The organism is Ruminococcus sp. RTP21484sp1_RTP21281st1_A8_RTP21281_210402, from assembly GCF_040914025.1.
Classification (GTDB): Bacteria; Bacillota; Clostridia; order Lachnospirales; family Lachnospiraceae; genus Blautia_A; species Blautia_A faecis.
The window spans coordinates 1-55,241 of sequence record NZ_JBCPGE010000026.1 but is presented as its reverse complement, the minus strand read 5'-3'; the positions used below and the strand labels follow the sequence as shown (position 1 = coordinate 55,241).

The 55,241-nt window shown below is 43.4% G+C and carries 67 protein-coding genes and 2 tRNA genes (1 of these 69 running past the window's edge); 52 read left to right on the top strand and 17 right to left on the bottom strand.

Translation table 11 applies throughout. The annotated features are described in order from the left end of the window. Together AB5170_RS13300 and AB5170_RS13295 are read left to right on the top strand one after the other, a co-directional pair. Positions 1-1,079, top strand: the 3' portion of a protein-coding gene (locus AB5170_RS13300; RefSeq protein WP_173771800.1) for an alpha-glucosidase. 595 nt of this gene lie to the left of the window's left edge; the window shows 1,079 of its 1,674 coding nt (coding positions 596-1,674); its start codon lies beyond the left edge, outside the window; the stop codon is at positions 1,077-1,079. Positions 1,080-1,171: 92 nt separating this feature from the next. Beyond that, on the top strand, positions 1,172-3,163 hold the full coding sequence (locus AB5170_RS13295) for a TIM-barrel domain-containing protein (protein ID WP_173771798.1): 1,992 nt from the start codon (positions 1,172-1,174) through the stop codon (positions 3,161-3,163). A gap of 99 nt (positions 3,164-3,262) precedes the next feature. Here AB5170_RS13295 and phnE read toward each other — a convergent pair whose 3' ends face one another. The 8 genes from phnE to AB5170_RS13255 form a co-directional block, all read right to left on the bottom strand. Further along, positions 3,263-4,813: a phosphonate ABC transporter, permease protein PhnE gene (gene phnE / locus AB5170_RS13290; RefSeq protein ID WP_173771796.1), complete on the bottom strand. Its 1,551-nt coding sequence runs from the start codon at positions 4,811-4,813 to the stop codon at positions 3,263-3,265. Further along, positions 4,806-5,585: a phosphonate ABC transporter ATP-binding protein gene (phnC, locus tag AB5170_RS13285; RefSeq protein WP_173771794.1), complete on the bottom strand. Its 780-nt coding sequence runs from the start codon at positions 5,583-5,585 to the stop codon at positions 4,806-4,808. The genes phnE and phnC overlap by 8 nt, the downstream gene beginning before the upstream one ends. 93 nt (positions 5,586-5,678) lie before the next feature. Further along, positions 5,679-6,710 carry a phosphate/phosphite/phosphonate ABC transporter substrate-binding protein gene (locus tag AB5170_RS13280; protein ID WP_118581249.1) on the bottom strand — a complete coding sequence of 344 codons (1,032 nt, stop codon included), beginning with the start codon at positions 6,708-6,710 and terminating at the stop codon, positions 5,679-5,681. Between the two features lie 766 nt (positions 6,711-7,476). Beyond that, entirely contained in the window at positions 7,477-8,763 is a 1,287-nt protein-coding gene (locus tag AB5170_RS13275) for an O-acetylhomoserine aminocarboxypropyltransferase/cysteine synthase family protein (protein WP_173771792.1), read from the bottom strand. 204 nt (positions 8,764-8,967) lie between these two features. Then, positions 8,968-9,579 carry a stage V sporulation protein AA gene (locus AB5170_RS13270; protein WP_148461649.1) on the bottom strand — a complete coding sequence of 204 codons (612 nt, stop codon included), beginning with the start codon at positions 9,577-9,579 and terminating at the stop codon, positions 8,968-8,970. A gap of 55 nt (positions 9,580-9,634) precedes the next feature. Then, complete coding sequence (locus AB5170_RS13265; RefSeq protein WP_118581240.1) at positions 9,635-9,991, bottom strand: SpoVA/SpoVAEb family sporulation membrane protein; 357 nt, start codon at positions 9,989-9,991, stop codon at positions 9,635-9,637. A 113-nt stretch (positions 9,992-10,104) separates the two neighbouring features. Beyond that, positions 10,105-11,199 carry a stage V sporulation protein AD gene (locus AB5170_RS13260; RefSeq protein ID WP_148461648.1) on the bottom strand — a complete coding sequence of 365 codons (1,095 nt, stop codon included), beginning with the start codon at positions 11,197-11,199 and terminating at the stop codon, positions 10,105-10,107. Then, positions 11,196-11,666, bottom strand: a complete 471-nt coding sequence (locus AB5170_RS13255; protein WP_173771790.1) for a SpoVA/SpoVAEb family sporulation membrane protein — start codon at positions 11,664-11,666, stop codon at positions 11,196-11,198. The genes AB5170_RS13260 and AB5170_RS13255 overlap by 4 nt, the downstream gene beginning before the upstream one ends. Positions 11,667-11,887: 221 nt before the next feature. Here AB5170_RS13255 and AB5170_RS13250 point away from each other — a divergent pair, with 221 nt between their 5' ends. Then, entirely contained in the window at positions 11,888-12,892 is a 1,005-nt protein-coding gene (locus AB5170_RS13250) for an AraC family transcriptional regulator (protein ID WP_173771788.1), read from the top strand. A gap of 31 nt (positions 12,893-12,923) precedes the next feature. Here AB5170_RS13250 and AB5170_RS13245 read toward each other — a convergent pair whose 3' ends face one another. Further along, the gene (locus tag AB5170_RS13245) at positions 12,924-13,343 is read right to left on the bottom strand and encodes a stage V sporulation protein AB (RefSeq protein WP_148461645.1); all 420 of its coding nucleotides are present in this window, start codon (positions 13,341-13,343) and stop codon (positions 12,924-12,926) included. Positions 13,344-13,572: 229 nt separating this feature from the next. Between AB5170_RS13245 and murB the strand changes: the two genes are divergently transcribed. The 41 genes from murB (at position 13,573) to AB5170_RS13040 (ending at position 40,233) form a co-directional block, all read left to right on the top strand. Continuing rightward, complete coding sequence (gene murB, locus AB5170_RS13240; RefSeq protein WP_148461644.1) at positions 13,573-14,484, top strand: UDP-N-acetylmuramate dehydrogenase; 912 nt, start codon at positions 13,573-13,575, stop codon at positions 14,482-14,484. A 114-nt stretch (positions 14,485-14,598) separates the two neighbouring features. Continuing rightward, the gene (gene rapZ / locus AB5170_RS13235) at positions 14,599-15,477 is read left to right on the top strand and encodes an RNase adapter RapZ (protein ID WP_118581226.1); all 879 of its coding nucleotides are present in this window, start codon (positions 14,599-14,601) and stop codon (positions 15,475-15,477) included. A gap of 17 nt (positions 15,478-15,494) precedes the next feature. Continuing rightward, entirely contained in the window at positions 15,495-16,454 is a 960-nt protein-coding gene (gene whiA / locus AB5170_RS13230; protein WP_148461643.1) for a DNA-binding protein WhiA, read from the top strand. Next, positions 16,451-16,705: an HPr family phosphocarrier protein gene (locus AB5170_RS13225; protein WP_118581220.1), complete on the top strand. Its 255-nt coding sequence runs from the start codon at positions 16,451-16,453 to the stop codon at positions 16,703-16,705. Before whiA ends, AB5170_RS13225 begins: the two co-directional genes overlap by 4 nt. A 31-nt stretch (positions 16,706-16,736) precedes the next feature. Next, positions 16,737-17,804, top strand: a complete 1,068-nt coding sequence (locus AB5170_RS13220) for a hypothetical protein (RefSeq protein WP_173771787.1) — start codon at positions 16,737-16,739, stop codon at positions 17,802-17,804. A 569-nt stretch (positions 17,805-18,373) separates the two neighbouring features. Further along, positions 18,374-18,691 carry a 30S ribosomal protein S10 gene (gene rpsJ / locus AB5170_RS13215; RefSeq protein WP_117852518.1) on the top strand — a complete coding sequence of 106 codons (318 nt, stop codon included), beginning with the start codon at positions 18,374-18,376 and terminating at the stop codon, positions 18,689-18,691. Between the two features lie 80 nt (positions 18,692-18,771). Beyond that, positions 18,772-19,404: a 50S ribosomal protein L3 gene (gene rplC, locus AB5170_RS13210; RefSeq protein WP_117852520.1), complete on the top strand. Its 633-nt coding sequence runs from the start codon at positions 18,772-18,774 to the stop codon at positions 19,402-19,404. A gap of 21 nt (positions 19,405-19,425) precedes the next feature. Continuing rightward, a complete protein-coding gene (rplD, locus tag AB5170_RS13205; RefSeq protein ID WP_368361653.1) occupies positions 19,426-20,046 on the top strand; it encodes a 50S ribosomal protein L4 in 621 nt (206 codons plus the stop codon). Beyond that, entirely contained in the window at positions 20,046-20,345 is a 300-nt protein-coding gene (gene rplW, locus AB5170_RS13200) for a 50S ribosomal protein L23 (RefSeq protein ID WP_117852524.1), read from the top strand. Before rplD ends, rplW begins: the two co-directional genes overlap by 1 nt. Before the next feature lie 62 nt (positions 20,346-20,407). Further along, positions 20,408-21,253, top strand: coding sequence for a 50S ribosomal protein L2 (gene rplB / locus AB5170_RS13195; RefSeq protein WP_118581211.1), 846 nt, complete (start codon positions 20,408-20,410; stop codon positions 21,251-21,253). Positions 21,254-21,268: 15 nt separating this feature from the next. Then, entirely contained in the window at positions 21,269-21,550 is a 282-nt protein-coding gene (rpsS, locus tag AB5170_RS13190; RefSeq protein WP_015526921.1) for a 30S ribosomal protein S19, read from the top strand. A 97-nt stretch (positions 21,551-21,647) separates the two neighbouring features. Further along, positions 21,648-22,037, top strand: coding sequence for a 50S ribosomal protein L22 (rplV, locus tag AB5170_RS13185; protein WP_117852663.1), 390 nt, complete (start codon positions 21,648-21,650; stop codon positions 22,035-22,037). Positions 22,038-22,048: 11 nt separating this feature from the next. Then, on the top strand, positions 22,049-22,705 hold the full coding sequence (gene rpsC / locus AB5170_RS13180) for a 30S ribosomal protein S3 (protein ID WP_117852529.1): 657 nt from the start codon (positions 22,049-22,051) through the stop codon (positions 22,703-22,705). After that, a complete protein-coding gene (rplP, locus tag AB5170_RS13175; RefSeq protein WP_173771785.1) occupies positions 22,705-23,142 on the top strand; it encodes a 50S ribosomal protein L16 in 438 nt (145 codons plus the stop codon). Before rpsC ends, rplP begins: the two co-directional genes overlap by 1 nt. Then, positions 23,132-23,341, top strand: coding sequence for a 50S ribosomal protein L29 (rpmC, locus tag AB5170_RS13170; RefSeq protein ID WP_118581208.1), 210 nt, complete (start codon positions 23,132-23,134; stop codon positions 23,339-23,341). The genes rplP and rpmC overlap by 11 nt, the downstream gene beginning before the upstream one ends. An 18-nt stretch (positions 23,342-23,359) precedes the next feature. After that, complete coding sequence (gene rpsQ / locus AB5170_RS13165; protein ID WP_117852536.1) at positions 23,360-23,617, top strand: 30S ribosomal protein S17; 258 nt, start codon at positions 23,360-23,362, stop codon at positions 23,615-23,617. A 14-nt stretch (positions 23,618-23,631) separates the two neighbouring features. Then, a complete protein-coding gene (gene rplN, locus AB5170_RS13160; protein WP_022067326.1) occupies positions 23,632-24,000 on the top strand; it encodes a 50S ribosomal protein L14 in 369 nt (122 codons plus the stop codon). A gap of 11 nt (positions 24,001-24,011) precedes the next feature. Further along, positions 24,012-24,323: a 50S ribosomal protein L24 gene (gene rplX / locus AB5170_RS13155; RefSeq protein WP_118581205.1), complete on the top strand. Its 312-nt coding sequence runs from the start codon at positions 24,012-24,014 to the stop codon at positions 24,321-24,323. Positions 24,324-24,345: 22 nt separating this feature from the next. Next, positions 24,346-24,885, top strand: a complete 540-nt coding sequence (gene rplE, locus AB5170_RS13150; RefSeq protein WP_118581202.1) for a 50S ribosomal protein L5 — start codon at positions 24,346-24,348, stop codon at positions 24,883-24,885. Between the two features lie 73 nt (positions 24,886-24,958). After that, positions 24,959-25,144: a type Z 30S ribosomal protein S14 gene (locus AB5170_RS13145; RefSeq protein ID WP_117852543.1), complete on the top strand. Its 186-nt coding sequence runs from the start codon at positions 24,959-24,961 to the stop codon at positions 25,142-25,144. A gap of 198 nt (positions 25,145-25,342) precedes the next feature. After that, complete coding sequence (rpsH, locus tag AB5170_RS13140; protein ID WP_118581199.1) at positions 25,343-25,744, top strand: 30S ribosomal protein S8; 402 nt, start codon at positions 25,343-25,345, stop codon at positions 25,742-25,744. Between the two features lie 95 nt (positions 25,745-25,839). Beyond that, entirely contained in the window at positions 25,840-26,379 is a 540-nt protein-coding gene (gene rplF / locus AB5170_RS13135; RefSeq protein ID WP_118581196.1) for a 50S ribosomal protein L6, read from the top strand. Positions 26,380-26,396: 17 nt separating this feature from the next. Beyond that, positions 26,397-26,765: a 50S ribosomal protein L18 gene (gene rplR, locus AB5170_RS13130; RefSeq protein ID WP_118581193.1), complete on the top strand. Its 369-nt coding sequence runs from the start codon at positions 26,397-26,399 to the stop codon at positions 26,763-26,765. Between the two features lie 18 nt (positions 26,766-26,783). Further along, complete coding sequence (rpsE, locus tag AB5170_RS13125; protein WP_117852552.1) at positions 26,784-27,293, top strand: 30S ribosomal protein S5; 510 nt, start codon at positions 26,784-26,786, stop codon at positions 27,291-27,293. A 14-nt stretch (positions 27,294-27,307) separates the two neighbouring features. Further along, positions 27,308-27,490, top strand: a complete 183-nt coding sequence (gene rpmD / locus AB5170_RS13120) for a 50S ribosomal protein L30 (RefSeq protein WP_117852555.1) — start codon at positions 27,308-27,310, stop codon at positions 27,488-27,490. Positions 27,491-27,511: 21 nt separating this feature from the next. Continuing rightward, a complete protein-coding gene (gene rplO, locus AB5170_RS13115; RefSeq protein WP_118581190.1) occupies positions 27,512-27,952 on the top strand; it encodes a 50S ribosomal protein L15 in 441 nt (146 codons plus the stop codon). Positions 27,953-27,965: 13 nt separating this feature from the next. After that, on the top strand, positions 27,966-29,282 hold the full coding sequence (secY, locus tag AB5170_RS13110; RefSeq protein WP_148461640.1) for a preprotein translocase subunit SecY: 1,317 nt from the start codon (positions 27,966-27,968) through the stop codon (positions 29,280-29,282). Between the two features lie 71 nt (positions 29,283-29,353). Then, a complete protein-coding gene (locus AB5170_RS13105; RefSeq protein ID WP_118581187.1) occupies positions 29,354-29,998 on the top strand; it encodes an adenylate kinase in 645 nt (214 codons plus the stop codon). 18 nt (positions 29,999-30,016) lie between these two features. After that, complete coding sequence (map, locus tag AB5170_RS13100; RefSeq protein ID WP_118581184.1) at positions 30,017-30,775, top strand: type I methionyl aminopeptidase; 759 nt, start codon at positions 30,017-30,019, stop codon at positions 30,773-30,775. Between the two features lie 33 nt (positions 30,776-30,808). Next, entirely contained in the window at positions 30,809-31,027 is a 219-nt protein-coding gene (gene infA, locus AB5170_RS13095; RefSeq protein ID WP_117852566.1) for a translation initiation factor IF-1, read from the top strand. A 292-nt stretch (positions 31,028-31,319) separates the two neighbouring features. Next, the gene (gene rpmJ / locus AB5170_RS13090; protein WP_003022746.1) at positions 31,320-31,433 is read left to right on the top strand and encodes a 50S ribosomal protein L36; all 114 of its coding nucleotides are present in this window, start codon (positions 31,320-31,322) and stop codon (positions 31,431-31,433) included. A gap of 299 nt (positions 31,434-31,732) precedes the next feature. Next, positions 31,733-32,101 (top strand): 30S ribosomal protein S13, encoded by a 369-nt coding sequence (gene rpsM, locus AB5170_RS13085; protein ID WP_173771783.1) that lies wholly within the window; start codon positions 31,733-31,735, stop codon positions 32,099-32,101. Positions 32,102-32,158: 57 nt separating this feature from the next. Continuing rightward, complete coding sequence (gene rpsK, locus AB5170_RS13080; protein WP_148461639.1) at positions 32,159-32,554, top strand: 30S ribosomal protein S11; 396 nt, start codon at positions 32,159-32,161, stop codon at positions 32,552-32,554. Positions 32,555-32,576: 22 nt separating this feature from the next. Further along, the gene (rpsD, locus tag AB5170_RS13075) at positions 32,577-33,170 is read left to right on the top strand and encodes a 30S ribosomal protein S4 (RefSeq protein WP_118581181.1); all 594 of its coding nucleotides are present in this window, start codon (positions 32,577-32,579) and stop codon (positions 33,168-33,170) included. A 54-nt stretch (positions 33,171-33,224) separates the two neighbouring features. Then, entirely contained in the window at positions 33,225-34,184 is a 960-nt protein-coding gene (locus AB5170_RS13070) for a DNA-directed RNA polymerase subunit alpha (RefSeq protein ID WP_118581178.1), read from the top strand. Between the two features lie 110 nt (positions 34,185-34,294). Further along, positions 34,295-34,831 (top strand): bL17 family ribosomal protein, encoded by a 537-nt coding sequence (locus AB5170_RS13065; protein WP_118581175.1) that lies wholly within the window; start codon positions 34,295-34,297, stop codon positions 34,829-34,831. 83 nt (positions 34,832-34,914) lie between these two features. After that, complete coding sequence (locus AB5170_RS13060; RefSeq protein WP_148461638.1) at positions 34,915-35,769, top strand: phosphatidylinositol-specific phospholipase C/glycerophosphodiester phosphodiesterase family protein; 855 nt, start codon at positions 34,915-34,917, stop codon at positions 35,767-35,769. A gap of 125 nt (positions 35,770-35,894) precedes the next feature. Beyond that, complete coding sequence (locus tag AB5170_RS13055; protein WP_118581169.1) at positions 35,895-37,232, top strand: Mur ligase family protein; 1,338 nt, start codon at positions 35,895-35,897, stop codon at positions 37,230-37,232. After that, positions 37,229-37,954, top strand: coding sequence for a type 1 glutamine amidotransferase (locus AB5170_RS13050; protein ID WP_173769315.1), 726 nt, complete (start codon positions 37,229-37,231; stop codon positions 37,952-37,954). Before AB5170_RS13055 ends, AB5170_RS13050 begins: the two co-directional genes overlap by 4 nt. 104 nt (positions 37,955-38,058) lie before the next feature. After that, positions 38,059-38,703, top strand: a complete 645-nt coding sequence (locus tag AB5170_RS13045; protein ID WP_118581163.1) for a WYL domain-containing protein — start codon at positions 38,059-38,061, stop codon at positions 38,701-38,703. A 63-nt stretch (positions 38,704-38,766) separates the two neighbouring features. Beyond that, entirely contained in the window at positions 38,767-40,233 is a 1,467-nt protein-coding gene (locus AB5170_RS13040) for a substrate-binding domain-containing protein (protein WP_173769314.1), read from the top strand. A gap of 83 nt (positions 40,234-40,316) precedes the next feature. Here AB5170_RS13040 and AB5170_RS13035 read toward each other — a convergent pair whose 3' ends face one another. Then, the gene (locus tag AB5170_RS13035; RefSeq protein WP_118581157.1) at positions 40,317-40,889 is read right to left on the bottom strand and encodes a xanthine phosphoribosyltransferase; all 573 of its coding nucleotides are present in this window, start codon (positions 40,887-40,889) and stop codon (positions 40,317-40,319) included. 240 nt (positions 40,890-41,129) lie between these two features. Here AB5170_RS13035 and AB5170_RS13030 point away from each other — a divergent pair, with 240 nt between their 5' ends. Then, entirely contained in the window at positions 41,130-41,357 is a 228-nt protein-coding gene (locus tag AB5170_RS13030; RefSeq protein ID WP_118581326.1) for a hypothetical protein, read from the top strand. Positions 41,358-41,365: 8 nt separating this feature from the next. On the opposite strand, the gene AB5170_RS13025 is transcribed toward AB5170_RS13030, so the two are convergent. After that, positions 41,366-41,509, bottom strand: a complete 144-nt coding sequence (locus AB5170_RS13025; protein WP_325064533.1) for a DUF6783 domain-containing protein — start codon at positions 41,507-41,509, stop codon at positions 41,366-41,368. Between AB5170_RS13025 and AB5170_RS13020 the strand changes: the two genes are divergently transcribed. From AB5170_RS13020 to AB5170_RS13010, 3 genes are all read left to right on the top strand, one after another. Continuing rightward, a complete protein-coding gene (locus AB5170_RS13020) occupies positions 41,450-41,614 on the top strand; it encodes a DUF6783 domain-containing protein (protein WP_308768419.1) in 165 nt (54 codons plus the stop codon). The two genes, AB5170_RS13025 and AB5170_RS13020, sit on opposite strands and share 60 nt — an antisense overlap. 162 nt (positions 41,615-41,776) lie before the next feature. Beyond that, positions 41,777-42,106: a metal-sensing transcriptional repressor gene (locus AB5170_RS13015; protein ID WP_118581323.1), complete on the top strand. Its 330-nt coding sequence runs from the start codon at positions 41,777-41,779 to the stop codon at positions 42,104-42,106. Positions 42,107-42,131: 25 nt separating this feature from the next. Further along, entirely contained in the window at positions 42,132-42,962 is an 831-nt protein-coding gene (locus tag AB5170_RS13010) for an Mrp/NBP35 family ATP-binding protein (protein ID WP_118581151.1), read from the top strand. A 116-nt stretch (positions 42,963-43,078) separates the two neighbouring features. On the opposite strand, the gene AB5170_RS13005 is transcribed toward AB5170_RS13010, so the two are convergent. Together AB5170_RS13005 and AB5170_RS13000 are read right to left on the bottom strand one after the other, a co-directional pair. After that, the gene (locus tag AB5170_RS13005) at positions 43,079-44,167 is read right to left on the bottom strand and encodes a class II aldolase/adducin family protein (RefSeq protein WP_173771781.1); all 1,089 of its coding nucleotides are present in this window, start codon (positions 44,165-44,167) and stop codon (positions 43,079-43,081) included. A 78-nt stretch (positions 44,168-44,245) separates the two neighbouring features. Next, positions 44,246-45,157: a LysR family transcriptional regulator gene (locus tag AB5170_RS13000; RefSeq protein WP_173716311.1), complete on the bottom strand. Its 912-nt coding sequence runs from the start codon at positions 45,155-45,157 to the stop codon at positions 44,246-44,248. A 319-nt stretch (positions 45,158-45,476) separates the two neighbouring features. Between AB5170_RS13000 and AB5170_RS12995 the strand changes: the two genes are divergently transcribed. From AB5170_RS12995 to AB5170_RS12985, 3 genes are all read left to right on the top strand, one after another. Continuing rightward, on the top strand, positions 45,477-49,274 hold the full coding sequence (locus tag AB5170_RS12995; RefSeq protein ID WP_173771779.1) for a phosphoribosylformylglycinamidine synthase: 3,798 nt from the start codon (positions 45,477-45,479) through the stop codon (positions 49,272-49,274). A 268-nt stretch (positions 49,275-49,542) separates the two neighbouring features. Continuing rightward, entirely contained in the window at positions 49,543-50,052 is a 510-nt protein-coding gene (locus AB5170_RS12990) for an RNA polymerase sigma factor (RefSeq protein ID WP_173771777.1), read from the top strand. Then, complete coding sequence (locus tag AB5170_RS12985) at positions 50,045-51,193, top strand: hypothetical protein (protein ID WP_173771774.1); 1,149 nt, start codon at positions 50,045-50,047, stop codon at positions 51,191-51,193. The genes AB5170_RS12990 and AB5170_RS12985 overlap by 8 nt, the downstream gene beginning before the upstream one ends. Before the next feature lie 82 nt (positions 51,194-51,275). Here AB5170_RS12985 and AB5170_RS12980 read toward each other — a convergent pair whose 3' ends face one another. The 4 genes from AB5170_RS12980 to AB5170_RS12965 all read right to left on the bottom strand — a co-directional run bounded on the left by AB5170_RS12980 (position 51,276) and on the right by AB5170_RS12965 (position 53,800). Further along, on the bottom strand, positions 51,276-52,823 hold the full coding sequence (locus AB5170_RS12980; RefSeq protein ID WP_173773707.1) for a hypothetical protein: 1,548 nt from the start codon (positions 52,821-52,823) through the stop codon (positions 51,276-51,278). A gap of 52 nt (positions 52,824-52,875) precedes the next feature. After that, entirely contained in the window at positions 52,876-53,568 is a 693-nt protein-coding gene (locus AB5170_RS12975; protein WP_173772893.1) for a hypothetical protein, read from the bottom strand. A 67-nt stretch (positions 53,569-53,635) separates the two neighbouring features. Then, positions 53,636-53,709: transfer RNA gene (locus tag AB5170_RS12970), tRNA-Met, on the bottom strand. 18 nt (positions 53,710-53,727) lie between these two features. Next, positions 53,728-53,800, bottom strand: a tRNA-Val gene (locus tag AB5170_RS12965). 468 nt (positions 53,801-54,268) lie between these two features. On the opposite strand from AB5170_RS12965, the gene rhaD reads away from it, so the two are divergent. Next, the gene (gene rhaD, locus AB5170_RS12960) at positions 54,269-55,102 is read left to right on the top strand and encodes a rhamnulose-1-phosphate aldolase (RefSeq protein WP_118578371.1); all 834 of its coding nucleotides are present in this window, start codon (positions 54,269-54,271) and stop codon (positions 55,100-55,102) included. The last annotated feature ends 139 nt before the right edge of the window (positions 55,103-55,241 follow it).

Below are 55,241 nucleotides of genomic sequence, written 5' to 3'. Positions count from 1 at the left end.
ATGTGATCAGTATGATTTCCAAGGATCAGGCTTTCCCGGATGGAGAAGTGAAAAGCGGCCTGTATGGAGATTTCGGTCCATACTGCGTTCACGGTCCGCGGGTCCATGAATTTTTACAGGAAATGAATCGTGAGGTATTGTCTAAATATGATATCATGACAGTTGGGGAAACTTCTGGTGTTACCATTGAAGAGGCACAGAAATATGCCGGGGAAGAAAGTGGCGAGCTGAATATGGTGTTCCAGTTTGAACATGTTGAAGATGCTTCCCCGCATGCGGAGTTTGGTAAATGGACCACTGACAGATATGACTTTAAGGCTTTCAAAAAGACGATGATCAAATGGCAGGAAGAACTTCAGGGAAAAGCATGGAACAGTCTTTTCCTGGGAAATCATGATCAGCCAAGAAGCGTTTCCAGATTTGGAAATGACAATCCGGCATACAGAGAAACTTCTGCAAAAATGCTGGCAACCTGTCTTCATATGATGCAGGGAACTCCTTATGTATACCAGGGGGAAGAGCTTGGCATGACAAACGCATATTTCCATAAGCTGGAAGATTATAAGGACATTGAGAGCATTCAGTATTATACAGAGCTGACAGATGCAGGGCTGATGGAGCCGGATTACATGATGAAATGTCTGATGCTCAGAAGCCGTGACAATGCAAGAACACCTATGCAGTGGGACGGTTCAGAAAAAGCAGGTTTTACAGATGGAGAGCCGTGGATTAAAATAAATCCGAACTGTAAAGAAATCAATGCAGCCAGTCAGTTGGATGATCCGGATTCCATTTTCCATTATTATCAGAAACTGATCGCTCTTCGCAAGGAGAAAGATATTATTGTGTACGGTGAGTTTGAACCGCTTTGCCGTGAGGATGATCAGATTTTCGCATATATGAGAAAGCTGGATGAGGAAAGACTTCTTACAGTCTGCAATTTCAGCCAGCAGTCGGCAGAATTTGAAGTTCCTGCAGAATTTGAAGGTTCCCAGTGCCTGATTACAAACCTTGACCGAAAAGTATTTAAGGGTAAAATCGTGCTGAAACCTTATGAGGCATTTGTGTTATATAAATAAACAGGTTACTGGACGAGAAACGGACAGCAGCATAACCAGACTTAAAGGGGCAAAATTTTTTGCCTCTTTTTTGAAAGACGAGGAAGATTGTTATGATCAGAAAATACAGATACGGAGCTCCTTTTGATACGGAGGCAGTAACAGAGAAGATTGAAACAGCGAATGGCGCTTTTCCTTATGGAAAAATCAGCCTGGAAAAGGGCTTTGATTTTACATATGTGATGGATGAGGATGATATTGTTTATGGACTTGGGGAAGCCAACCGCGGCATCAATAAAAGAGGATACTGCTATATCAGCAATTGTACCGATGATCCAAACCATACGGAAGACAAGCGTTCTTTGTATGGTGCCCACAACTTTATCATTGTAAGCGGAAAGACAACATTTGGACTGTTTTTCGACTACCCTTCTGAACTGACCTTTGATATTGGATATACCAGAATGGACACCCTGAAAGTGACATGCGCAGATGCAGATCTGAATGTGTATGTGATTGAAGGTGAATCTGCCTATGATATTGTAAAGCAGTTTCGCCATGTGATCGGACGCAGCTATATTCCCCCGAAATTTGCATTTGGTTTCGGACAGAGCAGATGGGGATATACCACCAAGGAGGATTTTCGCAAGGTGGCAGCCGGCTATCGTGAGAATCACATCCCTTTGGATATGATCTACATGGACATCGATTATATGGATTCCTATAAGGATTTTACTTTGAATCCGGAGAATTTCCCTGATTTCCCGGATTTTGTAAAAGAGATGAAAGACCAGGATCTACGCCTGATCCCTATTATTGATGCTGGTGTAAAAGTGGAAAGCGGCTATGAGGTTTACGAGGAAGGTGTGGAAAAAAGATACTTCTGCCAGCGGGAGGATGGAAGTGATTTCGTGGCAGCCGTATGGCCGGGGGATACTCATTTCCCGGATTTTCTGAACAAGGATGCCAGAAAGTGGTTTGGAGACAAATACAGCTTCCTTATTAGCCAGGGGATTGAAGGCTTCTGGAACGATATGAATGAGCCTGCTATTTTCTATTCCTCAGAGGGAATGGAAGAGGCGAAGAAACTTGCCGGAGAGTTTTCCCAGGATAAAGAAGGTAAGATCCACATTTGGAAAATGCAGGGCGAGCTAAACGGACTCGCAAACAACCCAGAAGATTACCGCAGATTTTATCATAATGTGGATGGCAAAAAGATCCGTCACGACAAGGTACATAACCTGTTTGGCTACAATATGACAAGAGCAGCAGGCGAAGCATTCGACCGCATTGATCCGGAGAAGCGTTTCCTGATGTTTTCCCGTTCCTCCTATATTGGAATGCACCGTTACGGCGGAATCTGGATGGGAGACAATAAATCCTGGTGGTCACACATTCTTCTGAACCTGAAAATGCTGCCGTCTTTGAATATGTGCGGATTCCTTTACACAGGAGCAGATCTTGGCGGATTTGGTGCGGATGCAACAAGAGACCTGGTGCTTCGCCATATGGCACTTGGGGTATTTACTCCGCTTATGCGTAACCATTCCGCAATCGGAACAAGAGAGCAAGAGTGCTATCAGTTTGAGAATGTTGAGGATTTCCGAAATGTGGTAAATACGAGATACCGCCTTGTTCCGTATCTGTACAGCGAATACATGAAGGCCGTTTTAAACGATGATATGTATTTCAAACCACTTGGCTTTGTTTATCCGGATGATAAGATGGCAATCCGGGTGGAAGACCAGCTGATCCTTGGAAATGAGATTATGATCGCACCGGTTTACGAGCAGAACGCAAGAGGGCGTTATGTTTACCTTCCGGAAGAAATGAAGTTTGTGAAATTTCTGACAGACGGAAGTATTTCTGAGGAGATTCTGGAAAAGGGCGTTCATTATGTGGAGGTTGCCTTAAATGAAGTGCCTCTGTTTATCCGTAGTGGTAAGTGTATTCCGGTTGCAGAGGCTGCGGAGTGTGTGAAGGATATTGATACTTCCAAACTCACTATGCTGGGATATGAAGGCAGCAGTTATACTTTGTACGAGGATGATGGCGTGCATAAGGAGTACGATAAGGCTGAGAATTATAGAAAATTAGAAAAATAACAGAATGAAAAGATCCCTTGAAAGTCTTTGGAAATTTCACGACGAGGTTTAAAAGATTTTTTAAACAGGATCCAGAAGACAGAAAATCGGAGCTGGCCATCAATTTCCAGCTCCGATTTTTTCAGATACCATATCGATAAACCACACCAACAGAATCAATCCCAGCATGATTGCACCAGCTTTTTCCCAGGCATATTGATTCATGGAAAAAATAAGGGGCGCTCCGATTCCGCCTGCGCCTACCAGACCGAGAACGGAAGCTTCACGGATGTTTACATCAAACCGGTAGAGGATGATAGAGGTGAAAACAGGCTTCAGCTGCGGCAGGACACTGTGGCAGATGGCGGGAAGAGGACGGACCCCCATGGCCAGCAGCGCATGATAGGGACGAGGGTCCAGGGCATCTAGTGCTTCTGTAAATCTTTTGGTGAGAAGTCCGATACTGCATACGGCCAATGTCAGCACTCCTGTGAAAGCTCCTGGCCCGGATACCCGGATGAAAATCAGTCCATACACCAGAAAAGGCACCGAACGGATTACCATGATCACCAGGTTAAAAAGAAAGGACACAGGAGCAGGTACGAAACGTTTGGTATTTAGAAAAGCCAGCGGTGCAGATACAATGGCTCCGATTACCGTTCCAATAAAAGCAATGCACACTGTTTCCAGTAAAAGATACCCAAGCCCATCTTTTTCAGCCGAGAAAAAGAAGCTCCAGTCTGGCTGCAGAAAGCCAGCAAACATATTTCGCAAAGTCTGTGGACTGGTTCTGGAAAAATCCGGCAGGGAAAGGGTAAACGTGCAGATCAGAAACAGGGCAGCCAGAAACAGAAGCAGCAGTCTGGCCTGCTCTTTTTTTATTGTGCGCTCTTTTCGTATCAAGGCGGCCAGATACCGACTGAAATATTCAATCACACACACTGTTAGAAACAGCATCAGCAGAATGGTCCCCACTTTGTCATACTCCAACCAGGAAATCTTCTCATTGAGAAGCAGTCCGATACCGCCAGCTCCCACATATCCTAAAATGGAGCTGTGCCGTACATTAGTTTCCAACAGGTAAAGTGCATTGGTGAGAAAGCCAGGAATGATCTCTGGTAAAATTCCATGGATATAAGCCACATACTTTGAAACACCCATAGCCCGAAGTGCCTGGTAAGCTTTTACATCGGCGGCACTTGCATCCTCGTAGGTAAGTTTTGTCATAATGGCAAAGGTGTACAAGGTAATGGCAAAAGTACCTGCAAAGGTTCCAAGCCCGAAAAGAAAGGTAGCAGTAAGCGCCAGAATCAAGGCTGGAAAAGAACGGAGAATCTGGATTACAATTCTAAGTATCCGTCGTATTACAGCTGGAAATCCTAAGTTTGCAGCGCCAAAAGGCGAGAGTACAAGGGCAAAAAAGATGCCAAGTACCGTTCCGGTAACAGACATCTGAATGGTGTAAAAAAGTGGCAGCAGGATCTTCTGAATATAGGAAAAATCTGGCGGGATCATATCCACGACCAAGTCGGTGAGGTGGTTCCTTCGTTTCCAGAAAGTTACAAGGTCACAGTCTGTGAAATTTGCTGCAAGGAAAAACAAAATCAGAAAAGAAATTGGAACAGCAAATTTTGCCACAATGGAATTTTTGCTTATTTTGTTATCATTCATAAGCGACACCTCGCTTATTCTCTATCTGAGTATCATTTTTGTTATAAATTTGTGTAGTGATAGAATCAGTCAGATCAGCAGTCTTACCGTCAAATACAACCTTGCCATCTTTCAGACCAATAAGTCGGTCGGAGAACTCCTGGGAGAATTCCAGATTATGGCTGTTCATTAAAATGGTGACACCATCCGTCTCATGAATACTCTTCAGCAACCCTAGAATCTGTCTCCCGGTAACTGGATCAAGAGACGCCACCGGTTCATCTGCCAGCAGGATCGCCGGGTGCCGCATAAGTGCTCTTGCAATTGCCACCCTTTGCTTTTGTCCGCCAGACAGATTCTTAATCGGTTCCTCTGCCTTTTCCAGAAGTCCAACCCGATCCAGCAGTTTCAGAGCTTCTTCTTTACGTGTTTTTCCATAAAGTCCAAACACGCCTTGGAAAAATCCCATATCCGGAAGTCCGGCAGTCAGCACATTCTTCAGACAGGTAGAATTCTCCACCAGACAAAAGTCCTGATAAATAGTTGCGATGGATTTTTGCAGTTCACGTTTTTTCCTTCCTTTTAGAGAATCAAAGCGCTTATCATCCAGAAGCACCTGTCCGCCAGTGCACTCCATCATTCCATTGAGAATGCGAAAGAGCGTTGTCTTCCCCGCCCCCGAAGGCCCGATCACCGAGACAAACTCTCCCTGCGAGACGCGGAAATCCACATCTATCAGGGCTTTTGTGCCATTATGAAATTTTTTTGCGATATGCTGAATCTGTAAATTCATAGATAAAATTGACCTCGTTTAAAACTACTGCCGAGGCAAATAATCTGCCCCGGCAGTTTAAAATATTTTGTAACTATTCAGAAAAGTTGAAGTCTATTCCATAGACTTCAGCAGCTCCTGCGCCTCGCGCTCGCCATCGTAATTGGAGTCATCGCCCCATTCATATCCAACCTGGCTGAACACGCTGATAATATCTTTTCCCTCGTCCGTATTCGCAATCTCAATAAAGGAATCTCCCAGCGCCTGGCGGAAATCTTCATCCTGCATAACTTCAGAAGTTTTGCTGTAGGCAATCATATCATTGTAAATCTTATCTGTAACTCCGATTACACCAGTCTGATTTACCATATCATCTGTACCTCCGAAGGTCTCTTTCCATTCCGGTGCGTATTTGGTACGGATGTGGCCATAAGAAACCATCACATCAGCCTGTCCGGAAGCCAGACGTGCAAGAGAGGTTGTATAAGAATCAGATTCTACCGCATTTGCCAGATCACTGATTCCCTTTCCATATTTTTCGTTCAGCCATAAGCTTGGATAAATATAACCGGAAGCTGAAGTTGGTCCCATAACAGCCCAGGTAGCATCGTTCAGATCATCCCAGGTAAGCTCTTCGCCGTTATTTACCTTTTCCAGTAAAGCCTGTCCCTTTTCGCTTGGACCTGCCAGAATAATAGAACGGTAATAGGTAGACATCTCATCGGTGTTTTCTTCGATTGTACCATCATTCCAATCTTTCGGATCATCAGAATCTTTGTTGATTCCATAGCGAAGGGCGGTAAGAAGAACGTCACAGTCATCAGAGAAAAGTACGTAATTTCCGCCTGAAATAAATCCGATATCTGCGCTTCCAGCACTTAAAGCCTGGCCAACAGCGGTGTAGCTTGTACCTACTGTCATGTCCACGTTCTCCACGTCATACCCCTTGGTGAGCAATGTTTCCTTCAGTAAATCTTCCAGCGGCTCGGTAGCAGTGGTGATAGTGTCGGAATCCGCGTATGGGGAAAATGCAATCTTCAGAGAATCAATCGTCTTAGTGTCCTCTGCAAAAACAGTGACAGCGCTCCCTGCGGTAAGTCCCAGGCATAATGCCATGGAAAGTGCGGATACAATGTGTTTCTTCATAGTGAAATACCTCCATGCTTTTGTTTGATCATATAATGTGTTACTGCGCATTTGAAATATGACGCAAAGCGAATCGCTGCGAATAAAACGAGCAGTAACTTTATTTCTGCTGGAAGTCGGTTATAACGAGAAAATTGCCCAATTTCTTACTATAGAATGTTTGAAAAAATTTTCTGCAAAGCTGGGAATAGAGATTACAGCAATGGATTCTCAAATATGCCATGGTGAGAAGGGCTCATTATTCATATAAATAAAAATACATGCCTCCCAGCATGTATCGAAAATGACTTTCGAGCAGATGCTGACAATCCACCTGCAAAAAAACAGGTGAACAGGTTTCGGTCGATCCTGACGGGATCCTCTCAACCCGGACCTACGGGCTCCCTCGCAATCTGGTTTTCGTCATCACAAATTCTGACCGCAGCACAAGGGCGCTCCCCCTGGCACTGCATTCCGTTAACCGGATAAATTGTATCATACCTGTCCTGGAATTACAATAAAAAATTCTGGTATAGCATTTGTAAAAATGTAAAAATGTAAAAATGGAGATGGAGAAGTTATTGCTTATTCGAAGTTCAATAATATGGAAAAAAAACATGGCAGTTCTCCATCGAAAATAATTGACGTGGTATATGCTTTAGTGAGGAAAAGAAAAATCCCCGTAACAGATCAAATTTAAGGTCTGTTATGGGGATTTATGTGTAGGAATAGTTATAAAAAGTGTAAAACTCTATAATTTCAATCCGTTATTGTGGAAAGCATGCAATTATTTAATTGCATCCAGCGCATTGGAAATATCCGCGATCAGATCCTCTTTATCCTCAAGACCAAGACTGATACGGATCAGCTCTGCCGGTACGCCAGCTTCAATGAGCTGCTCGTCTGTCATCTGTCTGTGGGTGGAGGTGGCAGGGTTCAGGCAGCAGGTTCTTGCATCTGCTACGTGAGTCTCAATTGCGCCAAGCTTTAAGTTCTGCATAAAGGTGGAAGCTGCTTCACGGCCGCCCTTCAGACCGAAGGAGACAACACCGCAGCCGCCGTTTGGCAGATATTTCTTCGCTCTGTCATAGTATTTATTAGATGGAAGTCCAGGGTAATTTACGTAAGCTACCTTCGGATGGCTTTCCAGAAATTCTGCTACAGCCTGTCCATTCTCAACATGCTTCGGCATGCGTACATGCAAGGACTCCAGTCCAAGATTCAGGATGAAAGCACTGTTCGGGGACTGCATGGAACCGAAATCACGCATAAGCTGAGCGGTACATTTCGTGATGAATGCGCCTTCTTTTCCAAATTTCTCAGCATATGTAATTCCGTGATAGCTTTCATCTGGGGTGCAAAGTCCCGGATATCGGTCTTTGTGCGCCATCCAGTCAAAGTGACCGCCATCAATTATAGCACCGCCTAATGCTGCACCATGTCCATCCATGTATTTGGTGGTGGAGTGAGTAACAATGTCAGCACCCCATTCGATGGGGCGGCAGTTCACTGGTGTAGGAAAGGTATTATCTACTACAAGGGGAACCCCATGTTCGTGAGCAACTTTTGCAAAAAGTTCAATATCCAGGACGGTAAGTGCCGGATTCGCAATGGTTTCGCCGAACATAACCTTGGTATTTGGCTTGAAAGCTGCGTTTAATTCTTCTTCTGTAGCATCAGGGGAAACGAAGGTTGCGGTGATTCCCATTTTGGCCATGGTAACAGAGATCAGGTTGAAGGTTCCGCCGTAAATGGAGGAAGAAGCTACAATATGGTCTCCACACTCACAGATATTGAATAGTGCCATGAAATTAGCTGCCTGTCCGGAAGAAGTAAGCATAGCTGCGGTTCCACCCTCCATTGCTGCAAGCTTGGCTGCTACATGGTCGCAGGTGGGATTCTGAAGACGGGAGTAAAAATAGCCTTCAGCCTCAAGGTCGAAAAGCTTTCCCATATCCTCGCTGGTGTCGTATTTGAATGTTGTTGACTGAATGATCGGAATCTGTCTTGGTTCACCATTTCCCGGTTTATATCCGGCCTGAACACATTTTGTTCCCATTCTGTAATTGTTCATGATGTGTCTCCTCTTCTGGTAAAATAAGCTCCCTGTGGAAAAGTGTTCACAGAGAGCATTCACATAAAGATATAGTATCATTTTTTTATAAAAATAGCAACGGCTTGGTGCAAATTGCGGCGCGAAATCATGCGAATGCATGATTTCTGTGCATCGCGAAGCGTGTTACTGGTCACGGAGTGAACAGTAACTTACTGTGAGCGGTCATTCTTTATTTCGTGAAATATCTTCAATGATCGTGGTATTTATGTCATCTTCATACAGACGCATCTGCACCTGCATAGGTGTGGGATCGTCGGTGAGCTTTATTCTACCGAAGTGGTTGAAGAAGAACAGGACACCAAGACCGATACCGAGAGAGTAGGAGATTTCCAAGACAGTATTGCCGGTTGTGGGCTGTCCGGTGACCTGGGTGTAGATCTGCTCAAATAGAGCGGGGATGTCTACGTCATTGTTAAAGGTCATAATGGAAAAGCCTGCACCGAAAAAGGTGGCGAGGCAGACAAATATGACTTTGCACCATCTTATAACAATATTGACAGTTCCTTCCTTCTGATAGGTGATGATGAAGTTTGGTTCGCCAATATGCGTAATAGCAAGATCAGGCTCTTTGAGCTGGATATCATTTATAAGATCCATAACAGAAATCACATACCTGCCTGTCTTGTCCGGATCCAGGTTTGCTACCGGGAGAACCCGCAGGTGATTTAAAATTTTGGAATTGGTGCAGGATAGCTTAGCAATGTCCTGGAGATAGACATGGGGGTGATGAACCTCCACGTTTTCTTTGGTTTGGATGTATAGTGTGTCACTCATGAAATTCACTCCCATTGCAAAAAATGTTGGTTACAGGCAAGGATAAAGTACGTTGTTATTCTTTCATTTTCGGTTTAAAAAACCAGCTTGCCAGATAAGAAAAAATCAGGGCTGCAGAGACACCAGCTGCGCAGGCGGTGAAGCCTCCTGTGAAAAGCCCGATGACACCATCTGTGTCGATGGCTTCTTTCAGACCTTTCCATAGTGTATTCCCGAAACCAAGTAGTGGCACAGCAGCACCGGCACCGGCGAAATCAATCAGAGGCTGATAAATGCCTATGGCGCCAAGAATAGAGCCGGTGCATACCAGAAGAACCATGACACGTCCGGGCATAAGTTTGGTTTTATCAAGTAAAATCTGGACAAGGGCGCAGATCAGGCCACCTACCCAGAATGCATTAAAATAGTCCATGGAATCATCTCCTCATAGATACAGACAAAGATAGTTGGTAGAGACAGATTATAATTAATACAGTACGGTTTATAGGATTGCAATTATACAGGAAGTACGCACAATTATTTAGTTTACTGCTTTTGATCTTTTTTTGAAACATGCTCTAACACTACCGCATGTGCAATCCCCGGAATGGAATCTCCCTCATTAAAACTTGTTTTGGAAAGCAATGCTCCTGTAGGAACAAAGAGCACCCTTTTCCAGGTTCCTTTTGCCAGTTCCGGCAGAATATAGGCAGCCAGCACAGATGCACTGCACCCACAACCACTTCCACCAGAATGAGTATCCTGTGTTTCACCATCAAAGATTAAAAGCCCACAGTCCTGATAAATGGACTCTATATCATATCCTTTTTCATTTAACAGATCCAGTAGGATCCGTTTTCCAACAGCTCCCAGGTCTCCGGTGAAGATTGCATCGTAATCATCAGGTGCTCGGCCAAAGTCACAAAAATTCCGGTAAATGGTATCGCAGGCGGCAGGTGCCATGCATCCACCCATGTTCAGAGAATCCTTAAGTCCAAAGTCAATCAGCCTTCCAGTGGTAAGTCCTGTTATTTGGACACATCCTTCTTCTGAAATAAGCGACTCAGTCTTTTCCGGGATTTCCGGAACAGGCAAAGTTCCGGAGAGAACACAGGCACCGCTCCCGGTAACAGTCCATGTGGCTGAGAGAGGACGCTGGTTTCCGTAAGCCAGAGGAAAGCGGAATTCTTTTTCTGCACTGGCAAAATGGCTGGAAGTGGCACAGAGAATATGTTCTCCGTATCCGGCTGCGGCAGACATGGCGCCAAGAGAGAGGGATTCCCCTATGGTGGAGCATGCACCGAAAAGTCCATAAAATGGGATTCCCATTCCGGCAATTCCAAAGGAAGAGGCGGTAGTCTGAGCCAGAAGATCACCTGCGAAGGTCATGCGGATATCCCCGGGAGTAAGCCCGGCTTTTCCAAGAGCCAATGCGGCTGCTTCTTTTTGCATGGTGCTTTCCGCAGCTTCCCAGGTATCCTCTCCAAACATAGGCTCTTCGCAGACCAGATCGAATTTGCTTCCAAGAGGTCCTTCCCCTTCCTTTTTTCCAACTACAGAAGCACAGCTTACAACGTAAACCGGATTCTGAAAGCTCATACTGGCAGAACCGGTAAGTCTGGCTGGTGTCTGTGAATTCATGAAATCACCTCCATTATTTTCAGAAGATAGTAGATCACTCCGGCAACCCAGGAACTCATGATTCCGTAAAGAATCACAGGACCTGCAATGGTGAAAATCTTGCAGCCGATTCCAAAGACCTGACCCTCCGTTTTATATTCAATGGCAGGGGCAGCTACGGAATTAGCAAAACCAGTGATTGGAACCAGACTTCCCGCTCCGCCAAATTTTCCAATCTTTGGATAAACATTAAATCCGGTAAGAATAACACTGATGAAAACCAGGGTGACAGAACACCAGGTACCGGCCATATCCTGGTCTAATCCTCTGGATTTTGCGAAATTTGTTATAATCTGCCCAACGACACAGATTGCACCGCCTGTGAGAAAAGCCTTTGCCATGTTCATGGGAAGACTGTGGGTGGGGGTGATCTGTTTTACATAATCGGCGTATTGTTTCTGCTTTTCTTTTGGTATGGAATTGTTCATAAATGCCTCCTGTAGCCATGATGAATGGAACTGCTTGTTTAGAGTACAGTAACCTTTTGGGTTCTATTATTATGTGAAAAAATATGTAAAATATACTTTCTTTTTAGCTGAATTTATACTATTATGATAGTATTGTTATAGTTATTACGGAAGATGCTGCTATTGCTTGTAAACAGAATAGCAGTAGCTTTATATTATAAACCAAAGAAGAGAGGTAACTTATGGGAAAATATTTTATGGGGAAGGGAGTAAAGCTCCTTACAGAGGAAACTGAGAATAAGATCAGAATCTATAAGCTGGGACTGCTTCAGCCGGAATTTGGACATATGCCATGCATCAGTGGGAATGCATTTACTTTTTTATTGGCAGAAGAAGGAGAAATACAGTGTCAGATAAATCAGGAGAAAGTAGATCTGGAAGCTGGAGAGGCTTTATTTATCAATGCAGGACAGTCCTATCGTCTGGTCAGAAGTGAGAAGGAAAGCAGCAGTTTTTATATAATTGAGGTGGCTGGAGAGTATCTGGCAGCTGGAGATGAGAGCCTTCAGAATAAATATATTTCACCGGTTGCAGAAGCAGAATCATTCGCTTATTGCAGGTTTATGCCATCAGCTGAGGAAGATACAGATGAAGACATTCTTCTTCAGGCACTTCTCGCCGCTGCGCAGACAGCAGAAGGCAGGGATATAGCTTATGAACTGGATATGAAGAGCTGGCTGTTCACTGCATGGGGAAGCCTTTATAAGAAATTTGCCCAGCCACGTCAGGAATGTAAGAATGCAGTGATCAGAGAACGGGTGAAACTGAATCGTATGACAGGATATCTTACTGAGCATTGTAACGAGAAACTGACTCTTTCTGCTATGGCAGAAGCATGCCAGGTGAGCACTGGTGATTTTTGCCGTTTCTTTAAGAAACATATGGAGATGACTCCATTCGAATATTTGCAGAAATGCAGAATCTGGAACAGTATGGATGCAGTTCTGGAGAAGACTGCTTCCATGGGAGATATTGCAGTGGAAAATGGTTTTGCAGGAGCAAGCTATTTTTCAGAGACTTTCCGAAAAGAGATGGGCTGTTCTCCTGCAGATTATCGGAAATGGTACCGTGGCCTGTCAGATGAATGTCCGATAATCACCGGAGAAAATAAAGAAGAAAGCGCCAAGGTGTCAAAGAAGGATAAAAAAGGAAAGTCTGGTAAAAACGTTCCTTCTTATTTATTATAGAAAATTAGCTGCGTCGATTTTTTTACGCAATTCAGGGAAAACACCGTTTATAAAAATAATACAAAGATCCCAAAGCTTTTCCGAAGGCCACCGCGATCACGACCCATCGGATTCCATTGGTCAGTTTGATCCTTCTGGAAAAGATGGGGAAAACATCTGCCATCTCAGCAAGTGCCATGATCCATCCGCCCAGAAAGATACCGGAAAAAAGTCCATAAAGGAGCAGAGCAAAGGTTCCGCCTGGAATGTGCCAGCCATAGAGGAAAAAAAGGTTGCCACATACAATGCCAAGAAGCGTAATATCTTCATATAACAATATATGTTTTCCTGTATGAGTGATACCGGCATAGCGGGGAACGATGGAAAGACCGATAAGCAGGCCAACTACACCGCCTGCGATGATGATTCCAGAGCAGAAGCCAACTATGGATAGAAAAACTTGCTGGAGCATGGGTGAATTCTCCTTTCACGAAACGGACCTGTCGCTGAGAAAAGTTTGTTGTTTTGCAACTATCATAACAACATTTAGTATGGAAAGAATCTTAGAAAATATGCGTTTTTTCTGTACATTTGTGAAGTTAAATAGTATAATAAAACGATGCGGCAATGGAAAGAATAGGATTGGCGCAGATATTATTTGATAGAAAAGTTGAGTATAGAAAGATAGAGGATGTAAATCTGTGAATGTGAATTTAAAACAGAGGTTCCAGGAAATTCTGGAAGATAACCGGATACTGGAAGCGGAGCTTATGAGCAGGCATACTACATTCCGAATTGGCGGTCCGGCAGATTTCTTTCTGGTACCGGAGAATGCTGACGAGATTAGGAGAATCATAGCAGTTTGTAAGGAAAAAAATGTTCCATATTTTATTCTTGGAAATGGAAGCAATCTTCTTGTAAGCGACAAGGGCTATCAGGGAGTGGTAGTGCAGCTGTATAGAAACTTTGGACAGATCAGAGTTGAAGACAGCCGGATCCATGCCCAGGCAGGAGCTCTTTTATCTGGAATTGCTGCAGCTGCAAGAGAGGCATCGCTGACTGGCTTTGAGTTTGCAGGGGGAATTCCGGGAACCTTAGGCGGCGCTGTGGTGATGAATGCAGGAGCGTATGGCGGAGAAATGAAGGATGTTCTGAAAGAAGTCACGGTTCTTACTCCAGAGGGCGGAGTCCTGACCTTGCAGGCAGATGAACTTCACATGGGTTATCGAACCAGTGTGATAAAAGAAGCTGGCTATATTGTTCTGGAAGCTGTCATTTCTCTTGAAAAAGGTGATCAGGAGGAGATTCGCAGCCGTATGCAGGAGCTGGCAGGGATGCGAACCAGCAAGCAGCCGCTTTCTTATCCAAGTGCAGGAAGCACTTTCAAACGGCCAGAGGGCTATTTTGCAGGTAAACTGATCATGGACAGCGGATTGCGAGGCTATCAGGTAGGCGGTGCCCAGGTTTCCGAGAAACATTGCGGTTTCGTGATCAATACAGGAAATGCCACAGCGAAAGATGTTACTACATTGATGTCTGACGTTCAAAGAATTGTTCTGGAGAAATTTGGTGTGAAGCTTGAACCTGAGGTGAAGTTTCTGGGAGAATTCTAGATCCATAAAGAGTCCTTTGGAATGGACTTAAGACACATAAGAGGCAGATGAGTTCAATTTGCGTTACAGGTTAGGTTATGAACATTAAACATTCTGCCCGGCAGGAGATAAATTATGCGATTTGTAATTGTTACAGGCGTTTCCGGTGCTGGAAAATCCACAGTGCTGAAAATGCTGGAGGATGCCCACTATTTTTGTGTGGACAATCTTCCTATTCCATTGGTGGAGAAATTTGCTTCCCTGATGCTGGAAGTACATGAAGAAGGAGTCCAGAATGCGGCTCTTGGTATTGATGCCAGAAGCGGTCACTCTCTGGAAGAACTGGCACAGGTTCTGGATCATATGAAAGAAGCTGGATATGATTTTGAGATTCTTTTTATGGATGCAGAAGATTCCGTGCTGGTAAAGCGTTATAAGGAAACCAGACGCAGCCATCCGCTTGCCAGTAACGGCAGGGTAGATGACGGAATCCGTCTGGAACGCCAGAAAATGGATTTTCTTCGTAAGAGAGCTGATTATATTATTGATACCAGTCACCTTCTTACAAGGGAGCTGCGCCAGGAAATTGAGAAGATTTTTGTAAATAATGAAAAATTCTGTAATATGATGGTCACGGTTCTGTCTTTTGGATTTAAGTATGGAATTCCGGCAGATGCAGACCTGGTATTCGATGTGCGTTTTCTTCCGAATCCATATTATGAGGATGAATTACGTCCCCTTACCGGTATGGATGAGAGCGTGTTTAATTATGTGATGGATAATGAGACCGCAAGGATTTTTGCAAATAAACTGGAAGATATGGTGGAGTTCCTGATTCCTAAGTATGCACAGGAGGGTAAAACAAGCCTTGTAATTGCAGTTGGCTGCACAGGGGGCAAGCACCGTTCCGTTACCATTGCAAGAGAGTTGTATAGCCGGATCGCCAGAAATGGTGAATACGGTTTTCGATTGGAGCACAGAGATGTGGATAAAGATCGCCTATTGAAAAAATAGAAAGAGGAGATCGATGAATGTCTTTTTCAGGGATGGTGAAAGAAGAACTTTCCAGGCATATCGGCTCCGGAAGACACTGCAGGATTGCGGAACTGGCTGCAATCTTTACTTTCTGCGGCAGCCTGGAGGCTGGAACTGATGGGAAAAAATCCCTGCGTATCCAGACAGAAAATGAGGCACTTTCAAGAAAAGGCTTTACATTATTGCAAAAAACATTTAATATAGAGACAGATGTATCAAATTCCCGGATTGACTGTTTCAGAAAGGGAAATCTTTATTGTATTTCCATTATTGATCAGGTTTTGGTAAAGGAAATACTGGATTCTGCCAAGCTGGAATTTTCGGGAGTGAGCGGAGGAATGCCACTTGTATCCAATTCTATTGTATATCAGAGGGATTGCTGCAAAAGGGCGTTTGTACGCGGTGCTTTTCTCTCGGCAGGTTCGATCAGTGATCCGCAGAAGGGATATCATTTCGAAATTGTATGTCCCAGCCGGGAGATCAGCGGGCAGCTACAGGAAATTATTCACAGCTTTCATATAGATGCCAAGATTGTTCTGCGTAAGAAGTCTTATGTACTCTATGTGAAGGAAGGCGCACAGATTGTAGACATGCTTGCTATTATGGAAGCAAATGTAGCTCTTATGGATCTGGAAAATATCCGTATCCTGAAAGAGATGCGCAATTCTGTGAATCGGAAGGTAAACTGTGAGACTGCTAATATAAATAAGACGGTTAATGCAGCAGTGAAGCAGATCGAGGATATCAGACTTCTTGAGGAAAAGGTGGGCCTGGAGAGTTTGAATGAAGGACTTGAGGAGATCGCCAGATTGCGGCTGCAGTATCCGGAAGCAACACTTAAAGAACTAGGATTGATGTTGAACCCACAGGTTGGAAAGTCTGGAGTAAATCACCGGCTTCGTAAATTAAGCCTGCTTGCAGATGACCTGAGGGAAAACAAGGAGGAGTTATTATGATTAAAAAACCAATCACCATTCACCTGTCCACAGGGCTTGAAGCCAGACCCGTTGCACAGCTGGTACAGGTGGCAAGTCAGTTCAACAGTGAAATTTATGTAGAAGTAGGCAAGAAGAAAGTAAATGCCAAGAGTATTATGGGTATGATGACACTGGGACTTGACGCCGGTGAGGAGATTACACTTTCTGCTAATGGTGAAGATGAAGAAGCTGCGATGAGCAGTATTGAACAGTATCTGAGCAACCAGTAAAGGCTGCCGTAAAAAGTGAGGATGGTTACCAATGTCTAAGTTTTTAAAATTTATAGTACATTTTGTTGTAATATGTACCATACTTTGTGTGGTTGCATTAGCGGTTCCTCCATTCTTTGGAGTGACGACTGAAATCAGAGACGACTCCACAGTCAAGTCAAATCTGGCAATGGGATCTGTTACATATGCAATTCCGGTTAAAACCGAGGAAGCAGCTCTGGGTACACCGATCCTTGTAAATGATGAGAATGCAGTGTATCGCTATACACTGGCCAGCGCTGATGTCACAAATGGTACAGGTACTGCTATGGATCCAACTGTTTCTCAGGGACAGCCGATTAATGTGGCAATTGGAAGCTACCTTCCGAAAATTGTTGTAACAATTCCGTTTATCGGATATCTGATGGCAGCTACCAAGAGTATTGAGGGGCTGATTGTTCTGGGACTTACCGTTCTGTTTCTGATTATTCTTTATGTAATCGCAGAACTCTGGAAAAAAGATCTGGATGATTATGACGACTATCCGGAGGATACAGAACCAGGATATGTGAAGAGCCGTAAAGAGCTGAAGAAAGAAGAAAAGCGTAAAGAGCGTGAGTACCGTGATGAAGAGCGTGAGATCAAAGCACAGGGCAAGCGCAGCAAGAAAGAGAAGCGTAAGATCCGTACCGGTGGCTTTGTGGATGAAATCGATGAAGATGATTTTGATGTAGAGGAAGAGGAAGCGCCACAAAGAGCTGTACAGAGTGCTACAAGTGAAGCACATGAACTTCTGAAGAAAGAAGTAGCAGCAGCTACTGCAAAAGACTCCAAACCAGTCAGGAAGTCTGCTAAGCCTGCAACACAGACTAAGAAGGCAGCACTGAAGAAGAAAGCAGCTCCGGAGATTCATGAGGAAGAAGAGGATAAACCAGTTGAGATCAAGAAACTGGCAATCCCAAGATATTCACCGGCGCAGCTTGCTGCGAAAGCAAAGAAAGAAGGAGATGCTCCTGACATTGTGAAGGATGAGATAACAAAGGTTACTTTGTTTGATTATTCTGATATCTTTGCTGACGAAGATGAGGACGAAGATGAATACTATGATGATGAAGATTGATTCATTATTATAATAGGAAAGAAGAGGCATTCGATGATGATGCCTCTTCTCTTTTTTTATTAAGGAAAAGACAATGACTTCGCGAGGCTTTAGAACCACTGTATTAAATAATGAAAGCTGATTGACAGTTGCCAGCAGGAGTATAACGGACAACTATTAGAAGCACTATATAATAGGAAGAAAGAAAAAAACTGGAATATACACACTCACATCTTGCAGAAAGCCTTTTTCAGATACACCCTAGATTGTATTTAAAATAATACAAAAAAACATCTGGATTTTTTGAAAAAAACACTTGCAATTTTTAAAACCTTTGTGTATACTAATAACTGCTGTGACATGATAGCAATGAAGCGCGAGGTTGCCGCCGAGTAAGGCGGGTTTTCCGTGGAGCGAATGTCAAGTTAGGAAACTGACGACAAGTCACTGTACAAGTTCAATAGCCATCTTGGGATGGGACGTGTGAAAGAATGTCCGTAGCAGGAAGATGTTTTAGGACACACACGGAGATGTGTACAGTCGCCGCTTGTCGTACTGATAGTGAGTACGAATAGGAGGAGACTTTTTTTATGGCAAATCAGGTAATGAGAATCACATTAAAAGCTTACGATCATCAGTTAGTAGATGCATCTGCTGCAAAGATCATCGACACTGTTAAGAAGAATGGTGCAACAGTTAGCGGACCGGTTCCGCTTCCAACTAAGAAGGAAGTTGTTACAATCTTAAGAGCTGTTCACAAATATAAAGATTCCAGAGAACAGTTTGAGCAGAGAACACATAAGAGACTGATTGATATCATTGCTCCGACCCAGAAGACAGTTGATGCACTGTCCAGACTGGAAATGCCTGCTGGTGTTCATATCGACATCAAGATGAAGGCAAAATAATTAATCTTGTAAATGCATAAGCATTTAGCTATTTATTATATGATTACCCGAAAGGGCAATCCGCTATAGGAGGAAGAAAGATGAAGAAAGCTATTTTAGCTACCAAAGTCGGAATGACTCAGATCTTCAACGAAGATGGAATGTTAATTCCGGTAACCGTTTTACAGGCTGGTCCATGTGTCGTAACTCAGGTTAAAACAGATGAGAACGACGGATACACAGCAGTTCAGGTTGGCTTCGGCGACATCAGAGAGAAACTGGTGAACAAACCGGAAACAGGCCACTTTGCAAAAGCAGGCGTTGCAGTTAAGAGATTCGTTAAAGAATTCCGTTTTGAGAACGCTGCTGAATATGAGGTAGGACAGGAAATTAAAGCTGATATCTTTGCAGCTGGAGATCACATCGATGCAACAGCAGTTTCAAAAGGTAAAGGCTTCCAGGGCGCAATCAAGAGACATGGACAGTCCAGAGGACCTATGGCTCACGGTTCCAAATATCATCGTCATGCAGGTTCCAATGGTGCTTGTTCTGATCCGAGCAAGGTATTCAAAGGAAAACACATGCCAGGTCATATGGGAAGCGAGCAGGTAACTGTTCAGAATCTTGAGATCGTACGCGTAGATACAGAAAATAACTTACTGTTAGTTAAAGGTGCTGTTCCAGGACCTAAGAAATCCTTGGTTACAATCAAAGAGACAGTAAAGTCCTTATAATAAGAAAGGAGGAGCACACAAATGGCAAACGTAACTGTTTATAATATGGAAGGCAATGAAGTTGGAACAATGGAGCTGAACGATGCAGTATTCGGCGTTGAAGTCAATGAGCATCTTGTTCACCTTGCTGTTGTTCGTCAGCTTGCAAATAAACGCCAGGGTACTCAGAAAGCGAAAACTCGTTCTGAAGTAAGCGGTGGCGGAAGAAAACCTTGGAGACAGAAAGGAACCGGTCATGCTAGACAGGGATCCATCCGTGCTGCACAGTGGACAGGCGGCGGAATTATTTTCGCACCAACTCTAAGAGATTATGAAGTAAAAATGAACAAAAAAGAAAGAAGAGCAGCTCTTAAATCCGCTCTGACTTCTAAAGTTCAGGACAATAAATTCGTAGTTGTTGATAGCCTTGCACTTGCTGATGCAAAGACAAAAGAAATGCAGAAGGTTCTTACAAACCTGAAAGCAGAGAAAGCTCTTATTGTAACAGCACAGGAAGACAAGAACGTAATCCTTTCTGCAAGAAATATCGAGAACGTACAGACTGTAGCTGCTAACGGCATCAACGTATATGATGTTATGAGCCACGGTACTGTAGTAGTAACTAAAGACGCTGTAGCATCCATCGAGGAGGTATACGCATAATGGCAGATATTAAATATTACGACGTGATCAAAAGACCAGTGATCACTGAAAAATCCATGGCTGCTATGGGTGAGAAGAAATATACTTTCCTTGTTCATCCGGAAGCAAACAAAGCTCAGATCAAAGAAGCTGTTGAGAAAATGTTCGATGGAACAAAAGTTAAAAGCGTAAATACCATGAATCTTGATGGTAAGAAAAAACGCCGCGGAATGGTAGTTGGAAAAACTGCTAAATCCAAAAAAGCTATCGTAGCCCTTACAGAGGACAGCAAAGACATCGAGATCTTCGAGGGTCTTTAATTAACAGATAGCAGTTTATACGCATTCAAAAGCGTGAGAACAAATTTGAAAGGAGAAAAGAAATGGGAATCAAAAGTTATAACCCATATACCCCGTCTAGAAGACATATGACTGGTTCCGACTTCTCTGAGATCACTAAAGCAACACCAGAGAAATCCCTTACCGTGTCTTTAAAGAAAAACGCTGGACGTAACAACCAGGGTAAGATCACTGTAAGACATCAGGGAGGCGGAAGCCGTAGAAAATATAGAATCATTGACTTCAAGAGAAGAAAAGATGGAATCCCGGCAGTAGTTAAATCTGTTGAGTATGATCCGAACAGAACAGCAAACATCGCACTTATCTGCTATGCAGATGGCGAGAAAGCATACATTCTTGCTCCGGAAGGACTTAAAGTTGGACAGAAAGTTATGAACGGACCGGAAGCTGAAATCCGTGTAGGTAACTGCTTACCGTTAGAGCTTATCCCGGTTGGTACTATGGTTCATAACATTGAGCTTCACCCAGGAAAGGGCGGACAGATGGTTCGTTCCGCTGGTAATGGTGCTCAGCTTATGGCTAAAGAAGGCAAATACGCTACACTTCGTCTCCCATCTGGTGAGATGAGAATGGTTCCGATCATCTGCCGTGCTACAGTTGGTATCATCGGAAATGGTGATCACAACCTGATCAACATCGGTAAAGCTGGCCGTAAGCGTCACATGGGAATCAGACCTACAGTTCGCGGTTCTGTTATGAACCCGAATGACCATCCACATGGTGGTGGAGAGGGCCGCGCTCCGGTTGGACGTCCAGGTCCGTGTACACCTTGGGGCAAACCTGCTCTTGGTCTGAAGACAAGAAAGAAAAACAAAGCGTCCAACAAGCTCATCGTAAGAAGACGCGATGGAAAAGCTTTAAGCAAATAATAAGGAGGATTAAGAATGTCTCGTTCACTGAAAAAAGGACCTTTTGCAGATCAGAGCTTACTTAAAAAAGTAGATGCATTAAACGCTGCAAATGATAAATCCGTAATCAAAACTTGGTCACGCCGTTCCACAATCTTCCCGTCTTTTGTTGGACATACAATCGCTGTCCATGACGGAAGAAAACATGTGCCGGTATATATTACTGAGGATATGGTTGGTCACAAACTTGGTGAGTTTGTTGCTACCAGAACCTACAGAGGACACGGAAAAGACGAAAAGAAATCCGGTGTTCGTTAGTTAGTACTTTTCACCAGGCTGCCTGATCGCAAGAAGCGGTCCGGGCAACCCAGGTGTTTACCTGAATATTGAATATGACGAAAGGAGGCACTTTAAAATGGCAAAAGGACATAGAAGCCAGATTAAGAGAGCCAGAAATGAGAATAATAGAGAGACAAGACCGTCTGCAAAATTATCTTATGCAAGAATTTCTGTTCAGAAAGCCTGCTACGTTTTAGATGCAATCCGTGGCAAAGATGTGCAGACAGCACTTGGTATCCTGACATACAACCCAAGATACGCTTCCAGCGTAATCAAAAAGTTACTGGAATCAGCTATTGCTAACGCTGAGAACAATAACGGAATGAACGCAGACAATCTCGTCGTTGCAGCCTGCTATGCAAATAAAGGACCTACAATGAAGAGAATCCAGCCAAGAGCACAGGGTAGAGCTTACAGAATCGAGAAGAGAACAAGCCATATTACCATCGTGCTGGATGAGAAATAAGGAGGATAAACATGGGACAGAAAGTTAACCCACATGGCCTTAGAGTCGGTGTTATCAAGGATTGGGATTCAAGATGGTATGCAGAGAGCGATTTCGCAGACTATCTGGTAGAGGACTACAACATCAGAACATTCCTCAAAAAGAAATTATACAGCGCAGGTGTTTCCAAGATCGAGATCGAGAGAGCATCTGACAGAGTCAAAGTTATCATTTACACAGCTAAACCTGGTATCGTAATCGGTAAAGGCGGCGCTGAGATCGAGAAAGTTAAAGCTGAACTTGCTAAATACACAGACAAGAAGCTTATCGTTGATATCAAAGAAGTTAAGAGACCAGACAGAGACGCTCAGCTTGTTGCAGAGAACATCGCTCTTCAGCTGGAGAACCGTATCTCCTTCAGACGTGCTATGAAATCTACAATGCAGCGTACAATGAAATCTGGAGCAAAGGGAATCAAAACATCCGTATCCGGACGTCTTGGTGGAGCTGATATGGCTCGTACAGAGTTCTACAGCGATGGAACTATTCCGCTTCAGACACTTCGTGCAGACATCGATTATGGTTTCGCAGAAGCAGACACCACATATGGCAAAGTTGGTGTAAAGGCATGGATCTACAATGGTGAGATTCTTCCAACTAAAGGAACTAAGGAAGGGAGCGATAAATAATGTTAATGCCAAAAAGAGTTAAACGTCGTAAACAATTCCGTGGCTCCATGAGAGGAAAAGCCCTTAGAGGTAATCAGATCAATTATGGTGAATTCGGTCTTGTTGCTACCGAGCCTTGCTGGATCAAATCTAATCAGATCGAGGCAGCCCGTGTTGCTATGACCCGTTATATCAAACGTGGTGGTAAGGTTTGGATCAAGATTTTCCCAGATAAACCAGTAACAGCAAAACCAGCAGAAACTCGTATGGGTTCCGGAAAAGGTGCCCTGGAATACTGGGTAGCAGTTGTTAAACCAGGACGTGTTATGTTTGAGATCGCAGGCGTTTCAGAAGAAATCGCTCGTGAGGCATTACGTCTTGCAATGCACAAGTTACCATGTAAATGCAAAATAGTTTCTCGTGCAGAGTTAGAAGGCGGTGATAACAGTGAAAATTAATAAATTCGTAGAAGATTTACAGGCAAAATCAGCTGCAGAATTAAACGAAGAATTAGTAGCTGCTAAGAAAGAACTTTTCAATCTGAGATTTCAGAATGCAACCAATCAATTAGACAATACAGGACGAATCAAAGAGGTTCGCAGAAATATTGCCAGAATCCAGACAGTGATCACTGCGAAAGCTAACGCTTCCAAATAGTGAATTTAGGAGGACATAATCGTGGAAAGAAATCTGAGAAAAACCCGCGTGGGTAAGGTTGTCAGCAATAAGATGGATAAGACCATCGTAGTTGCAATTGAAGACCATGTAAAACATCCTCTTTACAAGAAAATCGTGAAGAGAACATATAAATTAAAAGCTCATGACGAAAACAATGAGTGCAACATCGGTGATACCGTAAAAGTTATGGAGACCAGACCGCTGTCCAAAGACAAGAGATGGAGACTGGTTGAAGTAGTAGAGAGAGTTAAATAAGGAGGATAACCAGTATGATTCAGCAGGAAACAAGACTGAAAGTTGCCGACAACACTGGTGCAAAAGAAATCCTTTGTATCCGTGTTATGGGTGGCTCTACAAGAAGATATGCAAACATCGGCGATACAATCGTTGCTACTGTTAAAGATGCAACACCAGGCGGCGTTGTTAAAAAAGGTGACGTAGTAAAGGCTGTTGTAGTTAGATCCAAAAAAGGCGCTCGTCGTAAAGACGGATCCTATATCCGTTTCGATGAAAATGCTGCCGTAATCATTAAAGACGACTTAACTCCGAGAGGAACACGTATCTTTGGACCAGTTGCCAGAGAGCTTCGTGAGAAAAAATTCATGAAGATCGTTTCCTTAGCTCCGGAAGTATTATAGGAGGGTGCCTAATGTCAGCTATGAAGATTAAAAAAGGTGATACTGTTACAGTAATCGCTGGTAAAGATAAAGGCAAAGAAGGCAAAGTCCTTGCCGTTAACGTAAAAGACAATACCGTATTAGTAGAGAACGTTAATATGGTTACAAAACACACCAAACCATCAGCTGCAAACCAGAATGGTGGAATCATCACAAAAGAAGCTCCGCTTCACATCTCCAACGTAATGCTTATGGCAGATGGAAAAGCAACAAGAGTTGGCTTTAAGATGGATGGTGACAAAAAAGTCCGCGTTGCCAAAGCAACAGGTAAGGTTATCGATTAATTGAGAGAGGAGGCAGACATAAGTGAGTAGATTAAAAGAACTTTATACTAATGAGATCATGGATGCCATGACCAAAAAATTCGGATATAAAAACGTTATGCAAGTGCCAAAACTCGACAAGATCGTAATTAACATGGGTGTTGGTGAAGCAAAAGAGAACGCTAAGCTTCTTGATGCAGCTATTGCAGATATGGAGCTGATTACAGGACAGAAAGCTATCGCAACAAAAGCTAAAAAATCTGTTGCTAACTTCAAAATCAGAGAGGGAATGCCGATCGGATGTAAAGTAACATTAAGAGGCGAGAAGATGTATGAGTTCGCTGATCGTCTGATCAACCTGGCACTTCCACGTGTACGTGACTTCCGTGGCGTTAATCCTAACGCATTCGATGGAAGAGGAAACTACGCTCTTGGTATCAAAGAGCAGCTTATCTTCCCAGAAGTTGAGTACGATAAAGTTGACAAAGTAAGAGGTATGGACATTATCTTCGTTACAACAGCAAATACTGATGAGGAAGCTCGTGAGTTACTGAAGCTGTTCAACATGCCTTTTGCGAAATAAGTAGAGGAACATTCCAAAGTTGACCGCCGGCTCCTTGCCGGGGTCAGCAGATCTGATATAGGAGGAACGATTCATGGCTAAGACAGCAATGAAAATCAAACAGCAGCGTCCAGCTAAATTTTCTACAAGAGAATATAGCCGTTGCAGAATTTGTGGACGTCCACATGCATATTTAAGAAAATACGGAATCTGCAGAATCTGCTTCCGTGAGTTAGCTTACAAAGGACAGATCCCGGGAGTTAAGAAAGCTTCCTGGTAAGCCGAAGCTGAAAGTCGCTTAATGAATGTAAGCCGTAAGGCGAACATGAATTTCGTGCAAAGTCCATCCCGAACCTTAACGAGTGCAAGCCGCAAGGTGCAGTACCAGTTCAGCACGGGATGATGTTACACAGGTAACACGTAAATTTATATAAATATACTATGACATGTAAAGTCTGAATATGAGGAGGAAACTAACATGACAATGAGCGATCCAATCGCAGACATGCTTACAAGAATTCGTAATGCAAACACTGCAAAACACGACACAGTAGATGTACCAGCATCCAAGATGAAAATTGCAATTGCAAACATCCTTGTTGATGAGGGATACATTGCAAAATACGATTTAGTTGAAGATGGTGTTGCTAAAAACATCCATATCACACTGAAATATGGCGAAGACAAAAACGAGAAGATCATCACAGGTTTAAAGAGAATCTCTAAACCGGGTCTTCGTGTTTATGCTGGTAAGGAAGAGCTTCCGAAGGTTCTTGGAGGACTTGGAATCGCAATCCTTTCCACTAATAAAGGTGTTATCACCGATAAAGAAGCTCGTAAACTTCAGGTAGGCGGCGAGGTTCTTGCATTTGTATGGTAAGCTTCGGCTCCATTCATTCAAGAAGTAGACGAAACACTGAAAACAGAGAGGTTGCGAAAACCTCTCCGATAATCTAAGTAAGGAGGACACATAGTATGTCACGTATCGGTAGACTTCCGGTTGCTATTCCGGCAGGAGTTGAAGTATCTGTTGCAGAAGGAAACGTAGTAACCGTAAAAGGACCAAAAGGAACACTTGAGAGAGCGCTTCCAACAGAGATGGAAATCAAAGTTGAAGATGGTCATGTAGTTGTTGCAAGACCAAACGACTTAAAGAAAATGAAATCCCTTCACGGCTTAACAAGAAGCCTTATCCACAACATGGTTGTTGGTGTAAGCGAAGGATACACCAAGACTCTTGAAGTTAACGGTGTTGGTTACAGAGCCGCTAAGCAGGGCAAGAAGCTTACTTTAAACCTTGGATATTCTCACCCGGTAGAAATGGAAGATCCGGAAGGTATTGAGACCAAAGTAGACGGTAACAAGATTATCGTTTCCGGTATCAGCAAGGAAAAAGTTGGACAGTTTGCAGCTGAGATCAGAGATAAGAGAAGACCTGAGCCATATAAGGGTAAAGGTATTAAGTATGATACTGAGGTTATCAGACGCAAAGTTGGTAAGACTGGTAAGAAATAATTAAGGAGAGTGAGAAAATGGTTAATAAAGCATCTAGAGCGGAAATTCGCGAGAAAAAGCATAGAAGATTACGTCATCATTTAAATGGCACTGCAACAACTCCGCGTCTTGCAGTATTTCGTTCCAATAAACACATGTATGCACAGATTATCGATGACACCGTTGGAAAGACTTTAGTATCTGCTTCTACTCTTCAGAAAGACGTAAAAGCACAGCTTGAGAACACCGACGATGTTGCAGCAGCAGCATATCTTGGCACTGTAATCGGTAAGAAGGCAGTGGAAGCCGGCATCGAGGAAGTTGTTTTTGACAGAGGTGGATACATTTACCACGGTAAAGTAAAAGCACTGGCAGACGCAGCAAGAGAAGCTGGACTGAAATTCTAATAAGGAGGAGCGAAACACATGAAACGTAATCTTATTGATGCTAGTCAGTTAGAGTTAGAAGATAAAGTAGTATCAATCAAGCGTGTTACCAAGGTTGTTAAAGGTGGTCGTAACTTCCGTTTCACAGCTTTAGTTGTTGTAGGTGACGGCAATGGACACGTTGGTGCAGGACTTGGAAAGGCAGCCGAGATTCCGGAAGCAATCCGCAAAGGAAAAGAGGATGCTATTAAGAAATTAGTAACCGTAGCAAGAGATGAGAATGGTTCCATTACACATGACTTCGTAGGTTCTTACGGAAGCGCTTCCATGCTTCTTAAGAGAGCTCCGGAAGGTACTGGAGTTATCGCCGGCGGCCCGGCTCGTGCCGTTATCGAGTTAGCTGGTATCAAAAACATCCGTACAAAATGTATGGGATCCAGAAATAAGCAGAATGTTGTTCTTGCAACCATCGAAGGCTTAAGACAGTTAAAAACTCCGGAAGAAGTTGCAAAACTTCGTGGAAAATCTGTTGATGAGATTCTGGCTTAAGGAGGAATATTAAAATGGCAAATACATTAAAAGTTACTTTAGTAAAATCTCCGATTGGCGCAGTTCCGAAGCACAAACTTACTGTTAAAGCAATGGGTCTTACCAAAATGCACAAAACAGTTGAGATGCCAGACAATGCGGCAACAAGAGGAATGATTCAGCAGGTACAGCACCTGGTAAAAGTAGAAGAAGCATAATTACAAAAAGGAGGTGCCATAATGGAATTATCAAACTTAAGACCAGCTGAGGGTTCTAAGCACAGCGATAACTTCAGAAGAGGCCGTGGACATGGTTCTGGAAACGGCAAAACAGCCGGTAAAGGCCATAAAGGACAGTTAGCACGTTCCGGACACAAGAAACCGGGATTTGAAGGTGGACAGATGCCTTTATACAGACGTCTGCCTAAGAGAGGATTCACAAACAGAAACTCTAAAGAGATCATTGCAATCAACGTTGATGTTCTGAACCGTTTTGAGGATGGTGCAGAGGTTACAGTTGAGAGCTTACTTGCAAGCAGTGCAATTTCCAAAGCTGGTGACGGCGTTAAAATCCTTGGAAACGGCGAGCTTACCAAGAAGCTTACAGTTAAAGTAAATGCTGTAAGTGAGACTGCAAAGTCTAAAATCGAAGCTGCAGGTGGTACAGTAGAGCTGATCTAATAGAGGTGATCAAATGTTTGAAACTCTCAAAAACGTTTTCAGAGTAAAAGAGATGAGACGTAAACTCCTCTATGTATTATGGATGATTCTTGTCATCCGTATCGGATCACAGCTTCCTGTTCCGGGAGTAGATAGCGATTTCTTTAAAGAGTGGTTTGCTAAAAACACTGGTGACGCATTCAATTTCTTTGATGCGTTCACTGGTGGCTCATTTACCCAGATGTCAATCTTTGCATTGAACATCACGCCATACATTACATCATCCATTATCATGCAGCTTCTCACAATTGCTATTCCGGCTCTGGAGGAGATGCAGAGAGATGGAGAAGAGGGCAGAAAGAAAATTACTGCCATTACCCGTTATGTAACTGTTGGTCTTGCGTTGTTTGAGTCTGTGGCAATGGCAATCGGTTTTGGTCGCCAGGGTCTGATCCCGAACATGAACTTCTTTAAAGGCTTAACTGTAGTTGCTTGCCTCACAGCTGGTTCTGCCATGCTGATGTGGATCGGTGAGCGTATTACTGAGAAGGGTGTTGGAAATGGTATTTCCATTGTCTTGACCATTAACATCGTTTCCCGTGTTCCAAGTGACTTATCTCTTCTTTATGAGAACTTCATCAAAGGAAAAACAATTGCAAAAGGACTGCTTGCAGGGGTTATCATTGTTGCAATAATCGTTGTCATGGTGGTATTTGTACTGATCCTTAACGGTGCAGAGAGAAGAATTCCTGTTCAGTATTCCAGAAAAATGGTCGGCAGAAAGCTGATGGGTGGTCAGACTACCAATATACCGCTGAAAGTTAACACCGCTGGTGTTATTCCGGTTATCTTTGCTTCCTCAATTATGTCTTTCCCAGGCGTAATCGCACAGCTTGCAGGAAAAGCTAATGGAACCGGCATCGGCAGTGAGATTATTCGAGGATTATCATCCAATAACTGGTGTAATCCAAGTCAGCCACAGTATAGCTGGGGACTGCTTCTGTATATTGTACTTTGCGTATTCTTTGCATATTTCTACACTTCCATCACATTCAACCCGCTGGAAGTTGCAGACAATATCAAAAAGCAGGGTGGTTTCATTCCTGGTATCCGTCCAGGAAAACCAACGTCAGACTATTTGACTAAAATCTTAAATTATATTATATTTATAGGTGCAGTAGGCCTGATTATCGTTGCGGTTATTCCGTTCTTCTTCAATGGAGTATTCGGTGCAAACGTATCCTTCGGTGGTACTTCCATCATCATTATTGTTGGAGTTATCCTGGAGACTGTGAAACAGATTGAATCACAGATGCTTGTCCGCAATTACAAAGGCTTCCTGAACAACTAAAAGAATAAAGGTTGTGGTGCTTATATGCGTCACAGCCTTAATTCGTAGTATGAGAAAATGGAGGGCTTTTTATGAGAATTATCATGTTAGGTGCACCAGGTGCAGGAAAAGGAACCCAGGCTAAGAAAATTGCTGAGAAATATGGTATTCCCCATATCTCTACAGGCGATATTTTCCGTGCCAATATCAAAAATGGCACAGAACTTGGGAAAAAAGCAAAAACTTATATGGACCAGGGACTGCTTGTACCGGATGAACTTACCTGCGACCTTGTTGTGGACAGAATCCAGCAGCCGGATGCCAAGAACGGCTATGTTCTGGACGGTTTTCCAAGAACAATCCCACAGGCTGAATGCCTTACCGATGCTTTAAGCAAGCTGGGAAGCAAGATTGATTATGCTATTGATGTTGATGTTCCGGATGAGAATATCGTGAACCGTATGGGTGGAAGACGCGCATGCGTAAAATGTGGTGCAACCTACCACGTTGTATTTGCAGCTCCGAAGACAGAGGGGGTTTGCGATACATGCGGTGAGGATCTTGTGCTTCGTGACGATGACAAGCCGGAGACTGTACAGAAGCGTCTGAATGTATATCATGAGCAGACTCAGCCGCTTATCGACTACTATACTGGTCAGGGCGTACTGAAAACTGTAGATGGCACCAAGAACCTGGATGAGGTATTTGGTGATATTGTGAAGATCCTTGGCGAATAGAATAGAGGATAAGAAGTAATGTCAGTTTCAATAAAAACAGCACAAGAAATTGAACTTATGAGGGAATCCGGACATCTTCTGGAAAAAGTCCATGACGGGCTGATCCCTTATATTAAACCAGGAATGAGTACCAAGGAGATCGACCGTATCGGCGAAGATATGATCCGTTCCATGGGATGCATTCCCAATTTTCTGAATTATGGAGGCTTTCCTGGCTCCTTCTGCATCAGCCTGAATGATGAAGTGGTCCACGGAATTCCTTCGGAGGACAAAATTATCCAGGATGGTGATCTGGTAAAGATTGATGCAGGACTGATCTATAAAGGATATCATTCTGATGCGGCCCGTACTTATGCAGTCGGAGAAGTTTCCAAAGAAGCCAAGCAGCTTATGGATGTAACCAGGCAGTGCTTCTTTGAAGGAATAAAATTCGCGAAAGCAGGAAATCATCTCAATGATATTTCCAAGGCAATCGGAGCGTATGCGGCGAAATACCGTTATGGTATTGTACGAGATCTGGTGGGACATGGGATTGGTACTCATCTTCACGAAGATCCGCAGATTCCCAACTTCCCTCAGAAACGCAGGGGAGTGAAATTACTTCCAGGCATGACACTTGCCATAGAGCCCATGATCAATATGGGCAGAGCAGATGTATGCTGGCTGGATGACGAATGGACAGTGGTGACCATGGATGGTTCCCTTTCCGCACATTATGAGAACACCATACTGATTACAGATGGCGAACCGGAGATTCTGACACTCACAGAGTATTAATCATTATCATTAAGGCGATACAGGAGGTATAAAATGTCAAAAGTAGATGTACTTGAAGTAGAAGGCACTGTTTTAGAGAAGCTGCCAAACGCAATGTTTAAAGTGGAACTTGAAAACAAACATGTTGTACTTGCTCATATCAGCGGCAAGCTGCGCATGAACTTTATCCGTATTCTTCCAGGAGACAAAGTAACAATGGAGCTTTCCCCATATGATCTTTCCAAGGGAAGAATCATCTGGCGAGATAAGTAATTCAGATTCGTTAATAGCAAATTCGGATTAATGAATATAAAACTCCTGTGCCTGGGGAAAAATCTCCTATGGTACAGGAGTTTCTTCTATTATAGAAGAAACTGAACACAGAAAAAATATTTCAAACTTCAGGAAACTAAAAAAATTAGAAAAATGTAAAAAAAATTTAAAAAACTGCTTGCATTTTGTAGACCATAATGCTACAATACAATGCGGACGCGCTTGTACGTGTGTATAACTGCGCCCTAAACTGCAGATTTTAATGCTATATTTTACGGAAGGAGGATTTCCAGTGAAAGTAAGATCATCTGTAAAACCGATCTGCGAGAAATGCAAGGTCATTAAGAGAAAAGGTTCTATCAGAATTATCTGTGAGAATCCAAAGCACAAACAGCGTCAGGGTTGATTGATCCATTGTTTGTGAATGCGGCTGCAGGTGAAACACCCGGATGGGTTGTATCATCTGACATATAATGAACTAAGCATGTATTGCCTAATACCGGAGGCAACGTTGGCCCGTTGGCCGCAAATTTCGGAAAGGCTGCGAATCGCCAAAAGCAGCTGGGTGTTATACCGAGGCACCCCAATTAGGAACTAAGAATTAAGAAAGAGTGCGTATGGATGCATCCCATTTCACCTTGTATCTGATACAAGTGATGTACGAAGACGCAGAACTTTCAGTAAAGAAAATGGAGGAAACAGTACATGGCTCGTATAGCTGGTGTAGACTTACCAAGAGAGAAAAGAATCGAAATCGGTCTTACCTATATTTATGGTATCGGAAGACCAAGTGCAGACAAAATCCTTGCTCAGGCAAATGTAAATTCTGACACACGTGTCAGAGACCTGACTGATGATGAAGTTAAAAGACTTCAGGCTGTCATTGATGAGACAATGATGGTAGAAGGTGATCTTCGTAGAGAAATCGCCCTGAACATTAAGAGACTGCAGGAAATCGGATGCTACAGAGGAATCCGTCATCGTAAAGGACTTCCGGTTCGTGGTCAGAAGACCAAGACCAATGCTAGAACACGCAAGGGTCCGAAGAGAACAGTAGCAAATAAGAAGAAATAATTCAGTATCCTAACTATAAATTTTGATTGATTAAGGAAAGCGTAGGTTAGTTTTAAAATGGCAAAAACAACTAAAAAAACGACAACAAAACGTCGTGTCAAGAAAAACGTTGAACACGGACAGGCACATATCCAGTCTTCTTTTAACAACACAATTGTTACTCTGACTGACAACGAAGGAAACGCTCTTTCATGGGCAAGTGCCGGCGGTCTGGGATTTAGAGGTTCAAGGAAATCTACTCCTTATGCAGCACAGATGGCAGCTGAGACTGCAACAAAGGCTGCTTTAATTCATGGATTAAAAACAGTAGACGTAATGGTTAAAGGACCAGGATCAGGTCGTGAGGCTGCTATCCGTGCCCTTCAGGCATGCGGTCTTGAAGTAACAAGTATCCGTGACGTAACTCCGGTTCCGCACAACGGATGCCGTCCACCAAAACGTAGAAGAGTCTAATTGAATTAGGAGGTAAGCCAAGATGGCAGTAGATAGAACACCGGTCCTGAAAAGATGTAGATCCCTTGGAATGGATCCAATTTATTTAGGAATTGATAAAAAATCCACAAGACAGTTAAAACGTGCAAACCGTAAAGTATCTGAGTACGGTCTTCAGTTAAAAGAAAAACAGAAAGCAAAATTCATTTATGGCGTTCTGGAGAAACCTTTCCGTAACTACTACAAGAAAGCCGACAGAATGAAAGGTCAGACTGGTGAGAACCTGATGATCATGCTTGAGACAAGACTTGACAATGTTCTTTTCCGTATGGGATTTGCAAGAACAAGAAAAGAAGCTCGTCAGATCGTTGACCACAAGCACGTTCTTGTAAACGGAAAATGCGTTAACATTCCTTCTTATCTCGTAAAAGCTGGCGACAGCATCGAGATCAAAGAGAAATGCAAAGGTTCTGAGAGATACAAAGGAATCCTTGAGGTAACAGGCGGAAGACTTGTTCCGAACTGGCTTGAGGCTGACCAGGAGAATCTTAAGGGCGTTGTAAAAGAGCTTCCTACAAGAGAAGAAATTGACGTTCCTGTAAACGAGATGCTTATCGTCGAGTTGTACTCCAAATAATGAGCCCTGATAATACCCTCAATTGCATACAACCCAGAAGGAGGGAAATTTATAGTGTTTGATTTTAATAAACCAAAAATCGAAATTACCGAGATATCTGAAGATAAAAAATTTGGAAGATTCGTTGTAGAACCTCTTGAAAGAGGTTACGGTACTACACTTGGCAATTCTCTTAGAAGAATTATGCTGTCCTCCCTGCCGGGAGCTGCAGTAAGTCAGGTTAAGATCGATGGTGTTCTTCATGAATTCAGCTCCATCCCTGGAGTAAAAGAAGACGTGACAGAGATCATCATGAATCTTAAGAGTCTTGCAATTAAGAATAACAGTGCTGACAATGAGCCGAAGACCGCATACATTGAGTGTGAGGGCAAAGGTGTTGTGACAGCTGCTGATATTCAGGCAGATCAGGATATCGAGATCATGAATCCGGATCAGGTAATCGCTACCTTAAACGGTGGTAAGGATTGCAGACTTGCAATGGAACTTACCATTACAAAAGGCCGCGGATATGTGAGTGCGGATAAGGGCAAATCAGATGACATGCCAATCGGTGTAATTGCAGTTGATGCAATCTACAGCCCGGTTGAGAGAGTCAATATGGTTGTGCAGAATACACGTGTGGGTCAGGTTACAGACTTTGATAAACTGACACTTGATGTATACACAAATGGCACGCTGGATCCTGATGAGGCAGTAAGCCTTGCAGCAAAGGTATTAAGCGAGCATTTAAGCCTTTTCATTGACCTTTCCGAGAATGCAAAGACCGCTGAGGTTATGATCGAGAAAGAAGACAATGAGAAAGAGAAAGTTCTTGAAATGAGCATTGATGAGCTTGAGCTTTCAGTTCGTTCTTACAACTGTCTGAAGAGAGCAGGCATCAATACTGTTGAGGAGCTTTGCAATAAGACTTCTGACGACATGATGAAAGTACGTAACCTTGGACGTAAGTCTTTAGAGGAAGTACTTGCCAAGTTGAAAGAGCTGGGCTTACAGCTTCAGCCAACAGAAGAGTAAGATAACCATAAAGGTATCGCGTAAGATTATTACAGTGGGGATTTGCTAAGCAGCAGCCCAGTAAGACCGAACAAGCGTGGACTGCTGTCCCACAGATGGAGGAAAATTAAATGGCAAAATATAGAAAATTAAGCAGAACAGCTGACCAGAGAAAAGCTCTGTTAAGAAACCAGGTTACAAATCTGTTATACAATGGAAAAATTGTTACAACAGAAGCTAAAGCTAAAGAGATCCGTAAGATCGCTGAAGGCCTTGTAGCTATGGCTGTTCGCGAGAAAGACAACTTTGAGACTGTTACTGTAACAGCTAAAGTTGCAAGAAAAGACGCTGAAGGCAAGAGAGTGAAAGAAGTTGTAGACGGTAAGAAGAAAACTGTTTACGATGAAGTTGAGAAGCAGATCACAAAAGATGCTCCATCCAGACTTCACGCTCGTCGTCAGATGATGAAAGTGTTCTACCCGGTTAAAGAAGTTCCGGCTAAGGGCGCTGGCAAGAAGAAAAACACCAAAGATGTAGATATGGTTAAGAAGATGTTCGAGGAAATCGCACCAAAATACGCTAACCGTAACGGTGGATACACCAGAATCGTTAAGATTGGACAGCGTAAAGGTGATGGCGCTATGGAAGTGCTCATCGAGCTGGTTTAATCCGAAACAGAATTACTGATCATAAGAAAAGAGATATTTACGTTTCGTAGATATCTCTTTTTTCTTAATTTAGGGATACCAATGTGAGAAAGTTACTTTTATTAATAGAAATTTGTTTGTTAGCCTGGCTTTTGACAGGCTCCGCCCGGTACGAAGCGAAAAAAGAAATTCCAGTGAATACACCGGAATTTGACTGGGAAAATTACAATATTATAACGCATGCTCTGGGTGGGATTGACGGTCTCACATACTTAAATTCCAGAGAAAGCTTTATCAATTATTATGATAAAGGCTGCCGCCTGTTTGAGGTGGATCTGACGCAGACCAGTGATGGAGTATGGGTGTGTCGCCATAACTGGAAAGAGTCTCTTGGACAATGGAAAGGAGAAGAACGAAAAGTTCTATCCTCAGAAGAATTTTTAAATACGCCTATATATGGGAAATACACCCCTATGACCTTTGAAGACCTTCTGAAACTGCTGGACGAATATCCGGATGCATTTGTAATGATAGATTCCAAACAATATTCTGTCCGCAATTACCAGCGTACTCTTGAGGATTATGCACAGTACAGGGAAATCTCTATAAAAGCTGGCATCGAGCATACGCTTAAACAGATCATCCCGGAAATATACAATTCAGCCATGTATCCTGGAACAGCACTTTTGTATAAATTTCCTGCATATATCTATTCTCTGTGGCAGGAATATACCACAGAAGAATTGAACGATATTGCAGAATTCTGTCAAACCAATAAAATCATGGCTGTAACCATTTATCGTGACTACTGGTCCGAAGAAGTGCAGAAAATTTTTGACGAACGGGACATTTTGGTATATATTTATACCATAAATGACAAAGAGGAAGCCAGAAGATATCTGGCGAATGGGGCGCAAGGTGTCTGTACAGATGTACTGATCACAGATAACCTGAATTAAGCTGCACTGTCTAATTATATAACATACGAAAATAATACTTGAAAAGGACTGCCATTCATTGGCTCATTCATAATTGCTTTTTGAGCTTTACCCTGTGAATAGTAGTGAAAAAGGATTAAATACACATGAAAATCAGAACAATGGCTGCTGTTTTTGCAGCGAAATCTGCAGGCTTTATATGCAGGAAAATGGGACGCCAGGGAGTGACCTGGGCGGGCAAGATCGCATTAAAGATCAATCCTGACATCCTGGAAGATCTTTCTTCTCAGGTGCGAAAGAAAATATTTGTGACCTGTGGAACCAACGGTAAGACAACCACCAACAACATGCTCTGCGCTGCCCTTGAAAATGAAGGGCAGAAAGTAGTCTGCAATCACACCGGTTCTAACATGTTAAACGGCGTTGTAGCAGCTTTTGTGCTGGCTGCCGGACCTACAGGCAGGCTGGATGCAGATTACGCCTGCATTGAGGTAGACGAGGCTTCTACCCGCCATGTATTTCCAGGCCTGAAGCCGGACTACATGCTTCTGACTAATTTGTTCCGCGACCAGCTGGACCGCTACGGTGAAATTGATATTACCATGAACATTCTGGAAGAGATGATCCGCACAGTACCGAAAATGCAGGTAATCGTAAATGCGGATGATGCGCTTTCGGCGTATCTTGCTATGGACAGCGGCAATCCGTACATCACATATGGAATCAGTAAGCCTGTCCAGAAGAGCGCGGCAAACGAGATACGGGAAGGACGTTTTTGTAAAAAGTGTGGTGCCAGGCTGGAATACAGTTTTTACCACTATAGTCAGCTGGGGGATTACAAGTGCCCATCCTGTGGCTTTGCAAGACCGGAAATCAAATATGATGCCCATGATGTAAAGGTTGGTGATCAACTGTCCTTTCAGGTGGAGGATAAGCACCTTACAGCCAATTACAAAGGCTTTTATAATGTATATAATATTCTGGCTGCTTATGCCGGGCTGCGTACAGCTGGATTTTCCGGAGAGCATTTCCAGAATATGCTTCAGAAATTTAATCCGGAAAATGGTCGTATGGAACAGTTCCGTATTAAAGGCACTGGTGTTATGCTGAACCTTGCAAAGAATCCTGCCGGTTTTAACCAGAATATTTCCGCAGTTATGCAGGATAAAACACAGAAAGATATTATTATCACCATCAACGACAATGCACAGGATGGAACAGATATTTCCTGGCTCTGGGATGTGGATTTTGACCTTCTGGGCGATGCAAGCATTCATTCCATTACAGTCAGCGGTATCCGCTGCCAGGATATGCGCCTCCGGATGAAATATGTGGACATTCCGGTTATGCTTGAGGAAAATGTGGAAACAGCGATCCGAAAAAGGATTGAAGACGGCGTAGGCAATCTCTACGTTCTGGTAAACTACACTGCATTATTCAGCACTCATAATATTCTTAAGAAAATGGAGGGAGAAAAGGAATGAAACTGACAATCGGACATTTATATCCTGATCTCCTGAACCTGTATGGAGACAGAGGAAATATCCAGTGCCTTATGAGACGCTGCCAGTGGCGTGGAATTGAGGCAGAGACCATTGCTTTTGAACTGGGTGACAAGATTGATTTTTCCAGACTGGATATTGTGCTACTGGGCGGTGGTTCCGACAGGGAGCAGATGCTGGTTTGTGAGAAACTGAAGGAAATTCAGCCGGATTTTAAGAAATATGTGGAAGATGGAGGCGTAGTTATCGCTATCTGCGGTGGTTACCAGCTTCTTGGAAAATATTATAAGACAGATCAGGGAACCATTACAGGGCTTGACCTGGTAGATCTTTACACCGAACAGGGAGAGGGACGTCTGATCAGCAATATTGTGCTGAAAAGCGACCTTTTTGATATGCCTGTGGTTGGATTTGAGAACCATGGAGGAAGAACCTGTATTAATAACTGCAAGCCTCTGGGAAAAGTACTCTATGGATCTGGAAATGATGGAAAAACAGGCTATGAGGGTGTGGTTTACAAGAATTTGATCGGAACGTACCTTCACGGTCCGCTTCTTCCCAAGAACCCGCAGCTGGCAGACTGGCTGATCGCACATGCTCTTGAGCAGAAATATGGAAAGGAAGTCCAGCTTGCGCCGCTGGATGATACAGAAGAGAAGGCAGCAAATGATTACGTATATCATCGCTTTGTAAAAGAGAACTGATACAAACAAGCTCCAAAGCCTGTTTGAAAATCATTCCTGCCTTGCAGAAAGCCTTTTTTCAAACACGCTCTGGGATATGTACAGATAAAAATAAGGGGAACGATATGGCAAAAGGAATCAATCAAAAAGGGAAAATCCTTTATCTTGAAAAAATATTGAGAGAGACCAGTGAAACACATCCGTGCACTATGCAGGAAATTATCGGAAGACTTCAGGAAAACGGAGTCAGTGCTGAGCGAAAAAGTATTTATGACGATATGGAAGTGCTGAGAAGCTTTGGCATGGACATTAAGTTTAAAAGAGGAAAGTATACCGGATATTATGTTGCCGGAGAAGCTGCCGCAGAGAGCGTAAATACATCCACTACAGAAATGAATGGTGCAAATCCGGAAGACTCTGCAAAAAACAGTGCTGGAGCAGAGAATGAAGGCAGTGCATTTTCCAATGAGGCTCACAAAAAAGCGAAAAATTCCTGGCTGCTTCCACCGTCAGATTCTGAGGAGGATAAACCGGTGAAGCTTCTTTGCAGAAATAAGAAAAAGAAAGAAGTCATGGCAGCACTTGGAAATTATGCCCAGTACAAGGAGAAAGAAGAGGATACTTTCGTTGCTGCAGTGCAGGTGGATGAGACCTCTGAGTTTTACGGATGGCTTACAGGCATGGGGAAAGATGTAATCCTTATGAAGCCTAAGAAGTCAGTTCAGGCTTACCGTGATTATCTGAAGGGAATCCTGAAAGAATATAAGTAAGAATACTATTTGAAAAAGCTTGAAAATAGAGAATGATATGAAGTTACATAGAAAGGAATTTTTATGAAAAAGCAAATTGCAGGACTTCTTACCGGACTTCTGGTGTGCAGTGCTTTTCTCACAGGCTGTGGTAAAAATGAAGCCACCGAGGCTGTAAAAGAGAGCGTTGAGGACGAAAATGAGGGCACTGGAGACACGAAGGACGCTGACAGCAAAAAGGATACGAATAGAAAGTCCGATAAACAGGACAGTGATAAAAGTGATGAAAATTCAGAAGAAAGTGAGACAACTGAAGCCCCGGAGGAAAATCTTGATAAGGTGGGGGTTCTGCTTCCGGAAGAGGGAGAGGATATCAACAGCAGTCTGGAGCGTACAGAACTGAAATCACGTCTGGAAGAGGCAGGTTATGAAGCTGCTATGTATTTTGCCGGGGACGATTCTGACACCCAGGCAGAACAGATCAGGGAGCTTCTTCAGGATGAGAAACTGAAAGCACTGGTAATTTCACCTGTTGATCCATATGGTCTTACAGATGTACTGGAAGAGGCTTCTGAGCTCTCAATTCCGGTGATTGACTATGACAATCTGATCATGGATACGCCCAACGTGAAATATTTTGTCACTTTTAATATGCGTGCAATTGGAAAAGAGATTGCCAAAAATATTGTAGAGAAAGAAGAACTGGATAAAGTCCGGGAAGACAGAGGTGCCCGTACCATAGAGTTTCTTATGGGCTCTCCGGATGATGACGCCTCGTTATTCCTGTTTAACGGAATAATGGAGGTTCTGCAGGAGTATATTGACGATGGTACCCTGATTTGCCGTTCCGGCCGTGTGACTTTTGATGAAACCAGCATTATGGATCAGAATACAGATACTGCGAAGAAGCAGCTGAAATCTGAGATAGACGAATTTTATTCTCTGGAGAAAACTCCGGATATTATCTGCACTGCTTCTGATGATTTTGCTCTGGCAGCTCTGGAGCTTCTGGAAAAAGAGCAGCTCCAGCCTGGTGATGAGAACTGGCCTCTGATCACAGGTGTAAATGCAGATGCAGATGCTGTTAAAAGTGTGGCAGAAGAAAAAATCGGTTTTACAGTCATGATGGATCGCCGGGATCTGGCAGAAGCACTGACGAAGCTGGTGGAAACCTACCTGAATGGGGATGACGTTGATATCAATAATTATTCCCAGTATGATAATGGTGTGAAGATCATTGGAACGGTTACCTGTGATGGAAAGCTGATCGATAAGGATAATTATCAGATTCTTGTGGATAATGGATTCTATCTGGCAGAAATGATCGCGCCGGAAGCCTCTCCTATGCCTGTTCCCGAGGAAGTAAGTCCGACACCGGAAGTGACAGTGACGCCGGAGGCGAGTCTTACACCGGAAGGTGGTGAGCCTGAGAAAAAGAGCCAGGTAATTCCAAAGGATGAGCCTGAAGTGAGCACAGAAGAAGTTCCGGCTGTAAAGGATGGAGAAAACCAGGAGAGCAATAGCAAGCTGCAGAGTAGTGGAAAAGCATAAAACGGAAGTAAAATGAAAATACGTAAGTAAAATGAAAATACCAGTAATCGTTTGGTGATTACTGGTATTTTTGCTCCTAAAAATTAATCGCGGAAGGTTAGGGAATCATCTGTCATGGAATCAATGATAGCCAGAGATTCCAGACGGACACCCATATCACGGATCTGTTGTCCGCCGTGCTGGAAGCCCTTCTCAATTACGATTCCGGCACCTTCAAGAGTAGCTCCGGATTTCTTTACAATATCGATCAGTCCGAGAAGAGCACAGCCATTTGCAAGGAAATCATCAATAAGAAGTACGTGATCCTCCGGACTAAGGAACTTCTTGGAAATAATAACATCATAAACTTTCTTATGGGTAAAGGATTCAATCTTGGTGCAGTACATCTCGCCGTCCAGGTTTACACTCTGGGATTTCTTGGCAAATACTACAGGAACATGAAAATACTGTGCTGCAATACAGGCAATGCCAATACCGGAAGCTTCAATAGTGAGGATCTTGGTGATGGGGCAGTCTGAGAAACGCGCCTTAAACTCCTTACCAATCTCATTGATCAGGTCAATGTCCATCTGGTGGTTCAGGAAACTGTCTACCTTTAATATATTGCCTGGTTTCACAACGCCATCTTTCAGAATACGTTCTTTTAAAAGCTGCATGGCTATATCTCCTTTTCGCTTCATGTCGTTTCGATTTTAGTATTTCTATGATACGACATTCTCTGAAGAAGTTCAATTATTTTTGACAAAAAAGTACAAAATATCTATAATGAAATTAATTTATGGAAAAAGGATTAGCTTTATTGTGAAAAACATCTGCAGTCAGCCGGATAAACAGTAATGCAAATGCGGGAGATGACAAAGGAGCAGATAGTTTTACAAAAAAGAGCAGGTGAGAATATGAAAGAGTATGAAGTAATCTGGGAAATTTTCAACAAATGCCCCAGGAATCAGATGCGGGATGTGTTTGTAGATGAGGTGGAGATAGAAGACCCGGAAGAATATGTAAAGAATAAATTTAAGGGAAAAGAAGTAACCTATGAGAAGACGGTTCTGGAAGATGGCACCATCATATTTGACATCCAGACCTCCCAGATCAAACAGAGATGTTCCTTTACGGAAATATAAGCTGCAGGTCACGAAGCGGATTTTAAGCTACTGCTTACAACAACGACCTTAGAGCATGTTTGAAAAAGACTTTCCGCAAGATGTGCGTCACAATTTGTGGGAGATTTTGTCCGGATGAGGGCGCCGTAGCGGGCTACGGCAACCGAATTCAGACAAAATATACCGCAAAGTGGGGCGTGCAGATTGCGGGAATGATTTTTCAAACAGGCTCTAAGGCATATTTTTTAATACAATCATCAGAAATAGTGCATATTTAAGGGAAGTATGTTATAATAAACGGACGTGCTTCAAAAGAATTACACCAGTCAGAAACCATCCACAGAACACTGTTGGATATGCGAAATGGTTGGCAAATACAGGAGGATGACATGATAGAAGAACATTTAGAGAACCACCTGCATGAAGGCGAGGAAGAGCATATGCATACCCATGTTCTGGAAGATGGCACCACTGTCATGCATTCCCATGGAGAACACGGACATCACCACAGTCATGCACAGACCAAGGCTGTACTGAACCGGCTTTCCCGTGCAATCGGGCACCTGGAATCCATCAAACGTATGGTGGAAGACGGCCGGGACTGCAGCGAAGTGCTGATCCAGCTTTCCGCAGTGAAATCTGCTATTAATAATACAGGCAAGATTATTTTACAGGATCACATTGAACACTGTATTGTGGATGCGGTAGAGCATGGAGACAAGGACGCCATCAAGGAACTGGAACGTGCAATTGACAGGTTTATGAAATAAATAAGGAAAAAGGAGATAGATAAAAATGGCAAAAGAATGTGACAGCAAGACTTGCGACAAATCAAGCTGTGAAGGCTGTGCCAGCAAGAAAAATCCGCAGAGCATGCAGGCTGCAATGAATGCAATGTCCAATGTAAAGCATGTGATCGGTATTGTAAGTGGTAAAGGCGGCGTTGGAAAATCCTTCGTGACAGCATCTCTTGCAAACAGAATGGCAAAGAAAGGCTATAAAGTAGGAATCCTTGACGCAGACATTACCGGACCATCCATCCCGAAAATGTATGGCCTGAAAGGCGCTGCCCAGGCAAACGACAGCGGTATTTTCCCTATGGAGACCAAAAACGGAATCAAGGTTATGTCCATTAACCTGCTTCTTCCAACTGAGGACACTCCGGTAATCTGGCGGGGACCGATCCTTGGCAACATGGTAAAACAGTTCTGGACAGATGTTATCTGGGGTGATGTAGATTACCTGTTCGTAGATATGCCACCAGGAACAGGAGACGTTCCGCTGACTGTATTCCAGTCCCTTCCGATTCAGGGAATCGTGATCGTAACCTCTCCACAGGATCTTGTAAGCATGATCGTGAAGAAGGCATACAATATGGCTGGAATGATGAAGGTGCCGGTTCTGGGCCTTGTAGAGAACTACAGCTATGTGAAATGTCCAGACTGCGGCAAAGAACTGAAAGTATTTGGCGAAAGCCACATTGACGAGATTGCCGCATCCCTGAATGTTCCGGTTCTTGGCAAAATGCCAATCGACCCGGCCTATGCAGCCAAGGTTGACGAGGGCGCCTTTGATGAGATCGATAATCCGTATATTGAAGCAGCAGATGGAGTTCTGCCACAGTAAGAGGCTGGGAGCACTATAGAAAAACACACAAATTGTGGCGAACATTTTGCAAAAAAAGATTCTGTGTAAAAACAAGATTGTAACATCCTGTTTTTACCAGAATCTTTTTCTTTTCTTTATTTCTTACTGCGGTAAGCCTCTGCTTCCCAATGGGTAATGAAATAAGTGATCTCATCTGTCATCTGAAGCGGACCGCCGAAGCTTTCTGCATAGACAGCAAGCTTGATGGCATCCTTAGCAAGAAGCTGAGCCTTGGCAGCTTTCCCCTTGTCATCTTCCATAATAAATGCACCAACGCCCTGAACCAGGATCAGTCTTGGTTCTTTATCATTTTCAGCCATAAATGCATCCAGTGCTTCTTTTGCCTGATCAATGTTTTCAACAAATAACGGATATGGACCGCAATATACAATGTGATCAGGGGTGAATGGTTTCAGAAGCGGTGCGGCAGCTTCTTTATTTTTTACAAAATTATCTGCTTCAGCAGCCGGTACAACCTCTACAGCATGTCCGAGCAGCTGGGAAAGCTTCTGTGCAGCAGCCTCTTTTTCAGGGGTAACAGCATCACTGACGTCAGCTGTTCGTTTTACCTGTTTTTCAAGGGTGGAGATCACGCCATCAAATAAAACACCAATCTCTTCTACGGTATTTGCAGCTACGAAAATACCGTGATTCTGAAGCAGAAGAACCTGAACATCTTTTCCAAATTCTTCTTTATAAGCGTTCATTTTCTCATAACAGATACGTGCAAGAGTGTATCCTGGTTTACAGATGTCGATCCAGAGAACCTCTTTTCCAAGAAGCTGCTCGGAAAGTGCCTTTGCGCCATTGCCGCAGGTCAGACCGTTTACAAGAGTAGGATGAACATGCAGTACATAGGTATATGCAAATAAATTGTGGAGTAATGCTTCCACGCTTGGACGCTTGGTCTTATCTGCATCTGTTACTGCCGCCATTACATCTGCAAGATAGGCAGCTTCACGCTCTGTGTCATTTCCCGGATACTCTGTTTTCATGATCTCATTGAGACGGGCGCGGCTCATCTCAACGAATTCCTCTGCCTTAATGGTGGCAAGCTGTGTACCGGAGCCCTTTACATACAGTGTGGTTTCATCTTTGACAGAAGTATTTCCACCGCCTGCAAGAACGTAAGCAGGATTGCTTCCGTAAGTGTTTGACATTTTTACCAAAGTTGAAAGATCCATAAAATTTAATACCTCCCATTGTTTTTTTCATACATCTACATTGTACATGATATGGTAATATTTAGCTATCAAAATATGCTAAAAAGAAGTAGTTTTTGTGCTTTTTGATGAAAAATAGTCAAAAAACTTCTGGGCAGCCTGGGATAAGGGAAGGCTTTCGTGATATACAAGGGCCAATTGTCTGGGCGGAAGCTGCTGCTTCAGGCTGACCTCTATCAGAGAGGTTTCCTGTCCCCGTAAAGAAGCCAGCATGTAATCCGGAACACAGGCAATTCCAAGACCAATGCGTGCCAGATCAATAAGCAGATCATTGCTGTTAAGCTCAACCTCCGGAATCAGATTCTGTCTGTGGGATGCAAAAAACTGATGAAGATATTCACTTGTTGTGCTTTTGGACGAAAGGGTGAGAAGAGGATATTCCATCAGCTTCTTTATTTCCAGGGCTTTTCCTTCAAGTGGAAAGAAGTCCGGATTGGCAACAAAAATATCCCGAAATTCTTTTACCATCTGTACTTTTGTGTGTGCGGTAAGCCGGGAATTGGGAAGATTGCTTACGATCAGGTCCACCTGACGGTTTTCCAGAAGCTCCACGCAGCCCATGGAGGTGCTGTTTGTGACCTTGATCCGCACTCCGGGATAATCCTGATGAAAGCGCTTCAGGTAGTCAATCAGAAAGTACCGGCAGATGGTATCGCTTGCCCCTATCCGAAGCTGCCCCTGAAGTCTGTCTTCCTCAAGAAGCTGTGCCTCTCCCTGGGAAAGCATTTCCAGGGCCGGTTTGACATGCTGGAAAAGTATTTCTCCCTCAGGGGTAAGGGAAACCTTCTTGGTGCTTCGGAAAAACAGTTCCCGTCCCAGCTTTTTTTCCAGAGCCTTGATTCCCTGGCTTACTGCAGACTGGGAAATGAACAGCTGGCGGGAGGCTTCAGAGAAGCTTAAGGTGGTGGCAACGTAGTAAAAGCATTTGTATAATTCAAGATTGATATCCATATATAAATCCTCCAAAATCAAACTCGTTACTGTCCACTCCGTGACCAGTAACACGCTTCGCGATGCACAGAAAGACGAACCTTCTTGTGACAAGCACAAGAAGTAGCTCTGCTATGACTGATGTGCCTTGTTTATTTACATATAGAAGTAATAGTAATAAAAAATATAAGATATATTAATTTTACTTATGACAAAACCTATGATACTATAATAAACGAAAATGTGCAAGAATGGCTGCAGTTTTGCGCAGTCATCCAATTTTTTCAAAATGAAAAAGCACACCACACTATGATTTCACATTCACGAAAGGAGTTTTCCAATGAGTAACGTAAGACGAGTATACGTAGAAAAGAAACCATCCTTTGCCGTAAAAGCCAAAGAACTGAAGCATGAGATCAGCTCTTATCTGGGCATTAAGACTGTAACAAACGTGCGGGAACTGATCCGCTATGACGTAGAGAATATTTCTGATGATGTATTTGAAAAAGCATGCCATACCGTATTTGCCGAGCCTCCGGTAGATGACCTTTATCTGGAGAAATTCGAGGCAGCAGATGGCGCACATGTTTTTTCTGTAGAATTCCTTCCTGGACAGTTTGACCAGAGAGCCGATTCCGCTGTACAGTGCGTGCAGTTCCTGGACGAAAATGCACAGCCAATCATCCGTTCAGCAACTACTTATGTGATCGAAGGTGACATTACAGAGGAAGAATTCGAGGCAATCAGGAATCACTGCATTAACCCTGTAGATTCCCGTGAAACAGGCCTTCAGAAGCCGGAAACACTGGTTACAGAGTTCAAAGACCCGGAAGATGTTAAGATCTTCGATGGCTTCCGCGATATGGAAGAAGCACCATTAAAGGAGCTTTACAGCTCCTTGAACCTTGCTATGACATTCAAGGATTTCCTTCATATCCAGAACTATTTTAAGAACGAGGAGAAGCGTGATCCATCCATGACCGAGATCCGTGTTCTGGATACTTACTGGTCTGACCATTGTCGTCATACCACATTCTCCACTGAGCTTACACAGGTGAAATTCGACGAGGGTGATTATAAAACTCCTATCGTTGATACCTATAACAGATATCTTTCCGACAGAGAAGTCCTTTATAAGGGACGGGACGACAAATTCGTCTGCCTGATGGATCTTGCTCTTATGGCTATGAAGAAACTGAAATCCGAAGGCAAGCTTCAGGATCAGGAAGAGTCCGACGAGATCAATGCCTGCAGTATTGTAGTGCCGGTTGATGTAAATGGAAAAGAAGAGGAATGGCTGATCAACTTCAAGAATGAGACACATAACCATCCGACAGAAATCGAGCCATTTGGTGGTGCAGCTACCTGCCTTGGCGGTGCAATCCGTGACCCGCTTTCCGGACGTACTTATGTATATCAGGCAATGCGTGTAACAGGAGCAGCAGATCCTACTGTTTCCGTAAAAGAGACTTTGAAAGGCAAGCTTCCGCAGAAGAAACTGGTTCGTGGCGCAGCTCACGGCTACAGCTCCTACGGTAACCAGATCGGTCTTGCTACCGGCTATGTAAAAGAAATCTATCATCCGAACTACGTTGCAAAACGTATGGAGATCGGTGCAGTTATGGGTGCGGCTCCAAGACGTGCAGTTATCCGTGAGAATTCTGATCCGGGAGATATCATCATCCTTCTTGGAGGACGTACCGGACGTGACGGTATCGGTGGTGCTACCGGTTCCTCCAAAGTACATACAGAGGCTTCTATCGAGGTCTGCGGCGCTGAGGTACAGAAAGGAAATGCACCTACAGAGCGTAAGATCCAGCGTATGTTCCGTCGTGAGGAAGTCAGCTATATTATTAAGAAATGCAACGACTTCGGTGCAGGCGGTGTATCCGTAGCAATCGGAGAGCTGGCACCTGGTCTTCAGATCGACCTGGACAAAGTTCCAAAAAAATATGCAGGTCTTGATGGTACTGAGATCGCAATTTCCGAGTCCCAGGAGCGTATGGCAGTTGTTGTTGCTCCGGAAGACGTAGAGAAATTCCTTGGTTTTGCAAACGAAGAGAACCTGGAAGCAGTTCCGGTTGCAGTTGTAACAAAAGAGCCAAGACTGGTGCTTTCCTGGAGAGGAAAAGAGGTTGTAAATATTTCCCGTGCATTCCTTGATACCAACGGTGCACATCAGGAGACAACTGTAGAAGTTGAAATTCCGAATAAAGAGGGCAACCTTTTTGAAGAGCGTCCGGACGTAGCGGATGTAAGAGAAAAATGGCTCTCCACACTGGCAGACTTAAATGTATGCTCCCAGAAGGGGCTTGTAGAGATGTTTGACAGCTCCATTGGTGCAGGAAGCGTTCTTATGCCTTATGGCGGTAAAAATCAGCTTACAGAGACTCAGGCAATGGTTGCAAAGGTACCTGTACAGAATGGAACAACTAATACTGTAACTATGATGAGCTATGGCTTTGATCCATACTTATCCTCCTGGAGCCCATATCACGGAGCTGCTTATGCAGTGACAGAATCTGTTGCAAGAATCGTGGCAGCAGGTGGTGATTATAAGAAGATCCGTTTCACCTTCCAGGAATACTTCCGCCGTATGACAGAGGATCCAAAGAGATGGAGCCAGCCATTTGCAGCACTTCTTGGTGCTTATGCAGCACAGATGGGCTTCGGTCTTCCGTCTATCGGTGGTAAGGACAGTATGTCCGGAACCTTCAATGACATTGATGTTCCGCCAACACTGGTTTCCTTTGCAGTGGATGTTGCCAAGCTTCAGGATGTGATTACACCAGAGCTGAAAAAGGCTGGAAACAAACTGGTATGGCTTCGCGCTCCGAAAGATCAGTACGATTTACCGGACTATGCGGCAATTATGGATCAGTACGAGAAATTACACAATGACATGCAGGCAGGCAAAGTGGTTTCCGCTTATGCACTTGACCGTCACGGCATTGCTGCAGCTGTCAGCAAGATGGCATTTGGAAATGCAATGGGCGTGAAGATTGAGCATAACCTGGATCCAAGAGACTTCTTTGCACCAGGCTTCGGTGATCTGGTTCTGGAGGTTCCGGCTGAAAAGGTTGGTCAGCTTTCCATCACATACACCGTGATCGGTGAAGTAACAGCTGATGGCAAATTCTCCTACGGAAATGCTGAGATTACACTGGATGAGGCTTACAAGGCATGGACAGGTACTCTGGAGAAGGTCTTTAAGACAACCTCTGGTGAAGAAAACGATGGACCAGTTGCTATGGCTGTAAAGACAGCAGATCCGGAAGCAACCTATGAGAATGGTATTTATAATACAAAGAATATTTATGTCTGCAAGCATAAAGTAGCAAAACCTCGCGTATTCATTCCTGTATTCCCAGGAACAAACTGTGAGTACGACAGTACAAAGGCATTCGAGAGAGCCGGAGCTGAGGTAGACGTTAAGGTATTTAAGAACTTAAGTGCAGAGGATATCCGTGATTCTGTGGAAATATTTGAGAAATCCATTGATCAGGCACAGATGATCATGTTCCCAGGCGGCTTCTCCGCTGGTGATGAGCCAGACGGTTCTGCGAAATTCTTTGCAACTGCCTTCCAGAATGCAAAGATCAAAGAGGCAGTTATGAAGCTGTTAAATGAGAGAGATGGTCTTGCACTTGGTATCTGTAACGGATTCCAGGCGCTGATCAAGCTGGGACTTGTTCCATACGGCGAGATCTGCGGACAGAAAGAGGATTCTCCTACACTGACCTATAACACCATCGGACGTCATATTTCTAAGATGGTTTACACAAAGGTTGTAAGCAACAAGTCTCCATGGCTGCAGAAAGCGGCTCTTGGCGGTGTATACTGCAACCCGGCTTCCCACGGTGAGGGACGCTTCGTAGCAAACGATGAATGGCTTACCAAGCTTCTTGCAAACGGTCAGGTAGCTACCCAGTATGTAAATCCAAACGGAGAGCTGGATCAGTCCGAAGAATCCAACATCAATGGTTCTACATACAACATTGAGGGTATCACAAGCCCGGATGGACGTGTCCTTGGTAAGATGGCACACAGCGAGCGTCGCGACAATGGCGTTGCAATCAACATCTATGGACAGCAGGATATTCAGATCTTTGAGTCTGGTGTTGAGTACTTCAAATAAATAAGTAAATAGGATTATAGGAGCTGGCATTTGTGAGTGAATAAATTGCAAATGCCAGCTTTTTCTATATTTATTAAAAATCTCCGACCGTGTAAAATATTACACATATCTAATATTCTTGTTTTTATGCTTAGTATTCACTCATCATGGGCGAAAAATTATATTCGATGAAATATTCTCCCTGCCTTTTCCATCTAATGTATGTAAAAGGAAATACAGCAATATATTTCGTGTACTGCAGAACACAAAAAAAGGAGCGAAAACCCTTATGGAAAATTTGGTGAAAAAGGCAAAAGCCGGAGATTCCGGTGCATTTGCACAGCTCATCCGGATGAATACCCAGAGCATGTACAAAGTAGCCTGGGCCTATCTGAAGAATGACGAAGATGTGGCAGATGCCATACAGGAAACGATTTTAAAGTGTTATGAGAAGCTTTCCACTTTAAAAAAGGATTCTTACTTCAAAACCTGGATGATTCGGATCCTGATCAATAACTGCAATGAAATGCTTCGGCACAAAGGCCGCGTTTTTCCTACGATGGAAATGGAAGAGGGAATCTTCGAGGAACCTGGCTATGTAGATTGTGAATGGAAGGAAATCCTGGCATCCCTGGATGAGAAGTACCAGGTGGTGATGCTTTTGTATTACAGCAAATCCCTTAGTGTAAAGGAAATTGCCGCTCTTCTGGAAATCAGCCAGAATACAGTGCTTACAAGGCTCTCCAGAGCCAGAAAACAGCTTCGTGCAGAGTATGAAGGAGGATATATTCATGGATGATAAATTGTTTGATGTTTTTTCAGAAGAAACAGAAGTGCCGGAATGTGTGCTCAGGCGTGTAAATGAGACCTTGGAAATGATAGAGAATTCGGCAGAGTCTAATAGAGGGTATCAGAAAGAAGAAAAAACGGGAAAAGTAATAAATGGCACTGACAGAATGGGAAAAATTGGTACACGGAAAAACTGGAAGCGCAGTTTGATCTTGACATTTGCGGCAGTGATGGTATTTGGTGCCACTGTTTTTGCTGCAGAGAAGTATATAGGCATTTCCGGCTTTTTCCAGGAAGTTGGAAATAAGATGCCGGAAGAAGCCAAGGAGCTGATTGAAAAAGATCCGGTGCAGCAGGAAGATGGAGATTCCATTCTTACTTACACCGTGAAGGAAGCCCTTTGTGATAAAAACAGTGTCCAGGTGGTGGTGGAAGTTACAGCGAAAGAAAGAGGCAAGTATCTTCTGGCAGGACAAGATGCCTTGAATGAGGATCCTGTAAGAAATCTTGGAATTGAAAGTGATAAGACAATAGAAGAATATGCCGCAGAAAAAGGACTGACCATCGTAAAGGTCGGAGCCAGCTTTGATTTTGATTCAGATCTGGGCATTGAAACAGCAGTGGGAAATTATCGAAATCTGGAAGATGATGTAGTAGATTTCTATTCTTCCGCGGTAAAGACAAATGAGAGTAAGAATCTTACCGTTTCTTGCATCGGAACTGCCACGCTTCCTGATGCTAAGTGCGTTGATGATGTGATGCGTACAAACATTACTTTTCAGCTGGAAGATAAGAGCCAGGGGAAAAGTATGACCTATGTGCCTGTGGATGGTGAAGGGATAACTGCAGATGGAAAAGTAAAGATCCTGTCCGCAGATATAGAAGAAACAGAAGTGGGCGATTACGTCACAATCCATTGCATCTTCTTAGAAGAGTGCGACAGTATTTCCCTTGATGTAATGGATCTGAATGGAAATCTGTGGCAGCTTTCCGACCTTGGCGGTGGTTCAGAGGTGGCAGAGTCTGGAAAAGAAGCCACCTTCCAGAGAAGCTATCAGAAAACGGACCTTGCCGACGAAATCGGAATACGGGGATATGACTATGAAACGAATACCACGTATGAGCCGGTAAAAATGAAGCTTAAAAAATAGAATAATCGAAAAAAGTCCCCATTCACTGTTTTTTGCAATTAAAACAGTGGGATGGGGACTTTTTTGATTTGTTAAATTAAGATTATCCGAACTTTCGCATATTACTCAGATCGGAAAAATCAATCATTTTGATTTCTTCAACGTTGCCGGTTGAAGCCATTGGGCAAACGGCGTAGTTTCGCGTCTCATTTCCTATAGTAAGCTTTACCACATAATGCCATATGGACCATGATGGAGAGCCAACCGGATAATCACCAAAGCAATAATGAATATCATCAAATCCACCGACTAATTCAGCGAACTCACCGAGAATTGCCGGTGATGTGCTAGAGTCCCAACGGTAAGTTACAAAAAATGGAGCATTGGGATCTGCTGCCAGAGAGACTGTATGATCGTTATATCTGGTTAAATATTTAAAGCGGCCTGGTTCTCTGAGGTAGGCACTTATAGCGTCCATCTTTTCAAAAGGAGTCATATCGGTAGTTGTAGTTTTGTTAATAATGTCAATCATCCATGCGTTTTTTGCCTGTTCATAATCCAGAACATTTAATGTCACTGTATTTGCAACCGTATAACCTGATAATGAATATTCCCTGAATTCTACAGTGTAGGTTCCTGCTTCGGAAAAATGCACGTATTTGATATAACCGCCTTTTACTTTCTCTAATGAAGTAGTTTCTGAGTCATTGTTTTCTAAAGGAATATCATCAAAGAAACGAGATGAACCACTTCTGTATGCGCTGGTCCGAGAGTCATTTCCATTAAAAATACAGGAAAAAGAGTTCGGATCCGGATTGTCTGTCTTTATAAAAAAAGGTTTGGGACAATCGGTGTAAATATCTGCCTTCTGTTTGTCCAGACCATAAATTTCATATGTATATTTAGCTGGTGCAGTTCCTTCTTTATCGTATGCAGGCAGATCAGCTTTGGGAATCGGTGTGGGTGTAGGAACCGGTGTGGATGTAGGCGTTGGTGTAGGTGTAGGGGTTGCACTTTGGTGGGTACTGTTTGTCTCTCTGTTTGTTGTGCAATGGCCTGTAGAAGACCATTTGGAATAGTATTTTTTTCCTTTAACAGTCATGTAAGTGCGGGTTTGCATATAATATGTAGTCCCGGCACGGAGGCCATTGAGACAAATTGTGTTGTTTTTGTTACCTTTGACTGTTATAGTTTTTGCATTTTTTAGTTTTGAATTAGTGGCATAGCGCAGCTGGTAACCACTGGTCTGGGAGGTTTGTCTTTTTACTACTACAGTTGCAGTTGCTGTTTTTGCATAGATATTCATTATCTGGGCTTTCGGCGGTAAAATAACAAACTGTTTTTTAGCAGTGCCGGTATAAGTGCCTTTTCCAATAATCTGAACCGTGTAAGTTCCTACTTTTTTGCAGCCTTTAGAGTACTTTACAATATAGTTTTTCTTTTCCTTCAAGACTTTTCCTTTATAAGTTACTCTTACTTTTGGACGCTGTACCTTTTTATTATAGGTAAGCTTTGTGGCTGATAATTTAATCCTGGTATTTTTCACATTTACCCTTGCTGCGGCAAATACCTGGCTTGAACTGCAAAACAGAAGCAGTAAAATAATGAGGCAGAGGTGAATCTGCCGGTGTAGATGATGATTTTTTTTCATGGCTTTTTACTCCTTTTATATGATAAGTTTATTGGGTTTTGTAAAAATATAACTATTTATGACCAGACCGTAGCAGCCATTTCTGATCGATTTTTTTCACTTCATCATCAGCAAACCGGATATGCAGTCTGACAGAATTGGAAAGCTGTACGACTTCCTCTACAGTACCTTCTCCGAATTTGGGATGAGTTACTACATCATTTACCTGGAATTTGACTTCGCTATGTTTGGCGCTTTTGTAGGCCTGTTCACGACGGTAGGTGTCCCGGATGGGAACTGTCTTGTCGTGAATAGGGTTTTTCAGAGCTTTGTCATAATCGTGCTTCAGAAGGCTTTCTCCGATCCTATAATAGGGTGTAGGCGCGGCGCCCACAAGAGAGCAACAGTATTTCCAGGCACTTCCATGCTTTCCTGCCTGCCAGTTGTACTGCGCCGGTATTTTCATATTGTATTGCATATAATGGGCGTATTCGTGCTTATAAAGATCCAGGCGATCCTCTTTGGAAAGAGGCTTCTTTACGGCATAACCAATAAACAGAAGGGAAAAATAGAAGCTTTCTTTTTCGTGAGCAGAAGCCGGGGTATAAGAGCCAAGTACAGCTTCATCGTAACCAAAGCGGATAGGTACAGAAGCCCCCCGAAGACCAAATTTGCGGTCAAGAGTCTGGAACAAAGCGCGAATCTGAGCTTCGTGGATGGTAGTTTCATTATCAAGAAGTTTACGAGTGGATGGGTCAATGTTCATGCAGGTACTCCTTTATGTAAGATCATTGTGGGCAAAAAAAAGATGCTGCAATCTGCAACATCTACAATAGCGAGAGGGGGATTCGAACCCTCGACACCGCGGGTATGAACCGCGTGCTCTAGCCAACTGAGCTATCTCGCCATATTCATTTCATAAGTATGGGGCCTACAGGGCTCGAACCTGTGACCCTCTGCTTGTAAGGCAGATGCTCTCCCAGCTGAGCTAAGACCCCATATACAAACTGTGAAGTATCTTCTCTTCCGCAGCTCGCTTTGCTATTATACTATTAACTGTCGCAAATTGTCAACAACTTTTTTTAATTTTTTCAAAAAAATTTAGAATTATATTTTTTTACTATTTTATTGGAAAAAAAGAAAACTAGAGCCTTTCTCAAACATGCTCTGGAAACAGAAATTTTTATTTTGGGTCCTTATTTGCAAAAAGCGGAAAACAATTTGGCAAGTAAGGTTCTTTCCAAAATGAGAATTGGTGTTATACTGAGTCTGTAAACAAGAAGAGCAAACAAAAGCATACCGGATACCTGCAAGAAGAAAAAGAACGGACGCAGCGTATTCGTATGGTCTCATAAAAAAGAGCTCACAAACATGCCCTGAGATCATAATTGCGATCAGCTGACAATTGTTTTTCCTATTAGGAAACGTCAGTTGGCGATACGAAAAATAGAAGAGGAGAAGATGGTATGAAGATTTTAGATTCCAAATTTATGAAGGGCTTTATTAAAATGGCAGACGATGGTTTCCAGCAGGGCTGGCATGAGAGAAACGGCGGAAACTTAAGCTATCGTCTGAAAGCAGAAGAAGTAGAAATGATCCGTCCACGTCTGAATGCACCAGGCGAGTGGCAGCCTATCGGCACAGAGGTGCCGGGACTTGCAGGAGAGTTTTTCCTGGTAACCGGAAGCGGCAAATATTTCAGAAACATAGCAGTTGACCCGGAAGCCTGTCTTGCAATCATTGAACTGGATGACAAGGGGGTTAATTACAGGATCCGTTGGGGACTGGTAGAAGGCGGCCGCCCAACCAGCGAGCTTCCAACCCACCTTATGAATCATGAGGTAAAAAAGAAGCTTACAAACGGCAGGCATCGTGTTATTTATCACGCACATACAACCAACACCATCGCATTAACCTTTGTTCTTCCACTGGATGACAAGGTATTTACAAGAGAGCTGTGGGAGTCTGCTACAGAATGCCCGGTTGTTTTCCCGGATGGTGTAGGTGTTGTAGGCTGGATGGTACCAGGCGGAAGAGAAATTGCAGTAAAAACAGCGGAGCTGATGAAGAAATATGATGTTGTCATCTGGGCACATCATGGAATGTTCTGCTCTGGTGAAGATTTTGATCTGACCTTTGGCCTTCTCCATACAGTAGAGAAGTCTGCGGAAATCCTGGTGAAGGTAATGTCCATGGCACCGCGTAAGCTTCAGACCATTACTCCTGACGATTTCCGCGCAGTAGCCAAAGACTTTCATGTTACTTTACCGGAAGAATTTCTTTATGAAAAAGAACAGTAAGTAAATTAATATAATAATGTGAGATCTGTCTGTGATGAGAAAATTCACAGGCAGATTTTTTACTTTATAGGAAAGACCGCCTGAGGCGCTCTCTTGAATTGAAAAATGCCCGCACGGAGGCGGGCACGACGACAAGACG

What these genes read in the sequence shown, in the direction of transcription:
- AB5170_RS13295 (WP_173771798.1), top strand. Translation starts at nt 1,172, where the DNA reads ATGATCAGAAAATACAGATACGGAGCTCCTTTTGATACGGAGGCAGTA.
- phnE (WP_173771796.1), bottom strand. Translation starts at nt 4,813, where the DNA reads ATGAATGATAACAAAATAAGCAAAAATTCCATTGTGGCAAAATTTGCT.
- phnC (WP_173771794.1), bottom strand. Translation starts at nt 5,585, where the DNA reads ATGAATTTACAGATTCAGCATATCGCAAAAAAATTTCATAATGGCACA.
- AB5170_RS13280 (WP_118581249.1), bottom strand. Translation starts at nt 6,710, where the DNA reads ATGAAGAAACACATTGTATCCGCACTTTCCATGGCATTATGCCTGGGA.
- AB5170_RS13275 (WP_173771792.1), bottom strand. Translation starts at nt 8,763, where the DNA reads ATGAACAATTACAGAATGGGAACAAAATGTGTTCAGGCCGGATATAAA.
- AB5170_RS13270 (WP_148461649.1), bottom strand. Translation starts at nt 9,579, where the DNA reads ATGAGTGACACACTATACATCCAAACCAAAGAAAACGTGGAGGTTCAT.
- AB5170_RS13265 (WP_118581240.1), bottom strand. Translation starts at nt 9,991, where the DNA reads ATGGACTATTTTAATGCATTCTGGGTAGGTGGCCTGATCTGCGCCCTT.
- AB5170_RS13260 (WP_148461648.1), bottom strand. Translation starts at nt 11,199, where the DNA reads ATGAATTCACAGACACCAGCCAGACTTACCGGTTCTGCCAGTATGAGC.
- AB5170_RS13255 (WP_173771790.1), bottom strand. Translation starts at nt 11,666, where the DNA reads ATGAACAATTCCATACCAAAAGAAAAGCAGAAACAATACGCCGATTAT.
- AB5170_RS13250 (WP_173771788.1), top strand. Translation starts at nt 11,888, where the DNA reads ATGGGAAAATATTTTATGGGGAAGGGAGTAAAGCTCCTTACAGAGGAA.
- AB5170_RS13245 (WP_148461645.1), bottom strand. Translation starts at nt 13,343, where the DNA reads ATGCTCCAGCAAGTTTTTCTATCCATAGTTGGCTTCTGCTCTGGAATC.
- rapZ (WP_118581226.1), top strand. Translation starts at nt 14,599, where the DNA reads ATGCGATTTGTAATTGTTACAGGCGTTTCCGGTGCTGGAAAATCCACA.
- whiA (WP_148461643.1), top strand. Translation starts at nt 15,495, where the DNA reads ATGTCTTTTTCAGGGATGGTGAAAGAAGAACTTTCCAGGCATATCGGC.
- AB5170_RS13225 (WP_118581220.1), top strand. Translation starts at nt 16,451, where the DNA reads ATGATTAAAAAACCAATCACCATTCACCTGTCCACAGGGCTTGAAGCC.
- AB5170_RS13220 (WP_173771787.1), top strand. Translation starts at nt 16,737, where the DNA reads ATGTCTAAGTTTTTAAAATTTATAGTACATTTTGTTGTAATATGTACC.
- rpsJ (WP_117852518.1), top strand. Translation starts at nt 18,374, where the DNA reads ATGGCAAATCAGGTAATGAGAATCACATTAAAAGCTTACGATCATCAG.
- rplC (WP_117852520.1), top strand. Translation starts at nt 18,772, where the DNA reads ATGAAGAAAGCTATTTTAGCTACCAAAGTCGGAATGACTCAGATCTTC.
- rplD (WP_368361653.1), top strand. Translation starts at nt 19,426, where the DNA reads ATGGCAAACGTAACTGTTTATAATATGGAAGGCAATGAAGTTGGAACA.
- rplW (WP_117852524.1), top strand. Translation starts at nt 20,046, where the DNA reads ATGGCAGATATTAAATATTACGACGTGATCAAAAGACCAGTGATCACT.
- rplB (WP_118581211.1), top strand. Translation starts at nt 20,408, where the DNA reads ATGGGAATCAAAAGTTATAACCCATATACCCCGTCTAGAAGACATATG.
- rpsS (WP_015526921.1), top strand. Translation starts at nt 21,269, where the DNA reads ATGTCTCGTTCACTGAAAAAAGGACCTTTTGCAGATCAGAGCTTACTT.
- rplV (WP_117852663.1), top strand. Translation starts at nt 21,648, where the DNA reads ATGGCAAAAGGACATAGAAGCCAGATTAAGAGAGCCAGAAATGAGAAT.
- rpsC (WP_117852529.1), top strand. Translation starts at nt 22,049, where the DNA reads ATGGGACAGAAAGTTAACCCACATGGCCTTAGAGTCGGTGTTATCAAG.
- rplP (WP_173771785.1), top strand. Translation starts at nt 22,705, where the DNA reads ATGTTAATGCCAAAAAGAGTTAAACGTCGTAAACAATTCCGTGGCTCC.
- rplN (WP_022067326.1), top strand. Translation starts at nt 23,632, where the DNA reads ATGATTCAGCAGGAAACAAGACTGAAAGTTGCCGACAACACTGGTGCA.
- rplX (WP_118581205.1), top strand. Translation starts at nt 24,012, where the DNA reads ATGTCAGCTATGAAGATTAAAAAAGGTGATACTGTTACAGTAATCGCT.
- AB5170_RS13145 (WP_117852543.1), top strand. Translation starts at nt 24,959, where the DNA reads ATGGCTAAGACAGCAATGAAAATCAAACAGCAGCGTCCAGCTAAATTT.
- rpsH (WP_118581199.1), top strand. Translation starts at nt 25,343, where the DNA reads ATGACAATGAGCGATCCAATCGCAGACATGCTTACAAGAATTCGTAAT.
- rplF (WP_118581196.1), top strand. Translation starts at nt 25,840, where the DNA reads ATGTCACGTATCGGTAGACTTCCGGTTGCTATTCCGGCAGGAGTTGAA.
- rplR (WP_118581193.1), top strand. Translation starts at nt 26,397, where the DNA reads ATGGTTAATAAAGCATCTAGAGCGGAAATTCGCGAGAAAAAGCATAGA.
- rpsE (WP_117852552.1), top strand. Translation starts at nt 26,784, where the DNA reads ATGAAACGTAATCTTATTGATGCTAGTCAGTTAGAGTTAGAAGATAAA.
- rpmD (WP_117852555.1), top strand. Translation starts at nt 27,308, where the DNA reads ATGGCAAATACATTAAAAGTTACTTTAGTAAAATCTCCGATTGGCGCA.
- rplO (WP_118581190.1), top strand. Translation starts at nt 27,512, where the DNA reads ATGGAATTATCAAACTTAAGACCAGCTGAGGGTTCTAAGCACAGCGAT.
- secY (WP_148461640.1), top strand. Translation starts at nt 27,966, where the DNA reads ATGTTTGAAACTCTCAAAAACGTTTTCAGAGTAAAAGAGATGAGACGT.
- AB5170_RS13105 (WP_118581187.1), top strand. Translation starts at nt 29,354, where the DNA reads ATGAGAATTATCATGTTAGGTGCACCAGGTGCAGGAAAAGGAACCCAG.
- map (WP_118581184.1), top strand. Translation starts at nt 30,017, where the DNA reads ATGTCAGTTTCAATAAAAACAGCACAAGAAATTGAACTTATGAGGGAA.
- infA (WP_117852566.1), top strand. Translation starts at nt 30,809, where the DNA reads ATGTCAAAAGTAGATGTACTTGAAGTAGAAGGCACTGTTTTAGAGAAG.
- rpsM (WP_173771783.1), top strand. Translation starts at nt 31,733, where the DNA reads ATGGCTCGTATAGCTGGTGTAGACTTACCAAGAGAGAAAAGAATCGAA.
- rpsK (WP_148461639.1), top strand. Translation starts at nt 32,159, where the DNA reads ATGGCAAAAACAACTAAAAAAACGACAACAAAACGTCGTGTCAAGAAA.
- rpsD (WP_118581181.1), top strand. Translation starts at nt 32,577, where the DNA reads ATGGCAGTAGATAGAACACCGGTCCTGAAAAGATGTAGATCCCTTGGA.
- AB5170_RS13065 (WP_118581175.1), top strand. Translation starts at nt 34,295, where the DNA reads ATGGCAAAATATAGAAAATTAAGCAGAACAGCTGACCAGAGAAAAGCT.
- AB5170_RS13055 (WP_118581169.1), top strand. Translation starts at nt 35,895, where the DNA reads ATGAAAATCAGAACAATGGCTGCTGTTTTTGCAGCGAAATCTGCAGGC.
- AB5170_RS13050 (WP_173769315.1), top strand. Translation starts at nt 37,229, where the DNA reads ATGAAACTGACAATCGGACATTTATATCCTGATCTCCTGAACCTGTAT.
- AB5170_RS13045 (WP_118581163.1), top strand. Translation starts at nt 38,059, where the DNA reads ATGGCAAAAGGAATCAATCAAAAAGGGAAAATCCTTTATCTTGAAAAA.
- AB5170_RS13040 (WP_173769314.1), top strand. Translation starts at nt 38,767, where the DNA reads ATGAAAAAGCAAATTGCAGGACTTCTTACCGGACTTCTGGTGTGCAGT.
- AB5170_RS13035 (WP_118581157.1), bottom strand. Translation starts at nt 40,889, where the DNA reads ATGCAGCTTTTAAAAGAACGTATTCTGAAAGATGGCGTTGTGAAACCA.
- AB5170_RS13030 (WP_118581326.1), top strand. Translation starts at nt 41,130, where the DNA reads ATGAAAGAGTATGAAGTAATCTGGGAAATTTTCAACAAATGCCCCAGG.
- AB5170_RS13015 (WP_118581323.1), top strand. Translation starts at nt 41,777, where the DNA reads ATGCATACCCATGTTCTGGAAGATGGCACCACTGTCATGCATTCCCAT.
- AB5170_RS13010 (WP_118581151.1), top strand. Translation starts at nt 42,132, where the DNA reads ATGGCAAAAGAATGTGACAGCAAGACTTGCGACAAATCAAGCTGTGAA.
- AB5170_RS13005 (WP_173771781.1), bottom strand. Translation starts at nt 44,167, where the DNA reads ATGGATCTTTCAACTTTGGTAAAAATGTCAAACACTTACGGAAGCAAT.
- AB5170_RS13000 (WP_173716311.1), bottom strand. Translation starts at nt 45,157, where the DNA reads ATGGATATCAATCTTGAATTATACAAATGCTTTTACTACGTTGCCACC.
- AB5170_RS12995 (WP_173771779.1), top strand. Translation starts at nt 45,477, where the DNA reads ATGAGTAACGTAAGACGAGTATACGTAGAAAAGAAACCATCCTTTGCC.
- AB5170_RS12990 (WP_173771777.1), top strand. Translation starts at nt 49,543, where the DNA reads ATGGAAAATTTGGTGAAAAAGGCAAAAGCCGGAGATTCCGGTGCATTT.
- AB5170_RS12985 (WP_173771774.1), top strand. Translation starts at nt 50,045, where the DNA reads ATGGATGATAAATTGTTTGATGTTTTTTCAGAAGAAACAGAAGTGCCG.
- AB5170_RS12980 (WP_173773707.1), bottom strand. Translation starts at nt 52,823, where the DNA reads ATGAAAAAAAATCATCATCTACACCGGCAGATTCACCTCTGCCTCATT.
- AB5170_RS12975 (WP_173772893.1), bottom strand. Translation starts at nt 53,568, where the DNA reads ATGAACATTGACCCATCCACTCGTAAACTTCTTGATAATGAAACTACC.
- rhaD (WP_118578371.1), top strand. Translation starts at nt 54,269, where the DNA reads ATGAAGATTTTAGATTCCAAATTTATGAAGGGCTTTATTAAAATGGCA.